Origin of the sequence: Shewanella sp. SM73 (assembly GCF_025653795.1) — a bacterium.
In the GTDB taxonomy this organism is placed as follows: Bacteria; Pseudomonadota; Gammaproteobacteria; order Enterobacterales; family Shewanellaceae; genus Shewanella; species Shewanella oncorhynchi.
Genome location: NZ_JAKKRY010000003.1, coordinates 1 through 57,671, shown reverse-complemented (window position 1 = coordinate 57,671; position 57,671 = coordinate 1). Strand labels below are relative to the sequence as shown.

55 protein-coding genes and 1 pseudogene (1 of these 56 running past the window's edge) are annotated in these 57,671 nt (G+C 44.3%); 19 read left to right on the top strand and 37 right to left on the bottom strand.

What is annotated here, in order from left to right; translation table 11 throughout:
• The 9 genes from recR to L5M51_RS05570 all read right to left on the bottom strand — a co-directional run.
• Positions 1–563, bottom strand: partial view of a recombination mediator RecR gene (gene recR, locus L5M51_RS05610; protein ID WP_028759631.1) — the 5' portion only. 37 nt of this gene lie to the left of the window's left edge; 563 of the gene's 600 nt are visible here — the first part of the coding sequence; it begins with the start codon at positions 561–563; its stop codon lies beyond the left edge, outside the window.
• Between the two features lie 12 nt (positions 564–575).
• The gene (locus tag L5M51_RS05605) at positions 576–905 is read right to left on the bottom strand and encodes a YbaB/EbfC family nucleoid-associated protein (protein ID WP_028759630.1); all 330 of its coding nucleotides are present in this window, start codon (positions 903–905) and stop codon (positions 576–578) included.
• A gap of 223 nt (positions 906–1,128) precedes the next feature.
• Positions 1,129–4,443, bottom strand: a complete 3,315-nt coding sequence (gene dnaX / locus L5M51_RS05600) for a DNA polymerase III subunit gamma/tau (protein ID WP_263162999.1) — start codon at positions 4,441–4,443, stop codon at positions 1,129–1,131.
• A gap of 37 nt (positions 4,444–4,480) precedes the next feature.
• On the bottom strand, positions 4,481–5,032 hold the full coding sequence (gene apt / locus L5M51_RS05595) for an adenine phosphoribosyltransferase (protein ID WP_263148526.1): 552 nt from the start codon (positions 5,030–5,032) through the stop codon (positions 4,481–4,483).
• Positions 5,033–5,300: 268 nt separating this feature from the next.
• Positions 5,301–5,669: a YbaN family protein gene (locus tag L5M51_RS05590; RefSeq protein WP_263171930.1), complete on the bottom strand. Its 369-nt coding sequence runs from the start codon at positions 5,667–5,669 to the stop codon at positions 5,301–5,303.
• A gap of 81 nt (positions 5,670–5,750) precedes the next feature.
• A complete protein-coding gene (locus L5M51_RS05585; RefSeq protein ID WP_006082086.1) occupies positions 5,751–5,873 on the bottom strand; it encodes a hypothetical protein in 123 nt (40 codons plus the stop codon).
• 150 nt (positions 5,874–6,023) lie between these two features.
• Positions 6,024–6,770, bottom strand: a complete 747-nt coding sequence (locus tag L5M51_RS05580; protein WP_263171928.1) for a DUF2063 domain-containing protein — start codon at positions 6,768–6,770, stop codon at positions 6,024–6,026.
• On the bottom strand, positions 6,770–7,639 hold the full coding sequence (locus L5M51_RS05575; RefSeq protein ID WP_173244261.1) for a DUF692 domain-containing protein: 870 nt from the start codon (positions 7,637–7,639) through the stop codon (positions 6,770–6,772). The genes L5M51_RS05580 and L5M51_RS05575 overlap by 1 nt, the downstream gene beginning before the upstream one ends.
• A 116-nt stretch (positions 7,640–7,755) precedes the next feature.
• Complete coding sequence (locus L5M51_RS05570; protein WP_028759624.1) at positions 7,756–8,184, bottom strand: hypothetical protein; 429 nt, start codon at positions 8,182–8,184, stop codon at positions 7,756–7,758.
• A gap of 267 nt (positions 8,185–8,451) precedes the next feature.
• Here L5M51_RS05570 and L5M51_RS05565 point away from each other — a divergent pair, with 267 nt between their 5' ends.
• Positions 8,452–9,402, top strand: coding sequence for a tRNA-dihydrouridine synthase (locus L5M51_RS05565; RefSeq protein ID WP_105253104.1), 951 nt, complete (start codon positions 8,452–8,454; stop codon positions 9,400–9,402).
• Positions 9,403–9,589: 187 nt separating this feature from the next.
• Positions 9,590–9,949 (top strand): TraR/DksA C4-type zinc finger protein, encoded by a 360-nt coding sequence (locus L5M51_RS05560; RefSeq protein WP_105252207.1) that lies wholly within the window; start codon positions 9,590–9,592, stop codon positions 9,947–9,949.
• An 89-nt stretch (positions 9,950–10,038) separates the two neighbouring features.
• Here the strand turns inward: L5M51_RS05560 and L5M51_RS05555 are convergent, their stop codons facing one another.
• The 4 genes from L5M51_RS05555 to L5M51_RS05540 all read right to left on the bottom strand — a co-directional run bounded on the left by L5M51_RS05555 (position 10,039) and on the right by L5M51_RS05540 (position 16,193).
• Positions 10,039–12,699, bottom strand: coding sequence for a TonB-dependent receptor (locus L5M51_RS05555; RefSeq protein WP_263171927.1), 2,661 nt, complete (start codon positions 12,697–12,699; stop codon positions 10,039–10,041).
• Between the two features lie 420 nt (positions 12,700–13,119).
• On the bottom strand, positions 13,120–14,838 hold the full coding sequence (gene ushA / locus L5M51_RS05550) for a bifunctional UDP-sugar hydrolase/5'-nucleotidase UshA (protein ID WP_105252205.1): 1,719 nt from the start codon (positions 14,836–14,838) through the stop codon (positions 13,120–13,122).
• Positions 14,839–15,201: 363 nt separating this feature from the next.
• The gene (locus tag L5M51_RS05545; RefSeq protein WP_113940901.1) at positions 15,202–15,873 is read right to left on the bottom strand and encodes an alpha/beta hydrolase; all 672 of its coding nucleotides are present in this window, start codon (positions 15,871–15,873) and stop codon (positions 15,202–15,204) included.
• Positions 15,874–15,965: 92 nt separating this feature from the next.
• The gene (locus L5M51_RS05540; RefSeq protein ID WP_106651841.1) at positions 15,966–16,193 is read right to left on the bottom strand and encodes a DUF3389 family protein; all 228 of its coding nucleotides are present in this window, start codon (positions 16,191–16,193) and stop codon (positions 15,966–15,968) included.
• Between the two features lie 268 nt (positions 16,194–16,461).
• On the opposite strand from L5M51_RS05540, the gene L5M51_RS05535 reads away from it, so the two are divergent.
• On the top strand, positions 16,462–18,405 hold the full coding sequence (locus L5M51_RS05535; protein ID WP_263171924.1) for a M1 family metallopeptidase: 1,944 nt from the start codon (positions 16,462–16,464) through the stop codon (positions 18,403–18,405).
• A 166-nt stretch (positions 18,406–18,571) separates the two neighbouring features.
• Here L5M51_RS05535 and L5M51_RS05530 read toward each other — a convergent pair whose 3' ends face one another.
• A complete protein-coding gene (locus L5M51_RS05530; RefSeq protein ID WP_263171923.1) occupies positions 18,572–19,060 on the bottom strand; it encodes a peptidylprolyl isomerase in 489 nt (162 codons plus the stop codon).
• 138 nt (positions 19,061–19,198) lie between these two features.
• The gene (locus L5M51_RS05525) at positions 19,199–20,497 is read right to left on the bottom strand and encodes a lytic murein transglycosylase (protein ID WP_263163011.1); all 1,299 of its coding nucleotides are present in this window, start codon (positions 20,495–20,497) and stop codon (positions 19,199–19,201) included.
• A gap of 419 nt (positions 20,498–20,916) precedes the next feature.
• Here L5M51_RS05525 and L5M51_RS05520 point away from each other — a divergent pair, with 419 nt between their 5' ends.
• Together L5M51_RS05520 and L5M51_RS05515 are read left to right on the top strand one after the other, a co-directional pair.
• Positions 20,917–21,276 carry a DUF2750 domain-containing protein gene (locus tag L5M51_RS05520; protein WP_028759614.1) on the top strand — a complete coding sequence of 120 codons (360 nt, stop codon included), beginning with the start codon at positions 20,917–20,919 and terminating at the stop codon, positions 21,274–21,276.
• Positions 21,277–21,327: 51 nt separating this feature from the next.
• The gene (locus tag L5M51_RS05515) at positions 21,328–21,969 is read left to right on the top strand and encodes a hypothetical protein (protein ID WP_263171922.1); all 642 of its coding nucleotides are present in this window, start codon (positions 21,328–21,330) and stop codon (positions 21,967–21,969) included.
• Between the two features lie 184 nt (positions 21,970–22,153).
• Here L5M51_RS05515 and L5M51_RS05510 read toward each other — a convergent pair whose 3' ends face one another.
• Entirely contained in the window at positions 22,154–23,098 is a 945-nt protein-coding gene (locus tag L5M51_RS05510) for a chemotaxis protein CheV (protein ID WP_105252200.1), read from the bottom strand.
• 289 nt (positions 23,099–23,387) lie between these two features.
• A complete protein-coding gene (locus L5M51_RS05505; protein ID WP_263171921.1) occupies positions 23,388–24,002 on the bottom strand; it encodes a class I SAM-dependent methyltransferase in 615 nt (204 codons plus the stop codon).
• A gap of 101 nt (positions 24,003–24,103) precedes the next feature.
• On the opposite strand from L5M51_RS05505, the gene L5M51_RS05500 reads away from it, so the two are divergent.
• From L5M51_RS05500 to L5M51_RS05480, 5 genes are all read left to right on the top strand, one after another.
• A complete protein-coding gene (locus L5M51_RS05500; RefSeq protein WP_028759610.1) occupies positions 24,104–24,655 on the top strand; it encodes an LON peptidase substrate-binding domain-containing protein in 552 nt (183 codons plus the stop codon).
• Between the two features lie 145 nt (positions 24,656–24,800).
• Positions 24,801–25,463: a sigma-70 family RNA polymerase sigma factor gene (locus L5M51_RS05495; protein WP_028759609.1), complete on the top strand. Its 663-nt coding sequence runs from the start codon at positions 24,801–24,803 to the stop codon at positions 25,461–25,463.
• Positions 25,456–26,178, top strand: coding sequence for a ChrR family anti-sigma-E factor (locus tag L5M51_RS05490; RefSeq protein WP_263171920.1), 723 nt, complete (start codon positions 25,456–25,458; stop codon positions 26,176–26,178). Before L5M51_RS05495 ends, L5M51_RS05490 begins: the two co-directional genes overlap by 8 nt.
• 726 nt (positions 26,179–26,904) lie before the next feature.
• Complete coding sequence (locus L5M51_RS05485) at positions 26,905–27,078, top strand: hypothetical protein (RefSeq protein WP_006082106.1); 174 nt, start codon at positions 26,905–26,907, stop codon at positions 27,076–27,078.
• A gap of 300 nt (positions 27,079–27,378) precedes the next feature.
• Entirely contained in the window at positions 27,379–27,639 is a 261-nt protein-coding gene (locus L5M51_RS05480; RefSeq protein WP_011789018.1) for a hypothetical protein, read from the top strand.
• A gap of 157 nt (positions 27,640–27,796) precedes the next feature.
• Here L5M51_RS05480 and L5M51_RS05475 read toward each other — a convergent pair whose 3' ends face one another.
• The 4 genes from L5M51_RS05475 to L5M51_RS05460 all read right to left on the bottom strand — a co-directional run bounded on the left by L5M51_RS05475 (position 27,797) and on the right by L5M51_RS05460 (position 32,366).
• On the bottom strand, positions 27,797–29,269 hold the full coding sequence (locus L5M51_RS05475) for a nicotinate phosphoribosyltransferase (protein WP_263148924.1): 1,473 nt from the start codon (positions 29,267–29,269) through the stop codon (positions 27,797–27,799).
• Between the two features lie 10 nt (positions 29,270–29,279).
• Positions 29,280–30,185, bottom strand: coding sequence for a ribose-phosphate diphosphokinase (prs, locus tag L5M51_RS05470; protein WP_263148923.1), 906 nt, complete (start codon positions 30,183–30,185; stop codon positions 29,280–29,282).
• 357 nt (positions 30,186–30,542) lie between these two features.
• Entirely contained in the window at positions 30,543–31,256 is a 714-nt protein-coding gene (locus L5M51_RS05465) for an NUDIX hydrolase (RefSeq protein WP_263171919.1), read from the bottom strand.
• Between the two features lie 102 nt (positions 31,257–31,358).
• Positions 31,359–32,366, bottom strand: a complete 1,008-nt coding sequence (locus L5M51_RS05460) for a pyridoxal-phosphate dependent enzyme (RefSeq protein WP_263148921.1) — start codon at positions 32,364–32,366, stop codon at positions 31,359–31,361.
• Positions 32,367–32,633: 267 nt separating this feature from the next.
• On the opposite strand from L5M51_RS05460, the gene L5M51_RS05455 reads away from it, so the two are divergent.
• Positions 32,634–33,041: a YccF domain-containing protein gene (locus L5M51_RS05455; protein ID WP_028759602.1), complete on the top strand. Its 408-nt coding sequence runs from the start codon at positions 32,634–32,636 to the stop codon at positions 33,039–33,041.
• Positions 33,042–33,076: 35 nt separating this feature from the next.
• On the opposite strand, the gene L5M51_RS05450 is transcribed toward L5M51_RS05455, so the two are convergent.
• From L5M51_RS05450 to L5M51_RS05430, 5 genes are all read right to left on the bottom strand, one after another.
• A complete protein-coding gene (locus L5M51_RS05450; protein ID WP_263148920.1) occupies positions 33,077–33,967 on the bottom strand; it encodes an alpha/beta fold hydrolase in 891 nt (296 codons plus the stop codon).
• Positions 33,964–35,004: a M14 family zinc carboxypeptidase gene (locus L5M51_RS05445; protein WP_263148919.1), complete on the bottom strand. Its 1,041-nt coding sequence runs from the start codon at positions 35,002–35,004 to the stop codon at positions 33,964–33,966. Before L5M51_RS05445 ends, L5M51_RS05450 begins: the two co-directional genes overlap by 4 nt.
• 165 nt (positions 35,005–35,169) lie before the next feature.
• Complete coding sequence (locus L5M51_RS05440; RefSeq protein ID WP_263148918.1) at positions 35,170–35,916, bottom strand: substrate-binding periplasmic protein; 747 nt, start codon at positions 35,914–35,916, stop codon at positions 35,170–35,172.
• Between the two features lie 353 nt (positions 35,917–36,269).
• A complete protein-coding gene (locus tag L5M51_RS05435; RefSeq protein ID WP_263148917.1) occupies positions 36,270–37,982 on the bottom strand; it encodes an AMP-binding protein in 1,713 nt (570 codons plus the stop codon).
• Between the two features lie 139 nt (positions 37,983–38,121).
• A complete protein-coding gene (locus L5M51_RS05430) occupies positions 38,122–38,502 on the bottom strand; it encodes a DUF6508 domain-containing protein (protein ID WP_168827411.1) in 381 nt (126 codons plus the stop codon).
• A 277-nt stretch (positions 38,503–38,779) separates the two neighbouring features.
• On the opposite strand from L5M51_RS05430, the gene L5M51_RS05425 reads away from it, so the two are divergent.
• The 3 genes from L5M51_RS05425 (at position 38,780) to L5M51_RS05415 (ending at position 41,327) form a co-directional block, all read left to right on the top strand.
• Entirely contained in the window at positions 38,780–39,241 is a 462-nt protein-coding gene (locus L5M51_RS05425; RefSeq protein ID WP_263171917.1) for an EVE domain-containing protein, read from the top strand.
• Between the two features lie 109 nt (positions 39,242–39,350).
• Positions 39,351–39,689 (top strand): hypothetical protein, encoded by a 339-nt coding sequence (locus L5M51_RS05420; RefSeq protein ID WP_131525023.1) that lies wholly within the window; start codon positions 39,351–39,353, stop codon positions 39,687–39,689.
• A gap of 369 nt (positions 39,690–40,058) precedes the next feature.
• Complete coding sequence (locus L5M51_RS05415; RefSeq protein WP_263171915.1) at positions 40,059–41,327, top strand: hypothetical protein; 1,269 nt, start codon at positions 40,059–40,061, stop codon at positions 41,325–41,327.
• Positions 41,328–41,439: 112 nt separating this feature from the next.
• Here L5M51_RS05415 and L5M51_RS05410 read toward each other — a convergent pair whose 3' ends face one another.
• A complete protein-coding gene (locus L5M51_RS05410; protein WP_113940919.1) occupies positions 41,440–42,234 on the bottom strand; it encodes a TIGR00266 family protein in 795 nt (264 codons plus the stop codon).
• Positions 42,235–42,490: 256 nt separating this feature from the next.
• A complete protein-coding gene (locus L5M51_RS05405; protein WP_028759592.1) occupies positions 42,491–43,405 on the bottom strand; it encodes a LysR family transcriptional regulator in 915 nt (304 codons plus the stop codon).
• A 207-nt stretch (positions 43,406–43,612) separates the two neighbouring features.
• On the opposite strand from L5M51_RS05405, the gene L5M51_RS05400 reads away from it, so the two are divergent.
• A complete protein-coding gene (locus L5M51_RS05400) occupies positions 43,613–44,773 on the top strand; it encodes a homogentisate 1,2-dioxygenase (protein WP_263142494.1) in 1,161 nt (386 codons plus the stop codon).
• A 76-nt stretch (positions 44,774–44,849) separates the two neighbouring features.
• Complete coding sequence (hppD, locus tag L5M51_RS05395) at positions 44,850–45,890, top strand: 4-hydroxyphenylpyruvate dioxygenase (RefSeq protein ID WP_106650847.1); 1,041 nt, start codon at positions 44,850–44,852, stop codon at positions 45,888–45,890.
• Between the two features lie 124 nt (positions 45,891–46,014).
• On the opposite strand, the gene L5M51_RS05390 is transcribed toward hppD, so the two are convergent.
• The 6 genes from L5M51_RS05390 to L5M51_RS05365 all read right to left on the bottom strand — a co-directional run bounded on the left by L5M51_RS05390 (position 46,015) and on the right by L5M51_RS05365 (position 50,581).
• Positions 46,015–46,569 carry a sugar O-acetyltransferase gene (locus L5M51_RS05390; protein WP_131525027.1) on the bottom strand — a complete coding sequence of 185 codons (555 nt, stop codon included), beginning with the start codon at positions 46,567–46,569 and terminating at the stop codon, positions 46,015–46,017.
• Positions 46,570–46,738: 169 nt separating this feature from the next.
• A complete protein-coding gene (locus L5M51_RS05385; protein ID WP_263171913.1) occupies positions 46,739–47,224 on the bottom strand; it encodes an Atu1372/SO_1960 family protein in 486 nt (161 codons plus the stop codon).
• A complete protein-coding gene (locus tag L5M51_RS05380) occupies positions 47,221–48,210 on the bottom strand; it encodes a glycine betaine ABC transporter substrate-binding protein (RefSeq protein WP_263171912.1) in 990 nt (329 codons plus the stop codon). The genes L5M51_RS05385 and L5M51_RS05380 overlap by 4 nt, the downstream gene beginning before the upstream one ends.
• Positions 48,197–48,673 (bottom strand): VOC family protein, encoded by a 477-nt coding sequence (locus L5M51_RS05375; protein WP_263171911.1) that lies wholly within the window; start codon positions 48,671–48,673, stop codon positions 48,197–48,199. Before L5M51_RS05375 ends, L5M51_RS05380 begins: the two co-directional genes overlap by 14 nt.
• A 154-nt stretch (positions 48,674–48,827) precedes the next feature.
• Complete coding sequence (locus L5M51_RS05370) at positions 48,828–49,994, bottom strand: major royal jelly family protein (RefSeq protein WP_263171910.1); 1,167 nt, start codon at positions 49,992–49,994, stop codon at positions 48,828–48,830.
• Positions 49,995–50,005: 11 nt separating this feature from the next.
• Complete coding sequence (locus L5M51_RS05365; protein ID WP_105252179.1) at positions 50,006–50,581, bottom strand: YbhB/YbcL family Raf kinase inhibitor-like protein; 576 nt, start codon at positions 50,579–50,581, stop codon at positions 50,006–50,008.
• 255 nt (positions 50,582–50,836) lie between these two features.
• On the opposite strand from L5M51_RS05365, the gene L5M51_RS05360 reads away from it, so the two are divergent.
• Complete coding sequence (locus L5M51_RS05360) at positions 50,837–51,319, top strand: hypothetical protein (RefSeq protein ID WP_105252178.1); 483 nt, start codon at positions 50,837–50,839, stop codon at positions 51,317–51,319.
• Between the two features lie 225 nt (positions 51,320–51,544).
• Positions 51,545–52,168 carry a LysE family translocator gene (locus tag L5M51_RS05355; protein WP_263171908.1) on the top strand — a complete coding sequence of 208 codons (624 nt, stop codon included), beginning with the start codon at positions 51,545–51,547 and terminating at the stop codon, positions 52,166–52,168.
• Between the two features lie 74 nt (positions 52,169–52,242).
• On the opposite strand, the gene L5M51_RS05350 is transcribed toward L5M51_RS05355, so the two are convergent.
• A complete protein-coding gene (locus L5M51_RS05350; protein WP_263171906.1) occupies positions 52,243–53,583 on the bottom strand; it encodes a GNAT family N-acetyltransferase in 1,341 nt (446 codons plus the stop codon).
• Positions 53,584–53,691: 108 nt separating this feature from the next.
• Between L5M51_RS05350 and ggt the strand changes: the two genes are divergently transcribed.
• A complete protein-coding gene (gene ggt, locus L5M51_RS05345) occupies positions 53,692–55,431 on the top strand; it encodes a gamma-glutamyltransferase (protein ID WP_263171905.1) in 1,740 nt (579 codons plus the stop codon).
• Positions 55,432–56,030: 599 nt separating this feature from the next.
• On the opposite strand, the gene L5M51_RS05340 is transcribed toward ggt, so the two are convergent.
• Both L5M51_RS05340 and L5M51_RS05335 read right to left on the bottom strand, forming a co-directional pair.
• Positions 56,031–57,377, bottom strand: a complete 1,347-nt coding sequence (locus tag L5M51_RS05340; protein ID WP_263171904.1) for a hypothetical protein — start codon at positions 57,375–57,377, stop codon at positions 56,031–56,033.
• Between the two features lie 85 nt (positions 57,378–57,462).
• A pseudogene (locus L5M51_RS05335) lies at positions 57,463–57,671 on the bottom strand (IS3 family transposase); the annotation flags it as partial.

Below are 57,671 nucleotides of genomic sequence, written 5' to 3'. Positions count from 1 at the left end.
GTAGTACTATCCACGTATTCCAACTCGCCACCTACGGGTACGCCATGGGCAATGCGGCTTATCATCACTTTGTGACGTCTGGCCATATCGGCAATAAAATGCGCTGTAGCCTCACCTTCTACTGTTGGATTTGTCGCTAATATCAGTTCGGTGACATCACCCGATGCCAAATGGCGCTCGAGTAACGCTAAGCCTAACTCTTCTGGCCCCACACCATCGAGGGGCGATAAATGGCCTAAAAGCACAAAGTAACGGCCAGTGAAATGTCCACCCGCCTCAATGGCTAACACATCGGCCGGCGTTTCCACCACACAGATGGTGGAAGACGTGCCGCGTTTATGGCTAGCACAAATCGGACAGAGGGTTTCTTCAGTGTAGGTTCGGCAAGACTGACAATGACCGACGTCACTCATAGCACTGGACAGCGCACTGGCTAATTTAAGCCCTGCTTTTCTGTCACGCTCGAGTAACTGAAACGCCATACGTTGTGCCGATTTAGGCCCAACCCCAGGTAAACAACGCAGGGACTGAATTAACTCATCTAACAGTGGACTAAATTTCATCGGCTATCTCAATTAAAATGGCATTTTCATGCCTGGAGGTAATTGCATACCACCAGTGACTTCGGCCATTTTAGTTTTTTGGTTTTCTTCGATTCGACGAGCAGCGTCATTACAGGCCGCAGCAATCAAATCTTCCAGCATTTCTTTGTCGTCTTCCATCAGACTTGGGTCGATTTCGACTTTACGCACTGTGTGCGCGCCTGTCATAGTCACTTTCACCAAACCAGCACCAGATTCACCCACCATTTCCATACGGGCGATTTCTTCCTGCATTTTGGCCATTTTTTCTTGCATCATCTGGGCCTGTTTCATCAAATTGCCCATACCGCCTTTTCCAAACATAGTCATTTCTCTTCTATTAGGGTTAGTCGCAAGCATTAACGCGGCTAATCTTACTTAAATAAATGGGATTGGCAATCAATGCCGTTATCTTGTTAATAAACTTATGATCTCGATGCAGAGTTTCTCAGCAGCATCACTATAAATATGCACTCGAAGCCTAAATTTAAACCACAGCGTTACAAATTAACGATGAAAATTTTACCCAAAGACTCGCCAATAATGGCTAACTCGCAGCCTCAGTTAACTCAGGTAACGCTTGTATTTGCTGACTGCGTAAATTCAACAACTCTGGCGGATATACTAGACTATCGGCATCGAGTTCGGCGCCCATACGTTGGATCAACCATTGCACATTGTCATCATGAATCAATGATTGATGCGCTTGTTGCAGCAACTCTTGGTGGAAACGCTTACGTAACTCTAAGGGCGTTTCCCGCTGTTCATCGATTCCTATGACCACTTGTACCCGTCTTGGGTTCCCGAGCGCGGTAGTTAAGGCTTGCTCAAGCTGCACTATGGCAACATCGGCCGCTAGATGCTTCTGGTTTGGTTTAAGCAGCAACGGCAAAGGATCGCTCAAGGTTTGGCAGACAGAATTAACCGCCAGTTGCCGCACTCGCCCGCCGATCTCTAAGCTCGCCATCAACTTGTACCAATGTAAATCTAATGGATGACCGCTAATAGGTTGAGTCGAACTGAGCGCGACTTGTGTCTCCTGCGTGTGTTCCACTGTATTTGACGCATTTGTCAGTGCTGTTGTGCTAGCCAAAGCAAACTCTGAGGCGGGTATTTCTTCTTGACGTACAGCCTGATTTTGAAGTATTTCCGACTTCAAACTTGATGCTGCGACCTGCCCGTCACTCAGGGATAGAGTGTCATCTTGTGCATGATTAGGTGCGTAACTCACGCCTAAAAGCTCTTGAGCATGACTGGCTTGAACATTCTTTATATCAGCAGCTTGCGCGCTCACCGGCTGAACACTGTCAGTCTTATTGCTATCGACTTGCGTCACTTCGATAGATTCAGCTTCAGGCGCTGCCTCCCAAGGCGGACGATCATCTGCAGCGGACGGTTTGACAGGCTTCTCAGAGACAATTCCAGTTGAGATGACGACTGAAGATACTGCTTGGTGCAAATCGATAGGCTCAAGATCTAAGTCGAAGTCATCATCAAAATCTATCGCTAAATCAGGGTCTAAATCAGATGCTGGATCAACAGAAAATGCCACACTTGGCTGACTCGCTTCAATTTTAGTAACCGATTTAGGTAAGGTTACACCATGTGATTTAGTGTTTGGCGTCTTAAGTTTTGAGTCCAATGACGACTTTTTTTCATCACCGTCCTTAGCACTTAAGGCGTCAAGATCCGATAACAGTGAATCCCGCGCCGCCAACACAGCTGAGAGAATATCATCATCGGCTAAGGATGCAGAAGCGGCTTGTTGTAGCGCTTGGTCTTGTATTGAATCTGATACTGAGGTCTGTGATTGAGTGAAGACTTGAGCCACAGGTGCTGACTGACGATCAGCAGAAGCTTGCATGCCTGCAGCGTTTGAAACACCTACAGAACTTTGAACATCAACAGAATTTATAGCCTCTTTCGAATCAAAGCCATGGTTAAAGTTATCATCATTATAAGCGCCAGAGGAAAAATCAGCATAAACGTCTTGATAGGAATCAAGTGGAGCTGACTCTAGGGCATAATCCTCCATCGCTGAATATGAATGCTCAGCTTCATTTCCATGAATGCGATTAGCATCATGCCCTAGCTCAAACGCGTTGTTATCGATGTTGTTATCGAAGATGTTCTCTGCAGCAAGGTCTTTATCAAAAAGAGCTTTATCTACACTGTCACCACACTCAACAACTGTTGAATTGACAGCAGTTTCAGGCTCTGCCGTATTCACTAGACTCGGTTCGGAAGCTGTTGTGACTAATTCAATTCCTTGAATATTCTGAGTATCAATACTAGCGACCGATACCTCGATACCAGCAACAGATTCTGAAGTGTGTATAAGAGACGCTTGAGCGGTTGATACTGTTTGAGTTTGTGGCTCGACCTCAGCATTCACTATCTCAACGTTTAAGCTGCCAGCGTTAAATCCCTGACTCTGCGCCTGACTTAGAATCACCGCCTGTTCGACAATTAATGCCGCATCCGCTTCGAGCTCAGCATCAAGTGCCTGCTCTGCGGTATCGGCAGGCTCAATTAATGCTGTTTTTTTTTCAGCTGTATGTGATTCAGCAGTATGTGTTTCAGCAAACTGTTGTTCATTTACATCAAGAGCTTGCGCTGCAGCAGTTGCCGCAACTGGCATTTGCCCTGCGGGTAAACTGATCTCAGCGACAGCATCAGGCTGCCAGCGCTTTACTGGCTTTTCCGGCACAAACGCCACAGCGCGTAATAGCGCCATCTCAAGACCCGATTTAGGATCCGGTGCATGGGGTAAGTCTTTGCGGCCTGTTAATAAAATCTGATAATAAAGCTGCACTTGTTCCGGCTTAAGCTGTTCGGCAAAGGCGCGAATTTGTGCGCTATACAAGGATTGCTGCGCGCAAGCGGGGGCAAATTGGGTCAAGGTAATTTGATGTAACAACTCAAGTAAACTGCGTAGCACTTCTTGGGCATCTGCGCCGTACGCGAGCACTTGGGCACAGGTATGCATTAACACACCAATATCGGCATCGGTTAAGGCTTTAAGCAAGGCAACTACATGCTGCTCATCAATACTGCCCAGCATAGTTTGCACTTGAGTGAGCATCACATTGCCGCCACCAAAGGCGATCGCTTGATCGGTCAAACTCAAGGCATCACGCATACTGCCATTGGCGGCTTTGGCAAGAAGCTTTAAGGCTTCAGCATCAAAGGGAAACTGCTCTTGGGTCAAGATATGATTGAGCTGAGTGCCAATTTCGCCTTGGGTAAGGCTTTTTAAATTGAATTGCAAACAACGGGATAACACAGTCACGGGCAGTTTCTGTGGATCGGTTGTCGCCAAAAGAAATTTAACGTGCTCGGGGGGTTCTTCTAAGGTTTTTAGCAGTGCGTTAAAACTGCTGCGCGACAGCATGTGCACTTCGTCGATGAGATAAACCTTAAAACGGCCACGGGTCGGACGATACTGCACATTGTCTAACAGCTCACGGGTATCATCGACCTTAGTGCGAGATGCGGCATCGACTTCAATCAAATCGACAAAACGACCTTGGGCGATTTCCATACAACTGCCGCAAACACCGCAGGGAGTCGCTGTCACACCTTGTTCACAGTTTAAGCCTTTGGCAAAGAGTCGCGCTAAACTGGTTTTACCGACACCGCGCGTTCCCGTAAACAGGTAAGCATGGTGTAAACGCTGCTGGCTTAACGCATTGGTCAAGGCATGCAAAACATGGCTTTGGCCAACCATTTGATCAAATGTGGCAGGGCGCCATTTTCTGGCTAACACCTGATATGACATGGAACTCCCCAGAGTATGTGATACAAAAGCGGGAGCATGCGCCCCGAGAACTTTGAAAGATAACATGCCATGATTTGACATGCCATCAAACTATCCCAAGGCGCCTTTAGCTGCAGATTTATTCGCCTTCAAACTCACAAAGTTTAACCAACTCAAGCCCTAATGCGGTTAAACGGGCTTCACCGCCTAAATCAGGTAATGAGATCACAAAGGCCGCATGTTTAACTTCACCGCCGAGTTGGCGAATGAGTTTAACGGTTGCTTCGATAGTACCGCCAGTGGCGAGTAAATCGTCAACAACGAGCACTTTGTCATTTGGATTAATCGCATCAGTATGAATTTCTAGGCTATCGTGACCGTATTCCAGTTCATAGCTTTGGCTGATAGTCGCACGCGGTAATTTACCCGGTTTACGCACAGGTACAAAACCGATACCCAATTCCAAAGCCAACGGTGCACCAAATAAGAAACCACGGGCTTCAGTGCCCACAATTTTGGTAAAGCCTTGACCACGATAATGTTCAACTAACAAGTCGATGGTCGCTTTATAGGCTGCTGCATTCTCAAGCAAACTGGTGACATCTCGAAATAAAATCCCTTCCTTAGGATAATTAGGAATCGTTTTAATGCTTTGCTTTATCAAGGATAAGGTTTCTGTATTCATAGCCATCATATTTGCTTAATAAGTTACTTAATCAATTCACCAACCTAGCGGTGGCGGTATAAAACAAAACGTCCACACTGGGTGGACGCATTGTCGAAAGTCGGACAAAGCTTATGCCGCTTTAGTTTTAGTTGCAACAATCACAATGCAGAAGTGATGGAAAGGTTATCAATTTGTGCCTTAGATCAAACCCTGTTGGCTCTCAGTTAAATCGCCTCAACAAGAACACGACTAAACTTTCAGTCACAGCACTTGAGCCCATTCAATCACTCAATCATCCCTCTATTTCAGGTATACCTTTAAGATACCAAAGTAGGATCAACGCCATGACAAACAGCAGACCTTTTACCCAAAGGATAGGGACCACAATAATACTGACACTAAAACTGAGTGCGCTAACTATCATGGCTTTGCGTTTCAATCCCGTACGCATTGCTCGCTGCTCTTGCCACTGGGTTAAGGCATCGGCAAACCAGGGATGTGTCATCAACCAATGGTGTAAACGTTCACTCGAGCGGGCAAAGCAGAAGGCAGTAAGCAAGATAAAAGGCACGGTCGGTAATATCGGTAGCACGATACCGACTAAACCTAAGACTAAAGCGGTTAAGCCTAACAGTAAAAATAATCCACGCTTTAATACCATAGGTTTAAATGCCCTTTATCGGAAAAACAAAAGCCACTCGAAGAGTGGCCAATAGGCTACGCGCTAGAGATTAACGCTCGCTTAAATTAAACCTAAATGCTTTAACCAAGACAGACTTGCTGGCAGAGTCGGCAACAGTAAAACTAAAATAAAACCAATAAAATACAAAAAATTAAATGGGTCTTTAAACGGCTGACTACTCATTACAGCTCCTCTAGTATGTGCAAGTATAAGTGCGCAGGAATCGTACAGTGATTGAGATCACAAAACGGCCGACATTGTAGCGGTTTGTCAAATTAATAAAAACCCTCTAAATGTAGGGTTATTGCATTTATTTCGGCAATAAACCCAACCTTAAGACTGACGTCCGCGCACTATCCCTTTGGCCGCTAATTGCTCGAGTAACTGCATACAACCTTGCTCAATAATCTCTGGCACCATTTGAGGGTAAGTGATTGTTAACCAATCAACTATCTCTTTAAAACCCGCTTGGCCTTGAGCTTGAAGAAATGCCAGCACCTGCGCGCTTAAGGGATTTAACTGTAAGAAGCACACTTCACAATCGGCATCTTGATAGAGACAAAAAAACACTGGCGTATCGAGTCGTTGCTGCGGCCGATAATCCTGACGAATGTGCTGCACCTCAAAATGATACTGCGCCACCCTCGCCGTCTGCGACAAACATAAAGCCTGCGTCGACATTTGCGCTAGGCTAAGTTGAGATTCATCCCCACTCGCCTGTGCGACCGCAACGGCCAACTCCAGCCATTCATAGTGCGCTAATTCGAGCATAAAAACAGGATCATTTGCCGTGGGCTGATATTCCTGCTGTAAAAAATCTAAAAACTCACCCGCGATATCGATAAAGATGGGCGATTGGCAATCATGTTGACTGAAAAAACGCTGCACCAAAGTCAGCCAATCCTCCTCAGAATACAAACTTTTCAGCACGGGGAAGCCGTTCGACACAAATCCCAGCACATTATTAAAAAATAACTCGCGGTAAACCTGCATACGCCGGAAATCAGTATCCACGGGCAATGGCGAAGATGGATCGCGGATATAATCGATAAAGGATTGCTGCACTTGCTTAAAATCCATTAGGCGATCCTCTTTACGGCATGAGCACTATTTTGGGCATGGGAGCTGGACGCCGCCATTTGATAACCGTGAATTTGATTTATCTCGAGCAACAATTCAGCGGTTGTCGGCAAATTAAAGTCACGCTCAAGCAAAGTCGGTTTTACCCCATGCAAAGCATAACAGCGCTGTAATAATGTCCAGACGGGATCGTTAATGGCGGCGCCATGGGTATCAATGAGCAGATCTTCAGCTTGTTTGTAGTGCCCAGCAATATGCAAATAGGCGATGCGCTCCGTCGGCATGGCCTGTAAAAAGGCATCGGCATCGTATTGATGGTTTATCGAGTTCACATAGATGTTGTTCACATCCAGTAGCAGTTTACAATCGGCTTCTTGCAGCACGGCATTAACGAATTCAAGTTCTGTCATTTGCGCACCTGGAGCGGCATAAAAAGACACATTTTCTAAAATAAGCGGCCGCTCTAGAATATCTTCTACTTGCTTGACCCGCGCCGCCACATGCTTCACCGCAGCGTCGGTAAAAGGGATAGGCATTAAATCATATAAGTGACCTTGCCCTGAGCAATAACTTAAATGTTCGGAATAGACTTGGATTTGATGTAAATCCATAAAGGTTTTGATATTTTTTACAAACGCGAGATCTAAAGGTTCAGGGCTACCAATGGATAAACTCAAACCGTGGCAGTAGAAAGTATGTTGCTCAGTCAACTCACGAAATTGGCGGCCAAATTTACCACCTAAGGTCATCCAATTCTCAGGTGCCACTTCAAAAAAATTAATAGCATCAGGCACCTGTAAACAAAATTCACTGAGCATTTCTCGTCTTAATCCCAGCCCTACCTGTGTCGTATTTTTTTGATCATTCATAGAACCTCACGAATGCTAACCTGTAATCGCTTAAGAATAAAACACAAGAGACCAGCGCTGGCTGGCCTCTTTAGGCTCAATTATCCCAATAACTGCAGGGATAAAACAAACCCGCTTTACTTCACTTCTTTTTTAACGGCTTCGACTTTAGCATCCACTTTTTCGGCGGTTTTCTTCATATCAGCGCCACATTTTGCTTCACCACACTTACCTTCATGGGCCTTATCAGCGGCTTTCTTCATGTCAGCACCGCATTTCGCTTCGCCACATTTCCCCTCATGAGCTTTATCTGCAGCCGCTTTTTTCATCTCAGCACCGCATTTAGCCTCACCACACTTACCTTCTTTGGCTTTTTCAGCGGCGGCTTTCTTCATGTCTGCGCCGCATTTGGCTTCACCACATTTGCCTTCTGAACCGACAATTTGATAGCCCGCATCCATAGCTTCAAAACCAAATGGGTTAGTTTGTGCATTGACAGCAAAAGCTGAACTCATCACAACTGAACCTAACGCTACTGCAACTGCTGTTTTTTTAACTGAATTCATAAATAATCCCTTCTTGTTTATTGAGTAATAATGACCAACAACAGTTTAAGTAGCTGGCTTACAACAAAAGACCTGCCTTATTTCGATTCTATTGCAAAAAATATCACTAAGTCACAGAAATGGTAAAAATATCCTGCTAGGACAATCAGTTTAGCTTGGATTTTATTTATTGGCGTACCTATTCATCCTCCTTCACAAGGCCACTTTGTAACTTAGGGCTGATAAGGTAGAATGCTCGCCCTTTGCAACAGATATGGGTTTACTGCAGTGCGTGTGATTTTGGCTCCAATGGAAGGCGTAGTAGACGCTTTGATGCGTGACATCCTATCGACCATCAATCCCTACGATTTGCTCGTCACCGAATTTGTGCGAGTGGTAGACCAACTGCTGCCTGAAAAGGTCTTTCTCAAACTGTGTCCTGAACTGCTCAACAACGGCAACACCCCTTCAGGTACGCCAGTACGAGTACAATTGCTTGGTCAAGAACCCCAATGTATGGGCGAAAATGCCCTGCGTGCCATTGAGCTAGGCTCACACGGTGTTGATGCAAACTTTGGCTGTCCAGCAAAAATTGTTAACCGCAGTAAAGGTGGCGCCGTATTATTGCAATATCCTGAGAGTGTGCACGATATTGTCAAAGCCATGCGTCAAGCAGTACCAAAAGAGCATGCCGTAACGGCCAAAATACGTTTGGGCTACGAAGATAAGTCACTGTTTATGGAAAACGCCATTGCTGTGTATGAAGCCGGTGCAACTGAACTTGCCATCCATGCGCGCAGTAAAGTCGACGGTTACAGACCGCCAGCCTACTGGGAATACATCACCGAAGTGCGCAAACGTTTGCCGATCCCAGTGATCGCCAACGGTGAAATTTGGAACAGTGACGATGCTAAGCGTTGTATCGAGGTCACGGGCTGCGACAGTATCATGATCGGCCGCGGGGCAATTTCATTGCCGAACTTGGCTGATACTATCAAGACAGGAGCTACTCCTTATACTTGGGCGCAAACCTTAGGGCTCATGCTCAGTTATACCCAAAGGGAACTCAATGGCCGTAAGAGTGACTATTATCCAGCCCGGATCAAACAGTGGTTCACCTATCTCAACCGTCAATATCCCGAAGCCGATACCTTGTTTAGGGAACTGCGAGTCTTTAAAACAACGGAAGAAATAGTCCGCGTATTAGAAACGGCGCAACGGAACTTATGCGACGAATAATCGCGACGATATTTATGATAAAAGGGCTTTTGCCGTAGCACATATAATGCGATAAGAATGAAGTACTTTTTCGATTTTTAACGGCTAAAAAACCGAAAATGTGGCAGATACTTGATCTTTATCATAGTCGTTGATAGTGGAACTATTAGACTGGACGCCTAGAGTCAAATGAAATAGGCGATTTTACGTGAGCACCACCCATATCAGACATGAATTGTCAGAGCTTGAAGCTAATCTAAGGAAAGAAATAGGCGCGCTCCCTCTGTTCCTCGAAGCCATAGGGGAGCATTACGCTAGCCTGAGTCTGGCAGAATTAATTGATAAATTGGCTCAGACACCACTGGCTGAACACCCACTATTTTGCCGATTAAATAAACTTGATGCCGCCTTTTGCCAGCTCGACTTAGGTCTCTACGGTCTTTGCTCGGATTGTGAGGCAGAAATTGAAACTGAACGCTTAAGCCAAGATCCCACCGAACAACGCTGCACCTCCTGCGCCGAGCATTATCAGCATGAACACCGCCATGAACTGCGTCTCACACATTGATAGCGCTCATTCGACATCCAGTAAACTGCCTTATAAGCAAAAAAACCTCCGCAAGCGGAGGTTTGAGTTATCCAGGGAGGGCGGACAACCTAAAACTTCTGGTTTATCCTCAGGTAATACGTTCTACCTAACACATCATATAAACCCACATTCACATCGCGATAATCGGCGTAGGTGTAATAGTTTGGTGTTTCAGCATCAAACACATTATTCACCCCTACTGTGATAGAGCCGTTATAAGCATGGGTATAACCAAACTGAATGTTATGTTTAAAGTAATTATCGTAATCAACATAACGGTCGGTTTCTTCTAGCTCGTTGAAATAACTTGCTGATTGACTACCGATATAAACAACTGTCCATGCGGCAGAGAAATCATCGTATTTCCAACTGGTCGCAAAGTTACCGCGCCAATCGGGCGAGTCTGTCGTTCCTGCGTAGTCGATCATGTCTGCTTCAGCGTTATCCTGCTTTTTAAAATCAAGCACATGAGTTAAATCCAGTTTGAAATTGAAATCCCCAAAGCCTGTTTCTAAGTTATAAGCCGTAACAAAATCGATACCTGAGGTCTCAACTGTAGCTAAGTTACGAACTCCCGCTTCAATATACTCAATCTTGCCATCTGGACCACGGGTCACATAGGGAGACGATCCATTCTTGATTTCATCGCGCAGGATATCATCTACATCAATCGACTCAATTTTGTTGTCGTAGGTGATTGAGTAATAAGATAACTCCAAGTTCCATGCGTCAGTGACATTCCAAACGCCGCCAAAGGTTAACGAGTTGCCCTCTTCTGCCTCTAGATCAGGATTCCCTCCATACCAGGTTTTGTGTTGATTATTAGTCGCGCAATATATGGCATCCACGTTACCAGGTTCATTACACCATAAAGAATCAACACCCTTCTCAAAACTCAAGGATTGAGACGAGAACATTTCGCTCATATTCGGCGCACGGAATGAGTCACCATAGCTAGCACGCAGTAATAACGTGTCTATAGGACGCCAGCTTAAACCAAACTTAGGCACCACGGCATCGAAGGTCGATGAATTAACGACTTCCCCCTGAGGCCCTGTGAGAGTTCCTTCCTGCTCATAGCGCTCATAACGTACTGCGGCAGAAAACTCAACATTCGCAGGTAAGCCTACTTGGAGTTCCAAATAAGCGGCGCTACGGTCACGTGTGGCATCCACATCATCACCCCCCGAACCGCCGGAGATAATACCCGCGGCCGATTCTGGATCACTGGTTTGCTTAAACTTGATCATTTCATATTCAAGACCACCGACCATAGCGACCGAAAGATCACCGTCATCGAGCAGTAAGGTCGAAGCAAGACCATCCAATTGAGTACTTTCAAATTTGCCCTGATAAACCCCAGTATGCGCAGCTTTACGATACAGATCTGTCATCTGTTGATCCCACTGCTCATAACTCATTCCAGAGGTATTGAAAATATCATATTGCTCTGAATCAATTTCTTGCTGAATAATATCGTCGTTCAGTAAATTATAATTAAAACTGTTTGTTGTTGATGTTGCGTGCTGGGCATTTAATTCCCAGTCGATACCATTCCCTGAATCTATTGTACCAACAAAGCCACCTAGAATATCAAAGTTGTTGGTTTCAGTTAATGTATCTCGCTCGCCAAGTTGCGCGCCTCGCATAGAAATAACTAATTCTTCGCCAATTGGATTATACTTATTATCGGCACTCATCACAGGGGTATTCGTTGATACTGGCGTACCCGCATAACGGGTTTCAGTTTCTGCTAATGAAGCAGAAGCACGACCTCGGAATTTTATATTCTCTGAAATTTCATAGGAGAAATTAGATAACAGCGAATTACGAGTTTGATCGCCAAATAACTTAGTGACATTACCATGATTATATAAACAACGACCATCACCTGAGTCTATGGTATTTTCCGTTTTTTCACATATATCTGAATTACTATACCAGCTACCATTGCCTGGTCCATATTTACCGTTTGGTACTGAGCTATATCCACTATATGCGTTATAACTTGAATCGTCCATTCGCCAAATATCACGATCCATTACAGCTTTAGTATCATAATATTCATAGGTTAGCGTGATATTGCCTTTATCAGTATTAAAGCCCGTTGCAAGTGATAAACGGTTGGCATCGCCTCCTTCAACACTTGGCTGCTCAGTGCTGTAATCAAACTGAAACCCTTCAAACTCCTTCTTAGTGATAATGTTTATCACGCCCGCAACCGCATCGGAACCATATACTGCCGAGGCGCCATCGCGCAGGATTTCAATACGCTCCACGATAGCCATAGGGATAGAAGATGTATCGGCCACAGAGCCAGAGCTCGAACTAGTGCCCGGCATACGGCGTCCATCTAATAACACTAATGTCGCAGACGATCCTAAACCACGTAAATTGACATCACTGGTTGAGCTTGCTCCTGATCCATAGCCAGAAATACCACGCCAAGAACCAAAGCTGTTTATCGCAGAGTTATTCAATACGTCAGCAACGGTTTTTTCACCCGTCATGGCAATATCCGCAGCATTAATGACAGTCACGGGTGAAACAGTTTCCATATCAACTTGTTTAATACGAGAACCCGTCACTTCAATGCGTTCAACTTTCGCATTTTCTTCTGCTGCATTTACCGCTGCAGAAAAGCCTATTCCAGAAAAAACCACACTGCTTGTCGCCACTGTAATTAAACTAGTACGAACGGCTTTGGCCGTTAAACTTAAATAGCGCATTAATCTCTCCTTGAGGTAAATAAAACCCTATGTTTGTTATTTTTATATTTGGCAAGCGAACTCTATTTCGCTGCAGGGATAATGTTAATACGCAACATCTAAGTCAACCATTAAAAACAATTAATCTCAAATCAAAACAAATTGACACAAAATAAATCAACTTGAATATAAGATATCCGGATATACATCATGGGGTTAAGCAATACAGACCTGTTGAATATATTAAATATTTAATTTGATACAATAAATCTTAATTGTTAACTAAAAGAATACCGAGAAACTCACGCCACAAATGAATCAAAGTGTATCGAAAATAAAGCGCTGAATATTAATTTACACTTAGTTCAATATTAATTAACCATAAAAATGCCACTCATTTGAGTGGCATTAATATTGAAACACTGAGTAATGATTGATTACTTAAAGTTGGCAACCTTCAACACTTTTTGAGTTCTCATAAACAATATCGCCTACAGGATTGTAGTCAGCAGCTTTAATCACTTGTTTCTCTTTCAAGAAAGAATAGAGTAAATCAGCATCAACAAAACCCGTTTGAATTGGGCTGGTTAGTTTAGGATAACCGTCACCACCCGCAGCATTAAAGCTAGGTACAGTGAACTTATAAGTGGCTGTTGGGCTAAAATCCTTGCCACCAATGTCGCTGATGTTGGCTGTTTTAGCCACACAGTCAATGGTCATTTTCACACCAGTGATTTGTGCATAACCACCAGAACCAACTTGAAGACTGCCGACTGCGCCTAAATAAGCCGCAACTTCAGTACCCGTCATTTCGTTAAGGGTAACCATATTACCAAATGGCTGAACAGTCAGCACGTCACGGTAACTAATGTTGCCTGGTTGGATAGATGCACGTACACCGCCTGAGTTCATTACACCAAAATCAGCAGTCACTTTAGCACTTTGTGCCATCGCTAACATACGGCCTAAGTTAGTTTGCTTATTACGCACGTTTGCACGCTCACCATCTAACAGGGCATCCGTTGTCGCAATGACTTCGTCTAACTTAGCTTGACCTTTCTCTTGATAGTAAGAAAGCAGCTCTTTTAACTCTGAATCCGGTTCAATTTTAGTGCCAGCTAAGTCAGCAGTTTTCTTACCAGCATCATCCAGTTTGCGCATATTCACAGGGACAAGCTTGTAGCTCGCTAGATGGAGTTCACCGTTAAAGTATTCAAAATCTGCACGGCCAACATATTTACCCCATTCATGGGCTTGCATGATCCAAGTGCCATTTTGTTTATCAGGTGCACATGCATCACCAGGCTTAAAGGCTGCATAAGCTTTGTTGTCAGTTCCCGGTTCCATACACACTGGATTCTGTGAATGACCACCGATAACAACTTGTAAATCCCCTTCTTTCAATGCGCGAGCCATAGCTACATCGCCAGGGGCATTACTACCATTTTTACCATCCGCGTAATGACCCATGTGCGTGGTAGCGAAAATGATATCTGCCGCTTTGGCATCTTTAATTTCTTTAATCACTTTAGCAACTTCCACCTTGGGATCGGTGAATGTTAGATCGCTAATGTATTCTGGGTTACCAATCTTAGCAGTGTCTTCTGTCGTTAAACCAATAACAGCAACTTTAAGACCATTAACGTCAAATACTTTATAGGCATCAAAGTAACGCTCACCAAGAGTACCATCGGCATTTTTACGGTAAATGTTCGCCGCTAACATAGGGAATTCAGCAAGGCGACGCTGCATATCAAGTACTGATAACGGATTGTCAAACTCATGATTACCAACAGCCATGGCGTCATAACCGATTTTATTCATGCCCGTAAAGTCTGGTATGGCATCTTGAAGATCAGATTCTGGTACACCCGTATTAATATCACCACCAGATAATAATAAGGTTTGACTGCCATTCTTACTCACTTCTGCACGAATTTGATCAACTAGAGTTTTCTGAGCGGCTAAACCGTATTCACCATCACTGTTTTCCCAGAAACGGCCATGGTTGTCATTGGTATGTAAAACGGTAAACGTTTTACAAGCACTTCCCGCTTCAGCACACGTTGTTGGAACTTTATCGTCATCACTATTATTACAACCCGCAAGTGCAGCGAGAACAGCAGTTGCAACTAATCCTTTAATAAGCATATGTCTCATTACATCAACCCCTTGATTTTAATTATTTTATCATAGAAAGATTGCCGTGAACTCCATCAAGTTCAGCGCCACGGATAATAGCAAATAATAAAGATAAATTGTGTCATTTTTATTAAAAACTTGACATTTATATGAAATTTGGCGGGCATTTTAAGAAGGATTTGTTTCATATAAAAAATAAGCTGAATGACTGATTTTTATATATTTACAGAATACAAAATAAAAATGGAATAAATGGATTTTAATCGTTTGTTATAAATAACTTAGGAAATATGAAAAAACATCGCGATTGTTCCTTTAAAAAAACAAGCATGGGTAAATTTCAACTTACCGCATGCTGCTTTTATCAGCAATTAGACTTATCTACATTTCAAATCGCTGTAATAACCACTTAGAAATCGCTTTCAATTGTTCAGGAATGACAGAATGAGGCATTGGATAAGTCTGCCACGTAACATGATAGCCGCCCGCCGTTAAGGCTTCTTTTGCTAACATTCCAGCGGATAATGGTACAACATCATCCTGTAGACCGTGTTGCTGTAATATGGGTGTATTGCGATTCGCCGCACTTAATTCAGCGGGTAACACATCGCCCGTCGGTAAATAGCAAGACAACGCCATAATCCCTGCAAGTGGCTCAGGGAAACGCAGTCCAGAGAATAAACTCATGACTCCACCCTGACTGAATCCCGCTAATACGATACGTTGGCTCGCAATACCCGCTGCGATTTGTTCATTAATTAATGCGGCAACCATTTTCTCCGACTCAAGCACGCCTTGCATATCGGCTCTGTCATGCAAATCCATGCTTTTAATATCGTACCAAGCGCGCATAACGTAGCCACCATTAATGGTCACGGCTTGCTCTGGTGCATGGGGAAAAATAAATCGAATAGCATGATCTACAGGTAAGCCTAATGCAGGCACTACGGGAGCAAATCCGGCCCCCGAATCCCCTAATCCATGTAACCAAATAACCACAGCCGTAGCAGGAGTCTTAGGTTCGACAACAATACGCTCAAGAGAAACTGACATACTAAAAATTCCCAATTCGATATTAAACACTCATCAACTAAAAAATGATGATAAATCTATACGTTAAACACTCATCACCACTCGGGCACAGGTTATTCAGCATCCATGCCCAGCACATCTTGAATCGCACGTAACTGAGTATTTGAGTCCAATACTAAGCTCCAACGTACACCGCCACCATCGGCGATCAGCATAGGAGGCTGACGTCTCAAGCCGATATCCTCAGCACTCGCTTGCAGTACGATACTGGCAACGTTGAGGCGCACTTGAACCTCGAACTCAGTAACGATTAACTTACCCTGCGAAAAATCTAACACCATTATGATAACCGCCCTATGTGAAAACGCCGTCATCATAGCAAACTTGTGCTCTTTTACCGATGGCATTTCCTGACCAACATTCAAGCCATTAAAGTTTGATTACATTTGAGCTAACAGTGAGATAACAAATCCAGTGAATTATCAGGTAAACTTTTGCGCTATATCTTTTGTGCTATATAGAGTGGGTTAACAGAAAACCAAGCTGAATTGATGGTCTTATCACCCCAAACTCGAACTAACATACTTCATCATTAGGCTACTATAAATAATGCTTTCACTTCGTCGAACCGTCCTTTGCAGCCCCCTAGTCTTTGCCCTGCAACTACTTCCCTCCACTTATGCCAATAGCGCTCCAAATACCTTAACCACTGAGCCTACTGCCACTGTTGTACAAGCTGATACGCAGCAGAACCAAGATGCACTGACCTACGCCAATTACACTGAAGTCAGCGTGAGTCATTTGGAACTAGCCCTTACCGTCGATTTTAAGCAAAACCGCTTATCCGGTGAAGCCACCCTCGATTTAGCTTGGCATAAGGCGGGGAAAGAACTCATCTTAGATACTCGAGATCTGACGATTAACAGCGTAAGTGCTTTAAATACAGCTGGGGAATGGCAAAGCGTGCCCTTCACGTTAGCCAAAGCGAGCGATGTAAAAGGCGCCGCGCTAACCATCAAACTTGCTGATGAAAATAGTCAAAAGGTCAAAATCAATTATCACACATCGAATAATCCGTCTGGTATTCAATGGTTAACCCCTGAGCAAACCCAAGGTAAAGAGTTGCCTTTTATGTTCAGTCAGAGTCAGGCGATTCACGCCCGCAGTTGGATCCCACTGCAAGATACGCCAGCCGTTCGCCAAACCTATAGCGCAATAATTACTGCCGATAAAGCCATCACTGTGGTCATGAGTGCCGATCGCAAAACCCTGTCGAGCACTCAGACCCAATTCACTATGCCGCAGGCTATTCCAGCTTATTTGATTGCTATTGCGGCAGGACATTTAAAGTTTGCACCCTTAGATAACATCTCGGGCATTTGGGCTGAGCCAGAGATCCTCGACAAAGCGAGCAAAGAATTTGCCGACACGCCAGAAATGATCCAAATCGCGGCTAAACGTTATGGCGATTACCCTTGGGGACGTTATGACTTACTTATCTTGCCACCAAGTTTCCCCTTTGGCGGCATGGAAAACCCGCGTTTGTCTTTTATTACACCCACAGTGATCGCGGGTGATAAAAGCTTAGTGAGCCTCATCGCCCACGAACTTGCGCACTCGTGGTCGGGTAATTTAGTGACGAATGCCACTTGGCGCGATCTCTGGCTTAATGAAGGTTTTACGACCTATGTTGAGAATCGCATCATGGAAGACCTCTATGGCCGCGACCGGGCACTGATGGAGCAAACCATCGGCTACTCTGAATTGCTTGCCGAACTTGAAGAGCTCACTCCTGCCGATTCAGTGCTACATCTCGATCTCGGTAAACGTTCGCCCGACGAAGCCTTCAGCGGTGTCCCTTATGTAAAAGGCCAGTTGTTCTTAATATTTTTAGAGCACAAATTTGGCCGTGAACGCTTCGACATTTTTGTGAAAAGCTACTTCAATCATTTTGCGTTTCAGAGTATTACTACGGCGCAGTTCCGTGAATATTTATCTTTGAATCTATTAAACAAATATCCCCATCTTGTCAGTGAAGGCGAAGTGGATACTTGGATTGAAGGTCAAGGTTTACCGTCATTTCTTGTGCCGCCCAATTCCCATGCCTTCGATGATATCGATGCCCAAAGACAAACTTGGCTCGAGGGTAAACTCAGTGCAAGCGAGTTGAAAACCAGCACTTGGACAGTCCACCAGTGGTTAAGATTCATCAATGAAATGCCAAGGATCAATCTAGATCAAACCAAACTTGCCGAGCTAGATAAGGCGTTCCATTTTACGGGCACTGGCAACAGTGAAATTGCTTTCGCATGGTATTCACTCGCCCTAGACAACGGCTATTACGCAGTACTACCCGCATTAAAACAACACTTAACCCATATTGGCCGCATGCGCTTAATCGTGCCTTTATATCAAAAGCTAGCAAGCTCAGATAAATACGACTGGGCCAAGAGTGTCTATCTCAGTGCTCGCAGCGGCTACCATCCCCAAACCCAAGCAAGCCTAGATATGATGTTTGCCGACAAACCACTCGAGCATGAACATAGCCATTAGCGAGATAAGGAGCCATTAGCACCATAAAAACAAAAAGCCCAAACCTAGGTTTGGGCTTTTGCTATTCAGTCTTAAGACTCGATTCATTCAACTCATACTGAACTTATACTCAACTCACATTGAGTCAGATAAAGCCAAGTTCGAAGCCGAGCCTGAAGCCTAAAGATTAGTGGTGATGACTACCTGCACCATGGGCATGACCGTGGGCGATTTCTTCATCACTCGCATCACGGGCACCTACGACTTCAATATCAAATGTCAGTTCGCGGCCGGCTAATGGATGGTTTACATCCACAGTCGCCATAAACTTACCCATTTTAACGATAGTCACTTGGCGCTGACCTTGGTCGGTATTAACCACTGCTGTCATGCCAGGTTTCCACACAGTCGCGCCCAATAAATGCTTAACTGACACACGTTGGTGTGCGTCAGCATCCGCTACACGCTCACCGTAGGTTTCAGCGGCAGGCAAAGTCACAGTGAACTTTTCACCTATAGCTTTACCGTTTATCGCGTTTTCTACACCTGGCATCATGTTGTCATGACCGTGTAAATAGGCAATAGGATCGCGACCTTCGTTCGTCTCGATCACTTCACCTTTCTCGTCGCGCAGTGTGTAGTTAAACTGCACAACCATATCGTCTTTAATGCTCATCGAATATCCTTTGATTTTCTTCGATTTCAATTGTGGGCCGAGCTTAACAAAACTGCGCTTTTCACTCCACTTTTTTATCCGGCCTCAAAGCACTCAAAACCCGCAGCGAGCGCTCTTTGGCTACAGTAGCTACTGTAACTAAAGTGATAATCCTAAAGCGGTAAACACCTCTGGGCTTGGGAAGCCATCGGCAATCATCTGTTTGCTACGTTGAAAGGCTTGCAACCCTGCCATAGAGTTACGTCCCAACACGCCATCAGGCTTACCAACATCAAATCCAGCCTCGTTCAGTTTTGTTTGCAGTTGCTTTACTTGCTCGCGGCTTAAGCGTGGTTGCTCAGGCGGACTGACTGTCAAGGGTTGTCCACCATTAATACGATCGGCCAAGTGCCCAACCGTAATGGCATAAAATTCGGAGCGATTCCAACGCATGATCACATTAAAATTCTCATAACCTAAAAAGGCTGGGCCTGTGTGTCCCGCAGGCAAATACAGCGCAGCTTGAATATCGACGGCAGGCAAAGGTTGCCCATTCGACTGCGTTACATTGAGCGCTGCCCATTCCGATAACGACAAGGGCTGTTTCGCACCTAAATGACTGTAACTAAAATCCTTTGGCAACAAAACTTCACGCCCCCAACGCTGATTACGCTGCCAACCTAAGTGCTGCAAAAAGTTCGCGGCAGAAGTGAGCGCATCTGTGGTGCTATTCCATAAATCGGCCTTACCGTCCCCATCACCATCGACTGCATATTTGGCATACGCAGAAGGCATAAATTGCGTATGTCCCATAGCACCTGCCCATGATCCCACCATAGTGTCATCATCGAACTGATACTTTTCTTTCAGTTTTAAGGCTTGCATCAGCTCTATGGTGAAATAATTGCTACGGCGTGGCTCACAGGCCAAAGTCGCCAGCGAATTCAATACCGACATTTTGCCTTTATAGGAACCGTAGTTCGTTTCTAGTCCCCAAAAAGACAAGATATATTGCGGTGGGACGCCGTATTTTTGCGCTAATTGATTAAGTAAGACACTGTGCTTTTGCAGTAAACGGCGGCCTTCATTGACGCGCCATTCGGTCGCGCGCTTACTGAAATAATTATCAAATGTCTGGCTGAATTCGGGTTGCTGTTGGTCCAGCTCAATCACTCGAGGGACAAATTTCAAGTTCGCAATGGTAGAGTTTATCGTCGCCTCTGACAGGCCTTCTGCACGTGCCCGCGCTTGCAGTCCAGTCAAGCACATTGGAAACGCCTCAGCATTAGATTGTACGCTAGCACTGATATCGGGCATTTGATTGACTTCAGCAGCAATGCCACTTGCGTTAGTGCTGGTTGCGTTAGCACTCGCCGTTGGCGCACTTGAACAGGCACTCAGACTGACACAGGCGGCAATACTCGCAAACAGATAAGTTAACCCTTTAATTTTAATCAAATCAACAACTCCAATATTTGATCTCACAACAATCACACTGTTGTGGCTAAACACGACAATATTCCGTCTTCAAGAGGGAATTGCCCTAGAGAGATATTCGCCTTGGCATAACGAGTGAAAGGTTAGAATCCAAAACACCTTTAACGGCCAAGAGCATAGAAGACATGTTTCTCCGCCACGTAAAGCCCCTATCTGAGCCACATTTAGTCAGTAAAATAGCCAGTACCAAGGCGACTCATTACCAATAATCCTGACCCATAGTGACACGTAACACAATCCTTATCGCCATAAATACCTTGCGGCATAGGCTTATTGCTCAGTTATCCAACACAAAAAAAATCTTAACAAAGAATCCCTTGGTATCGCAGCACGTTACCGTATAATGGATAAGTTAACAGCACACATCAAAGAGACCTATCATGACTGAAATCAATGCGGCTTTGGCTGGCTTTATCAAAAATGTAAAACAACATCAGACGCTTTGGGGTCTAATGGATGAAACTGGCGAAGGCTGGGTCGTTTGTGATTCTTCAGAATTTGAAGACACAGATGTGATGCCATTATGGTCAAATGAAGCTACTGCAAAATCCCATTGCAGCGACGAATGGCACGACTATCAACCCGTTTCTATTTCATTAGAAGAATTTCTAGAATATTGGGTCTCAGATCTAAACGACGATGGTGTATTGATCGGTGTTGATTGGCAAACCGATGAAGATTGTCTTGAACTTGATCCGATTGTTTTAGCAAAAGATTTGGTTGATGTTGAAGAAGTTTAATCGCTTCAGTATGCCATTGATGACATCAAGGACTGAGGTGCTCATTCCTTGATGTCTGCTATTCCGCTTATCGATATTCCCTTCGACAAACGCCATACTTGCTGGTTTTGTGGCGAACCGAGCCATCAACACTTCGAATATATCGCACACACACATACACCACATGCTTCGTTAGCTGTGCCCGCCTGCAGCGAATGTTTGCGATTAGCCAAACAACATACTCTTAGCTCCATTTGGGATTGTCGTATGGCCGTCAAAGATGCACTGATGCGTATTTATGCGAAACACCTCGCCATTGGGATTAATTGGACCGAAGAAGAGCTTGCTGAGTCCGAATTCTCCTGCAAAGTGTTTGAAGGTTTTAAAAAAAGTGCTTGGATGATGTACCAAATTGCACGAGACCGTATCAATGCGCCCGGTTGGCCACTGGTATTAGAGGGCGAAGAAATTGACGACCAAGGTTATAACGCAGGTTTTGAATTCGATGGCGTGACTTTTAATTCAGTCAATGCCGCTATCCAATACTATTCGACGCAATTCACCTTAGATCCACAGTTTTTTGCCGAACTGGTAAGCCTCGTCGGTCGAGCAAGATTCAACTATGCCTTAAGGCTCGCCCGTATCCATATCGCCGCCGCCAAAGAAATGAAGCGCCAAGTATTAGACGATGTAGCAGCCGAATTAGCGTTATAATCGAGCGAGTTATAGGTAGTGGGTTGGCAAATGTTTGCAGAAAAGCAGTTAAAAAAGTAGTAGTTGAAAGAATGTGATTCAAAGACCGTATTAACAACTGTTATTAAAGCGTTCATTCAAAGCGCTGAACCTATCGATGATCGACTCAAGGTCAATCACCGATAGTACGAATCTCAAAATGCGATCAGTGATTAATCACTTGTCTTAATCTTTCTTGCACCACTTCCACCAGCAAATCTGGTTGGAACTTAGAAATAAACTTATCACAGCCCACTTTTTCAACCATGGCATGGTTAAAACTGCCACTCAACGAAGTATTTAAGGTGATGAATAAATCCGACATAGCTTTATCGCTACGCACTTCAGAAGTGAGCTTGTAACCGTCCATTTCGGGCATTTCGGCATCGGTAATCATCATCAATAATTCTTTGGCAACTTGTTTACCTTCATCGCGCCATTTCTGCAATAACGTCAGAGCTTGTAAGCCATCAGATGCCTCAATAATTTCGATACCCAGTTGGCCTAACGTTTCACGCACTTGACGTCTGGCGGTCGATGAATCATCCACAATCAGGATTTTTCTGCCTGGCATTTCATGGACTAAGGTTTCGTCGAGTACACCTTCAGATAAACGGATATCGTAGTGAATTATCTCCGCCAAGACTTTTTCTACGTCGATAATAGACACTAACTGCGACTGACCTTGATGCTCTATGCGAGTAATTGCCGTTAGATAATTATTACGTCCAGCCGTTTTCGGCGGCGGCATAATATCGCTCCAAGTCATGTTGATAATGTGTTCAACCTTACCGACTAAGAAACCCTGCACACTGCGGTTATATTCTGTGATGATCATATTGGCATCTTCGTTAGGCGGCACGGGCTTAAACCCTATGGCCGAACGTAAATCAATCACGGGGATAGAAATCCCGCGAATATTAGCAACACCAGAAATATGCGGATGACTACCCGGCATCGCATTCAAGGGAGGAAGCTTGACGACCTCTTTGACTTTAAAGACGTTAATGGCAAATAACTGCGTGGAATTAATGCTAAAGAGCAACAACTCAAGTCGGTTCTCACCAACGAGTTTGGTACGCTGATCTACGGTTGCAAGTACGTTTGCCATAATGCTGCTTCTCTACTCTTGAGGAAAATCCTTTCCCCACATGCGACGGATTAGCTCAAATTATAGCGGTAAACTCCCATGAAGAACCATGCCGAGAGTCTATTTTATCTAAAAATTACAACCACTCTCGCAAAGTTCGGCCATAAACTTCGTTTAGCGCATCTCAGATATCTGCATCCCTAAGCTTATATTTTCAGATAATACACGGCATTGCTAATATTTGGTCTTAGTGCTAACGCAATCATTTAATCCTAACGATTCAATTTAGGTTAAGCATCAACTCTAACACCTAACGCAATATTTTCTGGGCGAGCACCATACCCGCAAGATTAAAGGCATTTCTATCGCGGACAATCTCAAATCCCAGCTGGCGCAATACCGTTAGCAACTCACTATGATTAAAGCGATTCTGCTGTGGATGCTCAAATAAGCGCCGGCTCAATGGATTACAAATTGCGGCACGATATAAATCCTCTATCACAAAGTATCCGTTCGGTTTCAGCACCCTTGCAACTTCCTTAATGGCCGCTTGCCACTCTGGAATATGGTGGAATACGGCAAAATCAAACACCATATCAAACTCGCCATCGCCAAAGGGTAAACATGTTACATCAGCAACCGAGAAACTCAGCCCTTTTAATCCTTGCGGCCGAGATTGCCAGCAGGATTGTGCGGAGGCAACCATGTCAGGGTCGATATCCATGGCCGTGATATGTCCCGCGCCAAAATGTTCGCGGATCAACTGAATGCCGTTACCAAACCCACAACCTATTTCTAATGCGCGTTCGCACAAAGCCATAGGTTTTGGCATCATAGAGGTCAATAAGGGCGCTTCGAGATGATTTTGTAGCCAAAAACGTAATGGATGCTGAACGATCTTTTTCTCAAATGGATTTAATTTCATGCCATCCTCTCACTATGGGTAAACTACTGTTGAATAATTTTACTGATCGAACTGCCATTATGGTACGTAATGATAGGAACATAAGTTCACCAGAGGCCACGATGAAATTACCTCTTTTCCCATTACCTATTTGTTTATTGCCCGAAGGTTACACGCAACTGCGGGTATTTGAACCTAGATATAAGCGCTTGGTCGCCGAATCATTAAAGTCAGGCCAAGGCTTTGGCTTATGTATGCTTGAAGAGGATGGTAAAACCATTCAGCCCATAGGCACCTTAGTGCATATTATTGATTTTGAAACCTTACCAGACGGACTATTAGGGATCAGTATTCAAGGTTCAAAACGCTTTAAACTTGATAAAATCAGTGTCGAAGCTGATGGTTTAAAGCGCGGAGACGTCAGTTTAATCGACAATTGGCCTGCTGTACGTATTGCGACCGATGAACGTTACTTGAGTCAAATGTTACAAAACATTCTTAAGGAATATCCGCAACATCTCAAGCACTACCAAACAGAACAGTTCGATGATATCGCTTGGGTCTGCCAGCGCTGGCTAGAAATATTACCCGTACAAGCATCCGAAAAGTACACCTGCATTAATGCCTTAGATCATATTATGACCCGAGATCTATTGCGGGCCGTCATTAAATAATATTGTGAATGATCCTTTATTTAAGCCACTTCGTATTGATTGAAAGTTTGACAGCAAAACTGGGCTCAGAAGTACAACACACTTCTCAATTTTGTCGTTACTGATATCACACTCAGCACTCACGACTGGGATAAGAGCGAAAATAATGGAAAATATTCAATCACAAAGCAGGCAAACTCGGTATCATGTCCCAATCACGTCTCTGACTAATTCGGCTATGGATAACGAAATTCCAGCTTCCCAAACCTGCGAGCCTCAAGCGGATGCTTTAATCACGTTTATGCTACAAGTAGCAGACAACCGAGACAGAGCCGCCTTTGGTCACTTATTTCAGCATTTCATGCCCAAGATCCGAGCCTTTGGTTTACAAAGACTGAATCAACAAGGATTGGCGATGGATTTAGTACAAGAAACCATGACCAGCGTTTGGACTAAGGCTCATCTATATAATGCAGAAAAAGGGTCAGTGACAACTTGGGTGTTTACCATCATGCGTAATCAATGTTTCGATATGCTTAGACGGGTACAACACAATAGAGAAGATACTTTCGGTGATGATATTTGGCCGCTGTGTGATGCGACCATGGCTCAAGACACACTCACTGATCACAAGTTGACGGCTAAATTACTCCAACATCTTGATGCCCTTCCCATAGCACAAAGACAAGTTGTGCAAGGCATTTACATGCAAGAACTCACTCAACAAGAGCTAGCCGATGCCCTAAAGGTACCAATAGGGACCATAAAGTCCCGTTTAAGATTAGGGCTAGAAAAGTTGAAAAGCTTCTTGGAGACACACAATGATTAAGCATCATCCCCAACAAGAATTACTCGTCAGCCATGCCAATGGGAACTTACCTTTATCAATGGCGATAGCAATATCCGCACACTGCGACCTATGTGAGACTTGTCGAGAGCAGCTTGCCCTATTCACAGAACAAGCTGCAAATTTAGCATTAAATCCTGATGGCGGTCATGCTGCAAATGATACGGGCGAAGAGTTGATGCACAGAGAGTATGTTGAGGTGCAACACTCTGGCGACAATCAAGAATCGGCATTGGACATTGACGCTATGATGGCGCAAATCATGGCTCAACCGGCAGCGACAAATGTGCCTAATAACGCCCCTATCGATGTCGACATAAAGCAACAGCATTACACTGTGCCCTCGGTGTTTCGTCAGCATTTGGCCCGTCCATGGCAAATATTAGGCAAAGTCAGTCGCATGCGTTTTGATGTCGACGAAACGAACACCCGCGCTAGCCTATTGCATATAGATGCCCAAGGTGAAATCCCCCAACATACCCATAAAGGTTATGAACTAACACTATTGCTAGCCGGAGAGTTTTCCGATCTTAATGGTGACTATGTGCCAGGTGATTTTATCGTGCTTGACGGCCAACATCATCACTCACCGAAAACCATTACCGGTTGCTTATGCTACACAGTATTAGATGCACCGCTGCATTTTACCAAAGGTCTGAGTAAGCTACTCAATCCCATAGGTGAACTGATTTATTAAACCTTTTGACTGAGTTTTTAAACAACAGCAAACGCATAGATTCATTTATAAATTCAGTTTAATGAGTCCATTACATAACTGACTACGATTAATCCCATTAAAATGACCTATTTTAGTGGGATTTTTTATAACATTTACCTATAAAACGGCAATATTAACCTTAGTCAATTACCACAAAAATAAAAAACAACCCATAAACAGACCTAACTATACCTCTTTAAATCAAGTAAATAGCCACGAAAAATACACTTTAATTCAACATTAGCAAATAAATAATGACATCGAATAAAAATTAAACTTGCATAAGCTATTTTTATTGATATACTGCACGTCGTTTTGAGATACACCTTGTTGTTTACCTTTTTAACTCAGCCTGATATTTAGCAATCAGAGTTCGGTCCTCATAAAGAAAGCCTACTACAAGCAAAACCCCATAAGCTCAATCATTCGATATCACTAAAATCATGTGGTTATGTCTGTGAACTTACCGTTCTCCTTGTTGTCATAGTATTGTCATTAAGCTATGGTCAACTGGTTGAATCGAGTTATTCCATTGACGTAATCGACAACATGAAATATTTATCGATTAAGCATCTCTTGATTAATGAATCAAAGATGGGGTAACCTCGATACTCAATAGAACGAATCTTTCGCACAATTGCTAAGGATATTTTATAGTTACAACTATCTCACCTATGGGTGAATTAACAAAAAGGAGTGTGGCATATGTCATACAAAATTAATGGACATGAAATTACAGTGAACTTCCCTGTAGATTCAATCTCAGTAAATAAAACCTCAATTGCTTTTACCGATCGTCAAGGTAAAAACAGACAGACTTTTTCTAAACGTACAGAAGCCATCAGCTTTATGAAATGGTTATTGTCCGCGAACAAATAAGTCAAAAAGTAAGTAAAACGATAAGTTAAAAATTAATACCGCAGTACCCGTTTACTCAAGTGTATTTAATCGGTTTCCATTATCTTCGCAGTACCGAGCACTTAAGTAGACTGATAGCCGAATGTCACGAACACGCTATCCTTTTTTACGTCATTATGACGAGCACATTTGGTTCAGGCTGTATCTCTCTCACACAGATACCTGCCGAACCAAATGAGTCAAATCCAGCGTTAGATCACCTCTTTCCATTGCAGCATCCGCTAATATTCATACACATGAATACTGTTCAGCACATCATCTATGCCAAAACCCAATACTCAAATTGCCATGCAAACCTTGATAAACCAGATCAAAGAGACTATTCCACTCAATTTAGAAGAAGCACAACTGTGCCAGGGACAATGTTTAGGTTGTTCGAAAAAAATGCTGGAAATGTTAGATGCCGAAATCAGTTATTGGCAATTTAGTGAGGTGACGCCTAGCCTAAAAGATTTAAAAAACCTCGAAAACATTGGCCGTCGTACCTATAAAATTCTTAAACGGAACCAGTTACTGTCTTAATCGCTTGTATTTGCATTTGACTATTTATGGGGCGCTTTACTTACACGACGTAAAATAAATTCAAAACTTAACTGACAATATGACCCTAATAGAAATCACATTGCCAGTTTTATCTTCGCTATTGTCGATAGCCGTTAAAAATCACAAATCGATAAGCTCAACTTCTAGACTCTGCCAACCTTGCGCGAATATCTGCCAAAGAATATTCCGTTAATAGTTCACCATCGGCAAATACGGGAACAAACTCGCAATTGTTGACATCTTGCCAGCTGGCTTGATCTTTAAGATAAAATTGACCCTGCTCATCTTTAAATACCGCTACTAAACCCTTAGCGGATTTTTTAGTGCCATCATCTGTTTTAGGATCTTTAAATATTTCTCTATCTTTACCATCAACTTTCGCAAAGGTCGCTTTCACGGCATAACCGTCAGTATCTCGGGTCACGTGTTGATAGGTAAAACTGCCAATCCCAAACACAATATTGGTTGACGCAAAACCTTTGGCCTTTAAACCAGCACAAATGGCTTCAGCACGTTCTATGGTGATTGAATCGCCATAGATCAGTCCAACATGGCTATTCAGCGCTTTGTAACCTTTGGCAGTTGTGCTACCCCCAAAGACGTCCCACAGACACTCAATAGCGCCTTTATATTCAGGACTCCCGATTGGTGCTTGTGGATCGCCACAAATGATCTTCACAGGGCAACCGGTATCAGGCCTAAACACCACTTTGCCATCGCGGGCAAGAATGCGGTCTTTTAACGCTAAGGTGAATTCTGTCATCACCTGCCAAAAATCCCAAGAATCTGAAACAATGCTGACAATGCCCGTAGGATAAATATCTTCAATCAGACGGCGGAACGTCTCTAATTCATTCTCCATGCCACCTGCACACATCACACTGTGCTCCGTTGCGGCCACACTGCCGCCAACGAGTTCATTATCACTATCGGCACGGTAATATTGCTCAAGAAAATCAATCGCGGGAATGGTATCTGTACCCGTAAAACTGAGTAAATGGGCGGCGCCGCTCATTACCGCAGCCTCTGCACCATACATGCCGCGGAAACTAAAATCATGGCCCTGCCAATCAACAAATGCGATGTCACCATCGGTTTCTAGCGCGTAAGTCTCAAATATTTTGCGGTATTGCAGCGCGGTAGTAGCACTGGTACACATACCCCACACATTAGCGGAAAGGATGGTTTCGAGATAATTGGTCAACCAAAAGAACCGCTCATCGGTATTGTACAAAATCAAGCAAGGCACTTTTAATGGATACACTGAGCCTTCAGGTAATGCCATAATTTTAATTGGTAAATAACCTAAATCATGCAACTCCTCAATATGCTGAGTGCCAACATTATTCGGCCCGAGATAGTTATTGATACGGCGGGAGAATTGACGAATGACCTGATCTTTAGGTTGTTGAAAGAAATCACGGTTCCAACTGTCGATCAAGAAATGCTTGATAAAATACTGCAAGCCAAAAAACACCATTTGGTCTGTATAACCACGACGGGATTTACGGGCGGTCAAGTTACTAAAAATCACTTGAGTATTATCGGGATATTGACGACGGTGGTCGACTTTATAGCCATCAATGGCGGTAACGGGATTCAAGTACATAATATTTTCCTTAATGATTCATATAACTCAAAACAGCATGGCAATCACAGAACTCGCTCGAAATATGTGCAGGGACACCTAAACTATCGGTACAAAATAATCTGTCGATGCCCACCTCGCGCAGAGCCGATTCGCTGGCCTTATCTTCATAATGTGACACGATCAAAATGACGCTTTGGGCCCCCTTTTGCTTTAACTTGATGGCAAGTTCGATAAAAGTTCTACCACCAGCACAAATGTCATCGACGATTAAGCAGGTTTTACCCGATAAATCATCACAGAACACTTCGGTAGCGATAATATGACCATTGACCACATCGCGATGTTTATCGGCCCTGATCACCGGCATTCCCTGTAACGCTTTAGCTAAGCCGAATACTTTTTTATTCGCCCCCGCATCGGGCGAGACTAACACTAGCTCACCCGATAATTGGGCAGTGATAGCGGCGACAAAGCTGTGATTGTCTATAACCTGAACTCGGTCTAACAATGCGGCGGTGACATCGCTGTGAGGGTCAAAAACGGTGACCGAAGCATATTGCTGCTGATTAATTAGGCTAGCATAGACTTTTACCGACAAGGCCTCACCGGCATTACACACCCTATCTTGGCGAGCGCCCGGCATATAAGGCAGTAACAGCTCAATTTGCTCTGCACCACTACGACGCAATGCATCAGTTAACAACAAGAGCTGCATGATGGAATGATCGCCACGATAACCGAAGAAAACTGTGACGCGTTTCGCTGGAGGAACCAGTAGTTGAACATGGTTTTCCCCCGCACCAAATTGAAATAAACGGTAGTGAGTCTCATCGCTAGCTGCGGGTAACCGATAAAAATCGGCTTGCGAACGTTGAGCGTGAGAAGCATCTTGAGACGTTTGAATACGTTGAGACGCTTGAATACGTTGAGACATAGTAACCTCCTGTCTGTGGCAAGATTGCCGAAATTGACGGCGCCCTTGTTGTCTACATGAACAATAGTGTCTTAAAGACATTATTGTGTAAAGTTGATTTTTAGACTATTTCAAACGGAGCAACCTGAAATGTTATGCTTAAATGGCATATAGTGTCTTTTAGACACTATTAGTGGGAAAGACAACTAAGAAGCTACAATATGGGTATCAAGTGATACAAGAACCGGAGACATTAAGGCAAAATCAGTAATTAAACAGCCTTTACTGATTCAAAGTCACCATGAATAAGGCATAAGCAGTCGCCGTTACTCATATTGAGCAAGGCGAATATCTTGCTTAAATCCATATTCACTGTGATCAACATTCTAAATTTCTTAAGAAGCGATACGATGCGGTATTGGGTTTCAAGCGGTATAAATTAGCAGGACGACCACGTTCGGTGCGCTTTAATCCCGTATCGATCAATAAATCAGCCTGTTCAACCCGCCGACGAAAAGATTTACCTTGGATAGGCTTGCCCAGTAAAACCTCATGTACATGCTGCAATTCTGGCAAGGTAAAAGGTTCAGACAGTGCAAATCCTGGCACTAAAGAATATAAGGCTTTTTGTGTTAAGCGTTCCCGCGCTTGCTCGATTAACTGCAAATGATCAAACGCCAAGGGCATCTGCAACACATCCGCTAATGGCCACCACTTAACATCACTCACTGAATCAATCTGAATTTGGCAAGCTTGATAACTCATCAAGGCGGTATAACACACAGTCACCGACCAGCCTCTGACATCGCGACGACTATTACCCACAGTGCAAAGCTGCTCAATATAAGGTGGCACTACTGCGGTTTTCTCATGCAGTTTACGTAATACAGTTTGCTCAAGGGATTGATCGCAATTTTCATCGATAAACCCTCCAGGTAATCCCCATAAACCTAAAAATGGATGATTTGAGCGTTGTACTAAGAGTACTTTAAGTTGCTGATCGTGATAGGTAAACAATACGGCATCCACTGTCAGTAGCTGAGCCTTAAAAACCTTAGGATTGTAATTGGCGAGATATTCCGCTTCAGTCATTGATATTCCCCATCGTTCCAAATCATCAGCTTAACTTAGCATTACACAGCTTCAAACATATTATGTCTTAGTGTCACTAAGTCAATGATCTGAGGCACAGGATTAGCCACTTTGGCCAAATTTACGCTGATAACGCGGCAACATGGTCTCGTTCCCCAATAATCCGCCTTGATGCAAATACATCACATGACCTGGTTCACTACGTTGTAAATAATCTTCAAGCACAATAAAACCTAAGGGATCGTAGAGTAATTCAAACTGCACGCCTGAGGCGCAGACCCGCTGCCACATGGCATAAAATTCGGGGTAAAGTTTACCAAAATGATATTTCTTGCCGACATTAACAATCTGTGGATGCTCACTGGTATTGGAATTAAGTAAGGAAAATTGCAAGCGCAAATAATCATCGCCACCGACAACAGCACAAGTCACGACGCGAATATCCGTTTGCTGACGGATAAAATACTGATTTAAAAATAACGCAGTCGTTCCCGTCCCCGATGGTAAAAACACCGTTAAATCAACCAATCCATTCGCATTCGCAAACAGTACTATCTCTTGCGCCAATCTATTAACCCCGTATTCGGCGTAAGCACAGCGACCACCCTCTGGGATAAAAAGCGCCGTCGGCTCATTCACGAGTACTTGAGCCTCGATATAATCTGGGCAACTCAGTCGCACATCGCCCACTTGCGCAGTAGGGTCAGGCCTAGCATTAAGATTTGACAAAACGTGAGGCTCAGATTGCGACTGAGTGCACGCCTGCTTTTGTGCTATTAACACACTTAAATCGATAATATTAGCGCCATTCGCTAAAGCGGCAGCGTAATTGCCCGTAGGATGTTTAACCACTTGACTGGCAATATGATCTACATAAAAATCACATTGCCAGCCTTTCATCTTCGCTAATGTTGACAATGAATACAGTGAGTTAGCCAATGGCGAGCCGTGACCTATCACCTTGCTGATGCCTGCAAATTCATGATCTAAAAAATAGCCGAATTTGCGAGCTTTATTGCCACTAAACGCCGGATGCAGTAAATCATCACGTTTTAGGAATATGTCTCTGCCAGCAAAGGCAAATGTATCGACAGGGGAATTTGCAAACATCAAGCTACTCAAACGATTAAATTCTCTGGTTTTTAAGCCAGTTAAGGGAAGGCTAGTGTAACTCCGACCTTCCTGTTACGCCCTTAAGAAATTATCAATTTGGCGAAAAACTAGTGAAAATGACACATGAATCTCGAATGCATAAATTTAAACCATTGATTATTAATAAGTTAAATAGTTGGCATAGTTATCGCTTAGACATTGACATATATTCAATTTATCAAAGCTAACGATAAAGGCTAACAGGGTAAACACAAGGAGTTTTCAATGGCTGTATTACGCTTAATATTCAACATAGCTTGGTTTGTACTCGGCGGATTTGTAATGGGACTCGCTTGGTGGCTCGCAGGTATCCTGTGTTTTATCAGTATCATTGGTATTCCCTTCGGCCGCGCCTGTTTTGTTATCGGCGAAATGACCTTTTGGCCCTTCGGCCAAGAACAAATGAACCGTCGCCACTTAACTGGACGTGAAGACTTAGGCACAGGTGCATTAGGCATGGTAGGAAATATCATTTGGTTCTTACTGTTTGGGATCTGGTTAGCCATAGGGCATTTGGTCCACGCCTTAGCTTGTTTTGTGACGATTATCGGAATTCCCTTTGGGATACAGCATCTTAAGTTGGCTTTACTCAGCCTCACACCGATAGGCCAAACCGTAGTGGCTAAAGCTTAATAAGACAATGCGTTAACTGCGCTATTCACTCTCGATTATTTGGTTTCAAGAGTGGATAGCGCTTTGTCATCCCATACAGCAAATATCGCTTCGTTTAAGGCTATTTCTTCCTCCAATAAATCATTGCAATCATATTGAGTATTGGCAGACTCGCTATCCGCAGAAAACTGCGCTTGCGGCTTAGTCGCCCCCACAATGTCCAACAGATAATGCGCCAGTTTTGCGGGTGCATCTATAGCAGCATCGTGACCACAATACGCGAGTACAATCAAATCGGTGTAAAAATGCCGTGCTAACGCCTTACTCGATGCCATACTCACCAGCGCATCACGGTCACCGCAGAGCACAGTTATCGGTACTTCCACTGTCAATGGACATTGGTATTGAAAAGCCGCCCAAAGTTGTCGCCATACATTGCGTCGACTTGGTGTGGTATCGCGGCGAAACTCACTCCACTTGACAATTAAATCTCGGTCTCGCCGATGACGAAAACTGGTTAAACGCACTATAGTCGACTCGATTGGATGTAAAGCGTTACCCCGAGCACGCATGAAAAAAGCCTTCAATGCATTCAGCGGATTAAATCTTTGATACCAAGACGATAAATTCGCCGCACTGCTGTTTAATACAAAGACATGCCTTATCTGCCAAGGTCGCTGGCATGCCATTTCCAACGCCAACATACCTCCCATAGACAAGCCGAGGAGATAAATAGTCTCCCCTTCCTGTGCCTGCTCATCCAATTGCTGCCACACGGCATGGGCATAATCAGCAATCTTAAGCGGACTTAATTCGTGGGATAGCGTCCCATTGCCCGGAAGATCCGGTGTCAGCACTCGCAATCCCTTTTGTCGCAGACGCTGATCGAAACCATTCCAATGGCGCTGATCACGCATTAATCCTCTTAATAACACCCAAGTGGTCATGACTGAGACTCCCGATACCAATAATGCCGTGCGCACTCTGTCAGCTCAGCCAAACGTTCAGGTGTTAACTGCTCTAACGATTGGGCATAGGCCGCTTCCATCATAAATTGCATGAGTACTGTGTGCCTGCGTAAAATTCTGTGGTGACGATGTGTTTTTTGTGGATTAAAAAATCCAGCAAAATTAAATATTTGTCTAGGATTCTTCTTTATCCATGCCCAAGATCCCATCTCTAATGTCAAAGGTAAAAATGGCACCTGAGCAGAAGGATCTGCCACTTGGTGCTGGCGATAGAGATAATCCCAAATATCACCATGAGTGCGATAAAACTGGCTCTGCGGCGCGAGCCGATAATGGCCGTGATGGGGATAACTCTGTTCAAATAATTGTTTTAGATGAAAAATATAATTGGCATTTTCGAAGGCGGTACGGGTATGGGCGTAGGGGAACCAGATATGATCACTCAAACCAAATCCCGAGTGGGCATCGAGCGAAATCAAACTTGTGCTGCGACTCAACAGTTGTTGTACATAGGCGACTAAGCCCGCCGTTTCCAGCTCCATTCCCCCAATACCGCGATACCAGGGCAGCCGTGACGATATACGCTGTCCTCCCACCATAAAGGACACTTTTTCACGGGATTCTATCGGAGCGTTACGCATCAAATCCACTTGATTACCATTGCCCCGCGTTCCCATGAATAACCCAACAGGATTCACTACAGGTACAAAAGCTAACCGCAGGCCCGTTAGCATCTGTTGTAGGTGTTTATCCCAAACAAGCCGCTGCAATAAACTGTTTAACAATGCCAAAATAACTTGAGATCCAATACGTTCAACCCCATGCACGCCACCCACAAAGAGCACTGTCGAACAAGGCGTATCTGTACCACCTAACTCAACACTGTAAAGGGGGAAATGCTCTTGGCGGAATGGAATGTCGGCAAGGATCTGATAATCCAACTTAAGATGATGAGTATCAATGAGTTGCTGCAGTGTATCTAACTCAAATGGAAGCTCAAAAGGAAGTTTCTTCATGTCACCTTAATCAATAAAATGAGAGAACAACTCATGCCGTTAAAGTGATACTAATAGTGAACAAAGACAAAATGATGACAAACTGCATATCAGAAGTGACTTTACGGGGAAATAGGCGGAAAAATAGCGAGTAAAACAAAGAATAAACTATCCTAAAACCCTACATTAGTCTTCACGATAAAGTAGCTCTCCAATGATGGTTTCTACGTCAACCTGCGCTAAACCTTGGTCAACAATATCTCGCCAACGCCGTCCCTCTTCTGTATTACGAAACGCGATATAGAGCTGCTTATTCGCCAGAATTTGCCGATTGATTTGCAACTTTGTCACCAGCGGCTGTAAGGGCTTTTGCTTGAGTAAATAGTGCAGAACGTTGACATCAATCACCGCGGCATCAATCCGACCTGCGGCAACTTTTTTAACATTATGCTCATCCGAAGTCACAGCTTCAGTCCGCTGTACACCGGAAACGATCATGCGATCTAAGGCCTGAGTATTCACATAATCTTTCACCACACCTAAGGTATAGCGATTAAGATCTTCAATATAATTCCAACTTACTGGATGGGACTTTTGCTCCACCAGCCCCAATGGACTTTCGCCAATCGGTTTTGAAAAAATAAACTTTTCAGTTTCTACATAGTATTCAGGAAAATAACCTATGTAGTCAGAGTTCGGCATAGTCGTAAGTTTGACAGCGCGGCTCCACGGATAAAAATCCACTTTTAACTGATGTCCCATAACGTTCAGCGCCGCCCGTACCACGGCAATACTGGCACCCTGCTCCGTTAATTGCTCTCCTGAATAAGGCGGCCAAAGTAAAGAAGTGAGCATTAAGGTATCCGCTTTAGCTACGCTCAATCCCATAAAGGAAAGACAATACACAAGGAGCATTGAACGCCATCGAACCATTTAGTACTCCTTTGCCTACATGGATTTACGACTACATCATCGACAACTTAACGCTTTCGTTTTTATCTGCCGAGATTTTATGACTGGTTAGATTTTATGACTAGTTTTAGTATAGCCATCAAGCCACAGTGGGGAAGTGAAGTTTTGTTACAATTAGAATAACGACATTAGCAGCAAAAGCTAACTCAAAGTGCAGCTTGGCTTGATGGTATGACTCGCCGACTTTTTCGTTAGCCAATTAGCTTGTTCGTTTATCTACTAACCGAAATAGCTAGACAGAATCAAATTCAAGCCGCATTGCGCGGCTTGGAAGTCAAATATCAATAGTATTAATCAACTCAAAGCCAAATGACTTAAGCATTAATATCTTCATATAACTCTTGATACATCAGCTCACGCATTTTGAATTTCTGAATCTTCCCCGTCACTGTCATTGGATACTGATCCACAAACTTGATATAACGCGGCACTTTAAAGTAGGCGAACTTCTCGGTGAGAAAATGACGAATATCAGCCTCTGTAATCGCGGCTCCTGAGCGGACTTTGATCCAAGCACACACCTCCTCGCCGTATTTATCGCTTTGAACGCCAAAGACAGCCGCATCCTGCACATCTTTATGGGTGTAAAGTTTCTCTTCAATCTCACGGGGATAAATATTCTCGCCGCCGCGAATAATCATATCTTTAATGCGCCCCACAATTTGCACATAACCTTGCTCATCCATTTGACCAATATCGCCCGAATGTAGCCAGCCTTGACTGTCTATGGTTGCAGCCGTTTTCTCAAGATCATTCCAATAACACTGCATAATGCAATAACCACGACTACAGACTTCACCGGGTTGATTAATTGGCAGCACTTCGCCAAATTCATCGACAATTTTCACTTCGGTATGGGGTAAAGCACGGCCAACCGTGAGCACACGTTTCTCTACGGGTGAGTCGATTTCAGTAATGTGATTGAGCGGACTGCACTCAGTCTGACCATAACCAATCAGCACTTCCTTCATATACATCAGGTTTTGTACACGTCGCATCACTTCTTCAGGACAAGTTGCCCCCGCCATCACGCCGGTACGTAAGGAACTCAAATCAAAACGAGCAAATTCTGGGTGTTCCAACTCGGCAATAAACATGGTCGGTACGCCATGCAAAGCGGTGCAACGCTCTTGCTCAATCACTTGCAATGTCGTCAGTGGATCAAAGGATTCTCCGGGGAACACAGCAGTTGCGCCTTTAGCTAAGCAGACTAAACTGCCGAGTACCATGCCAAAACAATGGTATAAAGGCACTGGAATACAGAGTTTATCGTGACAGGTAAACTTCATCGCCTCTGCGACTAAATAGCCATTATTCAATATGTTATGATGGGATAGGGTCGCACCTTTCGGGCTGCCCGTCGTGCCAGAGGTAAACTGGATATTAATCGCATCGTATGGGCTTAATTCCTTAGCAATCCTCTCGAGCATTATCCTGTCAGCGGCGGTCACATCAACGATCAAGTCATCAAAATTCAACATACCGACGGATTTCTCTGCGCCCATACGGATCACAAATTCAAGCTCAGGCACGGCTTTAGCTTGTAATTTACCCGCTGGGCAAGAGGTTAGCTCAGGCGCCAATTCATATAGCATCTCAAGATAATTGCTGGATTTAAACTTATCGGCACAAATTACCGCACGGCAACCCACGTTACTCAGCGCGTATTGCAACTCTTCAGGACGATACGCAGGATTAATACACACCATGATGGCGCCAATTTTAGCGGTCGCATATTGAGTTAAACACCACTCGATATTGTTAGGCGACCAAATCCCTACCCTATCACCAGACTTAATACCGAGTTTTAATAGTCCTGTGGCGAGCGCATCGATTTGGGCAAGATATTGGCGGTAATTCCAGCGGATATGTTGATGGTGTACGACGACAGCTAATTGGTCGGGATACGTTGCCGCAATCTCATCAAGATATTGACCTATGGTCTTCTCAACGAGTTTCGGTGATGACACGCCTCTAAACTCGCTAACATTGAGCGGGCTTATAACTTGGCTTGTAGGAACTGACATTAAGGCCTCCGTGCATTTATTATTATGGTTAGCGAGGTCCAAACTAACCAATCCACGGATCATGTCACAAGTAAAAAAGCACTTTATTAGACTAAAGAGTAAGACAAACGATTAGATAACAATCCATTAAAGCCCAGTGCTAACGGCTGATAAACTCAAAATGAGCACTCGACTTAGGCACATTTAAGCTTTGTAACCGCTCAACAATGGCCAGTAACACCCCTTGGCGACGCATATTTTCTAACACGCCGGGGCTAAAAACCTCGAGTCGCGTCATGGCCGTCAACAGCAACTTACATTGTGCGATGCTCGCATCACGAATATAGGCAGGTTTATCGACTAAGTAACTGTTGTTATACCAATAGTCCCAAGTGAAATTAGCCAATAACCAACCTTGCGTTGTCAGGTCATTAATAAATTCCAGCATTCGCTCATGACTTAAGATCACATCACCCGCCGTAAAATCCTTAAGATATTTAGTGTATAAGCCACAATCGGATGTCATTGTTGAAGTCCCCATAACACACCTCACAGGTTTTGGTTGCCTCTGCTGCCACAACTTGTACGACACCAGTCACAAACCGAGATCGAATTTGACGCTTTGCCTTAGAAACGAGAATTTGCATAAGGCATACCAAATAAGATTACTGTCAACAGGCTAAGCCACGTTATCTGAACGGAAACTTAATCAAACTCACAATATTTGATATGGGTGACGAACTGGGGTATTCGACAAAATTCAGATAAACTCAGCGGTATTGAAGCGCTTAACGGCAACTATGAGTAAAGGAAACAAGATGAACTACTGGCTTATGAAATCGGAACCCGACGAATTCAGCATAGATGATCTTAAGGCTTGCCCTAACCAAACTGAAGCTTGGCATGGGATCCGTAACTATCAGGCGCGTAACTTTATGCGCGATGAGATGCAGATTGGGGACAAGGTATTTTTTTACCATTCAAGCTGCAAAGTGCCCGGAATTGTCGGCATAGCAGAAGTCGTGACAAATGCGTATCCCGACAGCACGGCCTTCGATCCAGAATCGAAGTATTTCGACCCTAAGTCAGATCCAACCAAACCAAGATGGCTGCGAGTAGATATACGCTTTGTCAAAAAATTTAACGAGATTATTCCCTTAAGTTTGATAAAAAGTTTACCCCAACTGGCGGACATGTATTTAGCCTCTAAGGGGTCAAGACTCAGTATCCAACCTGTGACCGCCGAACAATGGCAAGCCGTACTCATGTTAACCCGCTAGAAAGCAATCTTGAACCAGAACGTTCAGCTATAGTTCATTTCGCATCGCCTATTGTTGGCCACATCCAGCATTGGACACAACATCAACTCAATACCCCTTAGGAGTACAGATGAATAAATTGACCTCAGTGGTAATCACAGGACTTGTCCTCAGCTTAACGATGTCCATCTCAACCTTTGCTAAAGATGACCATGAGCGCCACAAAAAGGATAAAAGTCTACCGCCGGGATTACAGAAAAAAGTTGACCAAGGTCAGCCACTGCCACCCGGTTGGCAGAAAAAACTCCACCGTGGTGATGTGCTTGAGCATGATATTTATGATCGTGGCCGCATCGTAGTGCCCTTAGACAGAGATGGCATCATTAGCATTCAAGTCGAAGGTGCACTAATCAAACTCGATAATAACAGCCGTAAAATCCTCGATATCGTCAATATCATTACCGATTAACTTCCCATGGCAAAATGGCATTTATAACTGACACATTTACAACTACGCCCAGCGCTTATCTGGGCGTAGTTGTACTTCTTAATACTGCTTTCATCTATCAAAAAACGTTGTCTGTAAGACAATTTATCATCCCAGTCCTCACTCAATAACGTTCTAACTTACAATAAAGCAACATATTGATATTTATCATATCTTTACTATCTGGCTATTGGTCGTAAATTGGCTAAATGCTAGACTCATGCAGGGTGAAAAGATATCGAACAGAACAAGATAAGTGTCACCTAAAAATACTCATGCGACTAAGGCAAAATCTTAATTGAATTCATAGCATCCCGATAATGACAGTAGACTAACGCTGGATTTTTGATAATGGAAAACACCTCACTTCAACGGGTTAAGCAGGCAATTATTGCGGGGTTCTGGGCATCACTCGCCAGTATTTCTGTGGGGTTTCTATTTAAACTCTGGCTAGCACAATGGGTTGCCAAAGCCGATCTAGCGCTCTATCACACAGTGATCGACATTATCTCACTGTCGCTAATCCTAATGACGGGATTTCGCTCCTCTATGGTGGTGACCTACTCCCAGACCAAGCAAGATGTGGATATCACCAATATATTCCGCTACAGCTTGATCGCTATGGTATTACTGACATGGGGCTTAGTTTTACCCTATATCAAACACAAACTTCAGCTTAATGTAGAATATTTTCAATTGGTTGGGATTATTCTGAGTATGGGGCTCAAGGTCTATTTTACCAATCAAATTGCCATGTACCGGCTATATGCCATCTCCAATAGAGTCACTTGGTTAGAGCCGCTCGCGCAAGTGACTAGCTTTTTATTATGTTTCTATGGCTTAAAACAAACCGCCATTGCATCACTCTTTTACAGCATGACACTATCATCGCTCATCGTTGCCTCATATATGTACTTAAAACGGCGCAAAGATATTGCCACTCCGCCCTTAAGTGCAGTGCATTTTGATACGGGTTTACGCAGTTTTATGAAGAAAAGCCTGACGGCGTCCATGGAAGCGGGTGCCAGTATCTTGATGATTTACATCACCGTACTGCTGACTATTGCCTATTTCAGCATAGATGAACTGGGTGATTTCCAAGTGGTCGTGCGGCCGATGATCACTTACCTCACCTTGCTGTTTGTCTTCCCCATCTACCGCTTTGTGCTGCCCGAAGTCGCAGTGTGCGTACGAGAAAAACGCTTTGCTGAAGTCCAACAAATTAAGTCATGGCTGACGAAAGTTTCTTTGTGGACCAGCGGTATTTTTTTTGTCGTTATGGTCTTTGCGAGCAAGCCGTTAGTCGCTTGGTTGTTCCCCGAGCAATACATTAAAGCGGCCCCAGTATTAATGCATTTCTCCATGTTTTTTATATTTATGATGCTCAATGGCTATCAGTTGGCCTATATCAAAGCCCACGGTTATTTTACTCAAAGCCTACTTATTCGCCTTGCTGGTATCGCAGTACTGGTCGGTACTTTCTACGCTTACCGCCTGTATACGGAGAATGTCGTCGCGGTGATTTTAGCCTTAGGCACAGGCTATTTGATGATGTATCTCATATCTAAACTAATTGAAAGACGCATTCAGCAAAGCCTTAACAACCAAACGCTGCCTTAGCAACAACTAAAGACGCTTAAGACGTTGAAGGAAATGACAGGCTTCAACTAAAAAGGCATCCCAGAGGATAGTCTGGAATGCCTTAAGAGAAGACAGCATGTCAGCTTATCATTTAGCGCCCATCGAGCATGCGACCAAGACCTCCGAGTACAGAGCCTTCACCGCGATCACTTCCTCCTGCCGATGGGGCATGGGCGATAATACGGTCCGCCATACGTGAGAATGGCAAGCTTTGTAGCCAAACCGTCCCGTGGCCTTTGAGTGTGGCTAAAAACAAACCTTCACCGCCAAAGACCATAGACTTTAATGAGCCTGCACGCTCTATGTCGTAATCAATCCCTGAGGTAAATGCAACAAGACAACCTGTGTCAACTCTTAAGGTTTCACCTTTTAGTTCTTTTTTCACTAAGGTGCCCCCCGCATGGATAAACGCCATACCATCGCCCTGTAGACTTTGCAGAATAAACCCTTCACCACCGAAAAATCCGGTACCTAAGCGGCGATTAAATTTCATCGTCACGCGTGTACCTAAAGCCGCAGCCAAAAAACTGTCTTTCTGACAGATAAGCTCACCACCATGTTCGGCCAAGTCGATCGCTAGGATAGTGCCAGGATAAGGGGCGGCAAAAGCGACTTTACGTTTTTGATTGCCTTGGTTGGTAAAGTGAGTCATAAAAATGCTCTCACCCGTCAATGCCCGTTTACCCGCGCCCACCAACTTGCCAAAAAAGCCTGACTCAGGCTCAGAGCCATCGCCCATTTTGGCCTCAAAGCTAATATCTTGCTCTAGATAATTCATCGCGCCCGCTTCAGCGACCACGGTTTCGTTAGGATCGAGTTCCACTTCAACCAACTGCATACTGTGGCCGATAATTTCATAATCCACTTCATGACAACGTCTAGACATACTGTTCCCCTTAACTGTCAGTTCCTTGTTACTATCCTTTAGATTGACCCCGATGGACGACTCTTTACCTATCGCGGCTCAATTTCACTCTTCATCTCGACCTTAATCTAGATCTAAGCTCAGTCTGAATTTAGGCCTTATTTTAACTCTCAATCTAAACCTTCATCTGACCTAGGCATTAATCTATGACATAAAATGTCAAAATGCGATTATTTTATGCGGTAACTTGTATCAAAAGATGACAAGCGAAGACTTATCAACCCAAACCCACACCATTAAACTGCTCAGCCTTAGCAAACTCCTCTAATATCAACTCGGTAAAAAGTTGTCCCGCACGGCCTAACGGACGCTCTAAGGTCGAGACGAGCTGTGGAATAAACGTAAAACGACTGCCACCGACGAAGTCGATTTCGACTAATTCGCCCTTAGCCAACTCTTCTTGCACTAAAAAGTCCGGCAACCAGCCAAAACCTAAGCCTTTTAACAAGGCGTTCTTTTTCATGATAAAGCCAGAAAGATAAAACACTTTATCGCCGCCAAATTGCATTTCATCGCGGTAACTTTTATTGGGTGAAGAGTCTTCGATAGTTAATTCCACATGTTGCTGCAGCTCAGACAAACTAATTTCGCGAATAAAAGACAAAGGATGCGAAGCACTGGCCACCAGCACGCTAGTAATTGCAGGCAACGGCTGCGGATGATAGTAGGGGCCAGTGCGATAATCTTTCACTAACATCAAGTCAGCATTATCACGCTCGAATCTGTGTTGTACACCGCCTAAAAACTCCATATTCAGCTGAATTTTAGTGGGGATCTGATGTTCAGCCATGCGCTTTAAGGCCGTCATGATAGGCTCCATCGGTAAGGCACCGTCTATCACTAGCTCTAGCTTTGGCTCCCAGCCTTCACTGAAACGACTGGCAAGATGTTCAATGTTTGCAAGGTGTTGCAGTAATCTTTGTCCCTCGGCCAAAATCACCCGCCCCTCTTGCGTCAGCTCAGCACGATATTGCTCACGGCTAAAAAGCGGCACGCCGAGGTGCTCTTCTAACTTTTTAACTTGATAACTCACCGCCGATTGCGCCTTGTGTAATCGCTCCGCCGCCTTGGCAAAACTGCCCTCTTCCACCAGCACTTGCAGCACATTAAAAGCATCAATATCGATGCGCATGGTCACTCCTTGGCTCTAATGAACATGTCACGGAAACACTACGATTCGTAAAGATTAGAATACCATCTAATTTTTAGATGGAGATAACGGATTTATTATTCTTTTTTTTGTTCATTCAAGCAACTAAATTGATAACAAGATCACATAACCATAACGACAAGCGAAGTAGAGCTAATCTCACGCCGCTGTAAAAACCAAGGATCCTCCATGCCATTTTATGTGAAACAAGGCCAGATTCCCCATAAGCGCCATATCGCATTTGAAAAGGAAAACGGCGAGCTTTACCGTGAAGAACTGTTCTCAACCCATGGTTTTTCCAATATTTATTCCAATAAATATCACCACAACATGCCAACCAAAGCATTAGAAGTGGCGCCCTACAGCCTAGGCCATGGTGCCAATTGGGAAGATTCGCTGGTCCAAAACTATAAACTCGATTCCCGCGACGCCGACCGTGAAGGTAATTTCTTCAGCGCCCGTAACAAGATTTTTTATAACAATGACTTAGCACTTTATACCGCCAAAGTCACCGCCGATACCGACGAGTTTTACCGTAACGCCTATGCCGATGAAGTGGTTTTTGTCCACGAAGGCGAAGGCACACTCTACAGCGAGTACGGCACGATTAAGATCCAAAAGTGGGACTATCTCGTGATCCCACGTGGTACCACTTATCAACTAAAATTCAACGATTACAGCAATGTGCGACTTTTCGTTATCGAGTCATTCTCTATGGTGGAAGTGCCTAAGCATTTCCGTAACGAGTATGGTCAGCTATTAGAATCGGCACCTTACTGCGAGCGCGATTTACGCGTACCTACATTGCAAGATGCTGTGGTTGAGCGCGGCTCCTTCCCCTTAGTGTGTAAGTTTGGCGATAAGTACCAACTCACCACGCTCGAATGGCATCCCTTTGATTTAGTGGGTTGGGATGGCTGCGTTTATCCTTGGGCATTCAACATCACAGAATACGCACCAAAGGTAGGCAAAATCCATCTACCTCCTTCTGATCACTTAGTCTTTACCGCACATAACTTTGTGATTTGTAACTTCGTACCGCGCCCCTACGATTTCCACCCTAAATCGATTCCGGCGCCTTATTACCACAACAACATAGATAGCGACGAAGTCTTGTATTACGTCGATGGCGACTTTATGAGCCGCACGGGCATTGAAGCGGGTTACATGACCTTACATCAAAAAGGTGTGGCCCACGGACCACAACCGGGCCGCACTGAAGCCTCAATTGGCAAAAAAGAAACCTATGAATATGCAGTGATGGTGGACACGTTCGCCCCACTGAAATTAACCGAACATGTACAAAATTGCATGAGCAAAGACTACAACCGCTCTTGGCTAGAAGACTAGCCCCAAGCCACCAGCACTCCCATGCGGGAGTCATTAGAGTGACGGCGTGTTGCACTAAAATAACGAGGAAAACATCATGGCAAGCGAACTAAATCCACTGGGCTTATTAGGTATCGAATTCACTGAATTCGCCAGCCCTGATACTGATTTTATGCACAAAGTCTTTATCGACTTTGGTTTTTCTCTGCTGAAAAAAGCCAAGAACAAAGACATCCTGTACTACAAACAGAATGACATTAATTTTCTGCTCAACACTGAGCGCGAAGGTTTCTCAGCTAAGTTTGCTAAATCCCACGGCCCAGCCATTTGTTCTATGGGCTGGCGTGTAGAAGATGCCGGCTTTGCCTATCGCGTTGCCGTTGAACGTGGTGCAAAACCCGCCGATGATGCCAACAAAGATCTGCCTTATCCTGCGATTTACGGCATTGGCGACAGCTTAATTTATTTCATCGACACCTTTGGCGCAGATAACAATATCTATGCCGCTGATTTTGAAGATTTAGACGAGCAAGTCATCACCCAAGAGAAAGGCTTTATCGAGGTCGATCACTTAACCAACAACGTCTACAAAGGCACAATGGAACATTGGGCTAACTTCTATAAAAACATTTTTGGTTTTACGGAAGTGCGCTACTTTGACATCAGCGGCGTACAAACCGCGCTAGTGTCCTACGCCCTACGTTCGCCAGATGGCAGCTTCTGTATCCCGATCAACGAAGGTAAAGGCAGCGATAAAAACCAAATTGATGAATACCTGAAGGAATACAATGGCCCAGGTGTGCAACATTTAGCCTTTAGAAGCCGCGATATCGTTAAATCTCTGGATGCGATGGAAGGCAGCTCAATCCAATGCTTAGACATTATCCCTGAATACTACGACACTATTTTCGAGAAGTTACCGCAGGTCACAGAAAATCGTGAGCGCATTAAACATCACCAAATTCTGGTGGATGGTGATGATACAGGCTATTTATTGCAAATATTTACTAAAAACCTGTTTGGACCGATTTTCATCGAAATCATCCAACGTAAGAATAACTTAGGTTTTGGTGAAGGCAACTTTACGGCCCTGTTTGAATCAATTGAACGGGACCAAATGCGCCGCGGCGTACTGTAAATTGTCATCCAACTAATAAAAAACGGTACGCACTGCGTACCGTTTTTCTTTCTACGAATATCTATATCGTCATCTAAATCACTATCAGCTTTGACACCAATCACTCGGCTTTAACTTTCCTGCGCTAGTCCACATCGATAGGTTTGATAACTTTACAAGGGTTCCCCGCCGCCACACAGTTCGCCGGAATGCTCTTATTCACTACACTACCAGCACCAATGACACAATTATCACCAATGGTCACACCGGGCAGTACAGAGACGTTTCCGCCTAGCCAAACATTATTGCCGATTTGAATTGGCGCGCCGTATTCCGTCGTTTGCCGCGCGATAGGATTAATAGGATGCGTCGCGGTAGAAATCATCACATGGGGACCAAACATCACATTATCGCCAATCGAGACTGAGCAAACATCTAATATGGTTAGATTATGATTGGCGTAAAATTGTTTGCCAATATGGATGTTATAGCCGTAATCGCAAAAGAAATTAGGCTCAATATGGGCGCAGTGTTGAATATCAAGCAGGCCACGAAGATGCTCCATTCGGGCATCAAGTAAAGTCGGTTCGGCCAGATTAAACTGATGACAAATGGATTTCGCCCGCATACGCTCAGCCAATAACTCATCATCCCAAGCCTTATAGGGCTGGCCCGCCAACATTTTTTGTTTCTCAGTCATCGTATTGTCAACATTCAGTCCATGATGACCTAACCCTAACAATCGATTGATGAAAGTTCAAGAACTGCCTTATATGCTATTGAATTAACGACCCATCTTACTGACAGAACATTTAGCTAACAGCCAATGTGAGTCACATTCAAGCATTCAATCTCAATCGAGACAAAGGTCATTGCCTTTGTTCGTCATCACAATAGAGTTCTGCAAATAAATACACTAGACACAAACTGTTAAGCGGCATGACCGGATTTGTCCAAATCATCCGGCTGTGACGCCCTGCTTCACCGAAGATTTCAAGCAATAAATCCGAAGCCCCATCGAGTGCTTTGGGATGTTCAAAGCAAGATTGATGCACATTTAACACCCCTTCCAAGCGATAAATTTGTTTTATCCGCGAAAGCTCACCGCAAGCCTTTTTCAATTGGGCAATAGCATTTAGGGTCGCAAGACGACAGGCAGCGTAGCCTTCGCTCACAGTATGATCGGTGCCCAATTGTCCTTGATACTGAAGCTCGCCCTCTAAATAGGGAAACTGACCCGAGGTCATTAACTGACTGCCAACAATTGAATAGGGTTCATAATTTCCAAGAGCCGCAGCAACCTCAGGTAGTTCAAGCCCAGCGGCCACTAGCCGCGATTCAGGTGTGATCATCATAATGTCACCCCCTGAGATGAGACATTCGCAGGATTAAGCAGCGGGGCTAACCACGTCGTCAAATGCTGAGGATTGACTGTCAGCCAGTTCGCAGCGGCCTCATCTTCCGTCATTCCTTGTCGATTAACCGCATAATCGAGTTCTGCAACCATTTGATTCGATAATACTATGTTATCAAGTACCTGAATTTGTGCGGGCGAGAAATTAACCACTAACTCGCGTTCACGGGCGAGCAATACCGCTTTATCTTTCCCCCCGAGTAAACCTTTGGGGTCCTGAAGATCGCGAATACCGTATTGATGGTGTAAAAATTGTGGATGCCACAAAGGAACGACCACCCAATCGTTTACCGCTACGGCAGACTCAAAAGCCACGACACAGTCGGCTTGAGTGCCTGTTCTAAATTGATAACCTGCCGCCGTTAATCCATATTGCGTCATGATATTTTTAGAAAATCGCGTGATCCCCGCCCCCTCACCAATCCCTTGAATGATGGGCCGCATACGTTGCTGCACGTCAGGCTTGAGTAAATCCTCAATGCTCGACACTTGCTCAGCAGGCACATAATCGGGTACGCCCCAGAGCGCATAGGGCTCATAATGTAGCCCGAGTTGCCGCGTAGCAACTCGCTCTTCGACACCTTGTCGATAAATCCCGTGGCTATGGGGCAGCCATGCTGAACACAGCATATCCACTTTGCCTTCACCTAGCTGCTCAAAATTAGCCTCGTGCAATGCATAGCTTCGTTGCACCTCTTTGCCCATAATCCCTATCACATGGGCCACCACAGCGGCGGTGACTCGATGAAAACTTAAGTCCGTCACTCCCATGCGAATCATAGGCTTACCCTGAGAGCTCTCCATATTTGTACTCTTATTCAATGAATTCATACCTATCGCACCTCGAGGAAATAATGCCAATGATGCCAAACTGCCCAATCCCAGCGTTTGCAATAATTGCCTTCTGAAGACATTAATCTCCGCCATGTTCAGGCTCCTTGGTGTCTAAAATAGTGAGCCTATCCATCACAATTCCAACGATGGCGTTGTCCTTTGCATAGGGGAATATCATCTCTACTTTGATGCCATTCGGATCTTCAAGAAACAACTGATGCTCACCAATCTCAGGCACAATTCGTTCCTGAAAAATCATCCTCTGCTGGCATAAATGCTGCTGCATCTGGTGTAAATCCGTGCCACGAAACGACAAATGGTCAACACGTCCCGAGCCATAAATATCTCTGCTTTCCCCTAAGTAGGCCTCTAGCGCCTGATCGCCCGCTTCCACCAAATGCAAAATGGGCTTATTTGAGGCATAGAGCCAATGTCCAGGAAAACCAAACTGTGGCCGCCAACCTAATTTCAATCCAAGGATGACTTGATAAAACAACAGCGTTTCAACCAGTTTGGGCGTTCTGATGGTAAAGTGATCCAATCCGATAATGTTCATATTGTCATCCTCTGGATGTCGTGACTCAGTGACTCGGTATAACCCAGTGCAAATCCAAACCGTTTTAATCCGCAAAAATCGTGTCAATAAATTCAGTTCAGATAAGCACTTGGCGTAAGGTTATAAAATTAATTGATGAGATTAATTGTTCGGATTAATTACCACGAACGCCCGCCGCTAAGGGCTTAAAACGGAAAATATAATAAGGTGGACTGTTTTCAGCTTTGCCATTGTTTAATGGTGCCGATAACGGTAATTGCGCAGCCCCAGAGTACAAGTAACCTTGCTTGCCATAACTCACACCGTCGGGCCAAACCATACGTTCATCATGGACATAAGTGCGATACTGGCGAGAATCTGCAGGGATCACACCAATGGCCCGCTCTCCCACTTCCGTTAAATACAAATTATTCGCTTCATCAATACTTAAGCCACCGTTGTCGGGCTTATCGGCATAAGCCTCCACTTTGGCAGAGAGTGCCGCAGGCGTTAACGAAGGATTGATGAGATCTGTCATCCGCACACGGTAAACTTTGTCTTTATTCATCGGGGCAAAGTAGAGCCATGTTTGGGTTTTATCTAAAGCAATGCCATCGGCACCCACATAAACTTCAATCTGCTTCCTATCTTTTGAGTCTTTATCGATAATCAGTGGCCGCTGTAAGTCTGGCATCACACTGTTATCACCCTGTAATAGGCGCCGACTTTTCCCTGTATTTAAGTCCACAACCACCAGCGCAGCCTTTTCACCAATGGGACCCGTGCCAATCCCCTCATCGGCAATCACAATCGCTTGATGTCGAGATGAGATAACAAAGTCATTATGTTGTGACTCAGGAAGAGAGACTGGCGCGGGCAAATGAATAATGCGATCTAATTGGTTTTTCTTGGTATCCCATGCCACTAATTTAGGCTCAATACGTGGCGCCTGCTGGCCAGAGTCTAATAGCCAAACTCTGTCTTGATCGTCGGTTCGCAGCCCCAACACCCAATTAAGACAAGTGTCTGGTTCTTTCGCTTTACCCTGCGGATCATGGCATTGCTGCCAATCCGAATTAGGAAATGGCTTAGTACTACCATCCGCTAAAAGCTCTGCCACCTTAATGTTAGGTTGATAGAAAGGGTGATAACTGAAAATCAATCGCTCATCTGATGTGAAAGTAATACCGCCCACAGCCCCATCAAGTTCGGCAAAGACGTCCATTTTTGCCAGCGGCTCAGTCTGTGTCGCCCATGAGTGAGAACACAACAAACTGGTTGCCAGTAGAGTAAAAGCCTTTGATAACATTGGGTATGTAATGCGCGTAGATAATATGGTCATCTTCATTCCTCCTAACGTGGGCCAGCTAAAAGCGTTAAACTTGCTTCGCCTAATCTATGCTGCCAAAGATAGAATCCCACCAAAGCGGGTGTTGATCCCTTGTCTATCGGCAACTGCGCCACATCCAAAGCATGCACTGTCCATACATAACTGTGTTCACGTCCCTCTGGTGGACAAGGTCCAAAGAATCCAGGTTTACCTAAATCGGTATTAGCTTCAATGGCACCACTGGGTAGCGCTCCGCCATTCACACCACCTGCGAGAGTCGACACCTGTGCCGGAATGTCATACACAACACGGTGCCAAAAACCACTGCCAGTAGGCGCATCTTTGTCATATAAAGTGACAGCAAAGCTCTTGGTACCGGCAGGTACATTTTGCCAAGTTAAACGCGGCGCAATATTTTCGCCCGAACAACCAAATTGATTCCAATAATACTCAGGAGGAAACCTTGAATTATCAGCTAAATTACTTTCGAGACTAAACGCAGAGGCACTGTCGTCAGCCATAACGTAATTAATACTGGCGGCCAAAGCGACAGTCACTAAGAGAGTCTTTTTAAAAGAGGAGAAATAAGGCGATTTCATAATGTGCTGAACCCATTTTTGAACTGTCCTAGAACAGTCATTAACCATTGATTTGAGAATGTGGGTTAGCATATCAATCAAATTATGATTGATAAGGCGTATTTGGTTGATATGAGTTTCAAAAAATATTGGATAATCTCAACATGCTTCTCAGTTATTTTTAGGTTATGGTAGTTTCAGCAAAGATAATGCAAAAAAGTAACAACCAAACGACTAAGATATGTTCTTAACACAATAATATAACGAGGATTAGCTATGATTAAAGCGGCTTATCAACCTTGGTTTCCCGTGAGCAGAAACCTAAAGCCACATCCGAACCTGAGTTGCAGATTAGACCATTTATCTTTAACCATTCTGTGGCAGGAACTTGATAACGATGCATTCACAATGGAATTATATTTCCCAACGATATCTGGAATACAAGTCATTGATGAGTCAAGTTATCAAACCTTCTTAGATAACATAAGTGATAACTTTAGCGATATTCAACATCATGATAAATGCAATACGCCATTCCCTATTGATTCAGATTTAAATATCACGAATCAATCCAATGTCGATTATTTTTCTTTACCTTGGCCAATATGGAAGTCGGTAAAAAATGCACGCCGTCCTTATTATGGTGAATTAGGCGAACATATTTACCAAGACCTATACAGTTATTATATGGTGGGCGCCGATAGTGTCTACTTGATCGATACTGATGTAGAACCTACAGTCAATGTCTTATCTTGTTAACTATGAAGTTAATCGCTGTTAACCGAACAACTGCAGAATTAATCACAATGGGGTTAGTGAGCATATTGTTAATAATAACTACAATATGCTTTTTGCGTGAAATATCGCCAGCCAACACAACCGATTACATTTAAAGAGAGCAAGTTCAAAATAAGCAGATTGGCTAAATCCGCCGTTTTCATTACACTATCGCCCTTCTCATCTTCACCCAAGAATGACCAAACCATGCCTGATTTTGCCTTACTCGCTGTGTTTATCCCGACTTTTTTCTTTGTTTCTATCACGCCGGGCATGTGCATGACACTCGCCATGACACTGGGCATGAGTATAGGTGTGCGCCGCACCCTGTGGATGATGCTGGGTGAACTGGTAGGCGTGGCGTTGGTGGCGACAGCCGCCGTGATGGGCGTGGCCAGTATCATGCTCAACTATCCCGAAGTCTTTCAAATCTTCAAATGGGTTGGCGGAATTTATTTAGGCTTTATCGGCGTACAGATGTGGCGCGCGCGCGGCAAGATGGCCATATTAAGTGATGATGACACTAACCCCAGAGCCAGCAATGTTACCTTGATCTCTCAAGGCTTTATTACCGCCATTGCCAATCCAAAAGGTTGGGCATTTATGGTGTCGCTACTACCCCCTTTTATCAATGCCGAGCGCGACGTCGCGCCGCAGCTCCTCGCCTTACTGAGCATTATCATGGTGACCGAATTTACCTCTATGCTCGCCTACGCCAGTGGTGGTAAAAGCCTGCGCATCTTCTTGAGCCGTGGCGATAATATTCGCTGGTTAAACCGCATTGCAGGCAGCCTAATGATAGGCGTAGGAGTTTGGTTAGCCATGAGCTAACGGTTTGAACTAACCGCTTAAATGTAACCCGTTCTACCTAAAATGAGCCCTATAAAGTCCCGTTAACTCGGTCTTTATGAAGGCTCTTTTTTGTAGGGCAACACATCCTGCATCTGTGCCATATATTGCTGCATTTGCAGTGTTTCTTGCTCAACAAAGTCAGCAATTGCCGCCTTAAATCCCAAATGGGCGATGTTATGGTAGGAATATATTGCTACGGGTTCAAAGCCACGCAGCACCTTATGTTCCCCCTGCGCGCCCGCATCAAACACTTGAAACTCATGTTCAATACAATATTGAATACCTTGGTAATAACAGGCCTCAAAATGTAAACCGTCGAGTTCAACCGTCGTCCCCCAATAACGACCATATAAGCATTTCAGCCCTTGGGTATTCTCACCTTTTAAATATAAGGCACCAGCGACCATCTCGCCCTTTGCATCTTCAACCACCAAGAGTAGGACTTGCGCAGCGAGTTGTGCCCCCAACTGCTGAAAAAAGGTTGGCGTTAAATAGCCGCGATGACCAGAGCGCTTAAGGTAAGTTAATTGATAACACTGGATAAAAGTCTGCCATTGCGAAGCGGTGATCTGCTCCCCTTCGACAAACTGAAACTTAAGATTAAAAGGCTGTAACTGCGCCCGCTCCTTCAAGATATTTTTACGCTTACGGGAACTAAAGCCCGCCAGAAAATCCTTAAAATCCCGATAACCGCGATTATGCCAATGGAACTGAGTGCCTAAGCGTTTTAACAGCGAATTGGGCGAGCCTTCAAATAACGGTGTTTGGCTTGGGGTAACAAACAGGCTATGCCATGAAGAAATCGGGCTGTCGCCCAGCCCTGGCTGATTAAGAATAGCTTCCTCAAGTACGAGATTATCCTGCGCTGATATTAGTCGGCGATTCAATGTCAGCAGCAGTAATGCCGCCACGCGCAGTTGTTCGGCGCGATCTACTGCGGGATGAATGCCCATCCGTTGACCTTGCACTGGGGTAAAAGGGATCGCATTCACCCATTTGGGATAGTAATCGAGCCCATGGCGCTCATAGGCTTCGGCCCACGCCCAATCGAACACATACTCACCGTAGGAGTGGGATTTTTGGTACAAGGGCATGACGGCAATAAGTGGGAACTGATTGAAGTGCTTAGCCGTTTGCACACTGATAAACCCTCCTTCAGCCAAAAGCGACAAGCTTTTATCCTTACTGGCGACATCATTTAATGTGTCACCCGCATCGAACACGCATAAATGTCGAGGCGTCCAACCGGTTGCAGTGCAAGCGGAGCGGCTTTGCTCGAGTGCCAACAGAAACTCATGGCGGCAAAATGGATTCGCCTCACCCATGGCGGCATTCCACGCACTGGTCGAAATATCCGACATTGAGCTCGCAAAAGCCAAAATAAGCTGTCTCATTGGGTAAATTATCGTCCTTTACTGGTGTGAACAAGTATACGAGGTTGCAATTAAGCCTAATTCTCGGCACATTGCATAGCCATAATTAAAATAAATTCAGGATTGAGTATGCGTCCAACAAGACCTTTTAGACCTCTTATTCTCGCCATTGCGATGGCGCTTCCCTTACTATCATCTCCCAGTCTGCTTGCCGATGAATCGCCAATTTTCAGCCAGATGGCCACCGCACAACCTGTGTGGGCTAAGCATGGCATGGTCGCAAGCCAAGAAGCTCTCGCCAGTCGCACCGGCGTTGAGATCCTAAAGCAAGGCGGTAATGCGGTTGACGCCGCCGTGGCTGTCGCCTTCAGTTTGGCAGTCACCTTACCCCGTGCAGGCAATATCGGCGGCGGTGGTTTTATGCTGGTGCATATTGCCAAAGAAAACAAAACCATCGCTATCGATTACCGTGAAATGGCCCCTTCTAAAGCCAAGAAAAACATTTTCCTCGACGAAAATGGCGACGCAGTTGAAAAACTGAGCCGTGAACACGGTCTTGCCGTGGGTGTGCCAGGTACAGTGATGGGCATGAGCTTAGCCCTTGAAAAATATGGCACTATGACTCTCGCCCAAGTCGCCGCGCCCGCGATTAAAATGGCGCAGGAAGGCATTAGCGTGACGCCAGATCTTGCCCAATCCCTTGCTGGCCTAAAACGCCGCATGGCCCAATGGCCAACCACGGCCGCTATCTTCTACAAAGCCGACGGCAGTGACTATCAAGTGGATGATATTCTTAAACAACCTGAACTTGCCCATTCGTTAAGTCTTATCGCTGAAAAAGGCACCAAAGGATTCTACGAAGGTGAAACCGCCACTAAGCTCATCAATGCGGTGAAAGATGCTGGCGGCATTATGACCTTAGACGACCTTAAAAATTATAAGGTTGTGGAACGTGAACCCGTGCGCGGTGAATACCGCGGTTACCAAGTTGTGTCTATGCCACCGCCATCATCGGGCGGCGTGCACATCATAGAAATGCTCAACGTATTGCAGCAATTCCCGATAGACAAACTCGGCCACAATACCGCCCAGACGATTCATCTGATGGCAGAAACCATGAAGTACGCCTATAGCGACCGCAGCGAATACTTAGGCGATCCCGACTTTTATAAGGTGCCAGTCAGAGCCTTAACCAGTAAGGACTACGCCCAAAAAATCGCCAGCCAAATTGCGATGAATAAGGCAACACCGAGCGCTGAAATCAAGCCCGGCAAGCTCGCCCCCTATGAGAGCGACCAAACCACTCACTTCTCGGTAGTCGATAAATGGGGTAACGCTGTCTCTAATACCTACACCTTAAACTTCAGCTACGGCTCAGGTTTAGTGGCTAAGGGAACAGGGATTTTGCTCAATAACGAGATGGATGATTTCTCTGCCAAACCCGGCGTGCCAAACGGCTACGGTTTAGTAGGCGGTGATGCTAATGCGGTCGAAGGCAATAAGCGCCCACTCAGTTCAATGAGCCCAACAATAGTGATGAAGGATGGCAAACCCTTCCTCGTCACTGGCAGTCCAGGTGGTTCGCGCATTATCACCACCACACTGCAGATCATCATGAATGTTATTGATCATGGATTAAATATCGCCGAAGCCAGTAATGCGGCGCGGGTTCATCATCAATGGCAACCCGATGAATTGCGAGTCGAGTCCAGCTTTAATCGCGATACCATTTCCCTGCTCGAAGCCAAAGGACACAAGGTAAAAGTACAATCCGCTATGGGCAGTACTCAATCAATCATGGTGACCGAACAAGGGATTTTTGGCGCCTCTGATCCGCGCCATTCAGGCAGCGAAGCTATCGGCTACTAGCATCTCCATGATGCTAATATTAGTGAAAGAGATGAGTGTAAAGAGATGAGTGAGATAAAGAAGTGAATGAGATAAAAGGATTTATGACCTATTCGAACTAGGTCATAAACCCTGAGTAAAGCTTGTCCTTCCGCTCAGTGAATGCAAACTCTCGCTTAAAAAAGCCCTGCTATACATCACTGTATAAGCAGGGCTTTTTATTATTTTGAATAGCTGATTTTCATACTGAACATAGCTGACCTTTAGACTGTAGTGGCATAGGCAATCTGTACTGGGTGACCTGTTATTTCAATCGTTGGGATCCTAGTGGTTGGCTGGTATACACTCATATAGGCTTACCATGGCATTCACTCATCGACACGCAGCTAGTCCGTCCTTGGATGCTCGACCGCCCCGTCCATGGGGCGGACGGTCGTCTCGCAAATCAGCATGGCTCACCTTTTTGACACTAGTGTAACCTGTCTGTATGAAGGAGATACCCAGCACGCTTTTAGACAATCGCAAGTTAGATTTCTAGCTCTAATTGATGCGGTTCAGATTAAAATTTCTATGGTATAACGCCCAAAGCACGGTGCGATAGAATCCGCTGCCTTTATTTGTTAGGCACTGCAGGTGAATGATGCACCACCAATTTCACTTATCCATTCTCTAGAAAAAAGTGAGACATCATTTTCTTCGTCAACCAAATTCCAATCTAAATAACAGATAGCCACACCAAACGATTGTGAACCAGTTAGTTCATTTGTAACCCTGTCAACTTTGAAGTCGAGTGGTGGCACAGGACCTATGGACATCAAAATCCAATCTTCATTTACCCATTCACAATCAAGGCGACTCCAAAATGTTTTAGGAACATAACCTGGAGACACTATATCTGCAACGTCAGCTTTCCGAATTAGGATTCTTCTACTTTTTATTGGTAAGGCCGAAAAACCTGATTTCCGTGAATAACTAGGGTTGTTAAGCTCAAAAAATGCTCTTACAAATTCTGAACGGCTTTGTTTTGTGTTAGAGACTTTGTCAACCATAAGGTAATTATCACAAGCATTTACAAATTCAGGTGAAGTCCAAGCCCCTCTATTTTTACTAAGATTAGCTGCATCTACATATATAGATTTTATTTGAGCCATAGCCATTAGATCGTAATCCAATGGTATTAAGTTATTAGAACTAATTAAAAACTTACTTATATTGTCTTTGTTTCCGTATTCATTTTTTCTAAGGCCAGGAACTGTAATATTCGAAACTTCATATATAGTTTCTTTGTCTAAACTTACTTTTTCGAGTGACCGACAAAAATCGGCTAGTTCTTTTGCTAAATATTTTGATATATCTTTAGCCATTTCATTCTTAAAGGGAATGCTTCTACCAACTAAATCAGATCGTTCTAAATTTATAGGTAGGCGTCCATCTTGATCAAAAACATTAATTGTCGGCGTTTCTGATTCAATTAAATTCACTTTGCCTGATATTTCAAAGCTCTCCAAATGCAAGCTTTCCGTAACGATAACGCCATTACAGATCAAGCTTGTGTTTTTTCCATAATGGCCGCTCCTTTCTCCTACTTCATTGTAGGTCCAGGTTATATCGTCATACCCGTCTGCAATGGTACGATTCCAATCAGTTTTTTCGATATTTGCGTCGGAAATAGGTACGAATCTGGATTGTTCTAAACGACGCTCTTTTTCTTTGCTTATAATCTTTCTTTCTACCCTGGGATCTTCTAGTGAATACCAGTCCCATTTTTTATGAATTTGAATAAGGCGTTGCGTGACCTCTTTACCTAAATCGATGGTTATTCTTGTACCCACGTGAAACTCAGACTGGGATACTGTTATTGATTTACTACCTTTTTTACACTCAAAAGAAAGGGCTTGGTCTTCTTTCTGGCTAACATGCCTAGTTTCAACAAATAATTTATCTCCGAGAAGGTATGCGGCCAACAAACCTATTCCAAATCTACCAGTGCGATAGACATTTGAATGACCATCTCGGTGTTTTTCAAGGTAGTTGTCACTCTTTGCTTAAATATTAAGCTGCATTTATTACATTGTTTGCGGGTGCCTTATCTGGGTTTAACGTGACTGGACCCACAGCATCACAATTTCTGACTTCCTTGGACCAACGCTCGGGCATTCTTGCCTTTGCCGCTTCGAGCACTTCTTTTCGCTTGGCTAAGATATCACCATCTTGCCCCGCATGACGTTGCCCTGGTGACACAAAGTTCAGCTGGCTGTGCT

Excerpts from the sequence above, each read along its gene's own strand:
- L5M51_RS05605 (WP_028759630.1), bottom strand. The coding sequence starts at position 905 with ATGTTTGGAAAAGGCGGTATGGGCAATTTGATGAAACAGGCCCAGATG.
- dnaX (WP_263162999.1), bottom strand. The coding sequence starts at position 4,443 with ATGTCAAATCATGGCATGTTATCTTTCAAAGTTCTCGGGGCGCATGCT.
- apt (WP_263148526.1), bottom strand. The coding sequence starts at position 5,032 with ATGGCTATGAATACAGAAACCTTATCCTTGATAAAGCAAAGCATTAAA.
- L5M51_RS05590 (WP_263171930.1), bottom strand. The coding sequence starts at position 5,669 with ATGGTATTAAAGCGTGGATTATTTTTACTGTTAGGCTTAACCGCTTTA.
- L5M51_RS05585 (WP_006082086.1), bottom strand. The coding sequence starts at position 5,873 with ATGAGTAGTCAGCCGTTTAAAGACCCATTTAATTTTTTGTATTTTATT.
- L5M51_RS05580 (WP_263171928.1), bottom strand. The coding sequence starts at position 6,770 with ATGGATTTTAAGCAAGTGCAGCAATCCTTTATCGATTATATCCGCGAT.
- L5M51_RS05575 (WP_173244261.1), bottom strand. The coding sequence starts at position 7,639 with ATGAATGATCAAAAAAATACGACACAGGTAGGGCTGGGATTAAGACGA.
- L5M51_RS05570 (WP_028759624.1), bottom strand. The coding sequence starts at position 8,184 with ATGAATTCAGTTAAAAAAACAGCAGTTGCAGTAGCGTTAGGTTCAGTT.
- L5M51_RS05555 (WP_263171927.1), bottom strand. The coding sequence starts at position 12,699 with ATGCGCTATTTAAGTTTAACGGCCAAAGCCGTTCGTACTAGTTTAATT.
- ushA (WP_105252205.1), bottom strand. The coding sequence starts at position 14,838 with ATGAGACATATGCTTATTAAAGGATTAGTTGCAACTGCTGTTCTCGCT.
- L5M51_RS05545 (WP_113940901.1), bottom strand. The coding sequence starts at position 15,873 with ATGTCAGTTTCTCTTGAGCGTATTGTTGTCGAACCTAAGACTCCTGCT.
- L5M51_RS05540 (WP_106651841.1), bottom strand. The coding sequence starts at position 16,193 with ATGGTGTTAGATTTTTCGCAGGGTAAGTTAATCGTTACTGAGTTCGAG.
- L5M51_RS05535 (WP_263171924.1), top strand. The coding sequence starts at position 16,462 with ATGCTTTCACTTCGTCGAACCGTCCTTTGCAGCCCCCTAGTCTTTGCC.
- L5M51_RS05530 (WP_263171923.1), bottom strand. The coding sequence starts at position 19,060 with ATGAGCATTAAAGACGATATGGTTGTGCAGTTTAACTACACACTGCGC.
- L5M51_RS05520 (WP_028759614.1), top strand. The coding sequence starts at position 20,917 with ATGACTGAAATCAATGCGGCTTTGGCTGGCTTTATCAAAAATGTAAAA.
- L5M51_RS05515 (WP_263171922.1), top strand. The coding sequence starts at position 21,328 with ATGTCTGCTATTCCGCTTATCGATATTCCCTTCGACAAACGCCATACT.
- L5M51_RS05510 (WP_105252200.1), bottom strand. The coding sequence starts at position 23,098 with ATGGCAAACGTACTTGCAACCGTAGATCAGCGTACCAAACTCGTTGGT.
- L5M51_RS05505 (WP_263171921.1), bottom strand. The coding sequence starts at position 24,002 with ATGAAATTAAATCCATTTGAGAAAAAGATCGTTCAGCATCCATTACGT.
- L5M51_RS05500 (WP_028759610.1), top strand. The coding sequence starts at position 24,104 with ATGAAATTACCTCTTTTCCCATTACCTATTTGTTTATTGCCCGAAGGT.
- L5M51_RS05495 (WP_028759609.1), top strand. The coding sequence starts at position 24,801 with ATGGAAAATATTCAATCACAAAGCAGGCAAACTCGGTATCATGTCCCA.
- L5M51_RS05490 (WP_263171920.1), top strand. The coding sequence starts at position 25,456 with ATGATTAAGCATCATCCCCAACAAGAATTACTCGTCAGCCATGCCAAT.
- L5M51_RS05485 (WP_006082106.1), top strand. The coding sequence starts at position 26,905 with ATGTCATACAAAATTAATGGACATGAAATTACAGTGAACTTCCCTGTA.
- L5M51_RS05480 (WP_011789018.1), top strand. The coding sequence starts at position 27,379 with ATGCCAAAACCCAATACTCAAATTGCCATGCAAACCTTGATAAACCAG.
- L5M51_RS05475 (WP_263148924.1), bottom strand. The coding sequence starts at position 29,269 with ATGTACTTGAATCCCGTTACCGCCATTGATGGCTATAAAGTCGACCAC.
- prs (WP_263148923.1), bottom strand. The coding sequence starts at position 30,185 with ATGTCTCAACGTATTCAAGCGTCTCAACGTATTCAAACGTCTCAAGAT.
- L5M51_RS05465 (WP_263171919.1), bottom strand. The coding sequence starts at position 31,256 with ATGACTGAAGCGGAATATCTCGCCAATTACAATCCTAAGGTTTTTAAG.
- L5M51_RS05460 (WP_263148921.1), bottom strand. The coding sequence starts at position 32,366 with ATGTTTGCAAATTCCCCTGTCGATACATTTGCCTTTGCTGGCAGAGAC.
- L5M51_RS05455 (WP_028759602.1), top strand. The coding sequence starts at position 32,634 with ATGGCTGTATTACGCTTAATATTCAACATAGCTTGGTTTGTACTCGGC.
- L5M51_RS05450 (WP_263148920.1), bottom strand. The coding sequence starts at position 33,967 with ATGACCACTTGGGTGTTATTAAGAGGATTAATGCGTGATCAGCGCCAT.
- L5M51_RS05445 (WP_263148919.1), bottom strand. The coding sequence starts at position 35,004 with ATGAAGAAACTTCCTTTTGAGCTTCCATTTGAGTTAGATACACTGCAG.
- L5M51_RS05440 (WP_263148918.1), bottom strand. The coding sequence starts at position 35,916 with ATGGTTCGATGGCGTTCAATGCTCCTTGTGTATTGTCTTTCCTTTATG.
- L5M51_RS05435 (WP_263148917.1), bottom strand. The coding sequence starts at position 37,982 with ATGTCAGTTCCTACAAGCCAAGTTATAAGCCCGCTCAATGTTAGCGAG.
- L5M51_RS05430 (WP_168827411.1), bottom strand. The coding sequence starts at position 38,502 with ATGGGGACTTCAACAATGACATCCGATTGTGGCTTATACACTAAATAT.
- L5M51_RS05425 (WP_263171917.1), top strand. The coding sequence starts at position 38,780 with ATGAACTACTGGCTTATGAAATCGGAACCCGACGAATTCAGCATAGAT.
- L5M51_RS05420 (WP_131525023.1), top strand. The coding sequence starts at position 39,351 with ATGAATAAATTGACCTCAGTGGTAATCACAGGACTTGTCCTCAGCTTA.
- L5M51_RS05415 (WP_263171915.1), top strand. The coding sequence starts at position 40,059 with ATGGAAAACACCTCACTTCAACGGGTTAAGCAGGCAATTATTGCGGGG.
- L5M51_RS05410 (WP_113940919.1), bottom strand. The coding sequence starts at position 42,234 with ATGTCTAGACGTTGTCATGAAGTGGATTATGAAATTATCGGCCACAGT.
- L5M51_RS05405 (WP_028759592.1), bottom strand. The coding sequence starts at position 43,405 with ATGCGCATCGATATTGATGCTTTTAATGTGCTGCAAGTGCTGGTGGAA.
- L5M51_RS05400 (WP_263142494.1), top strand. The coding sequence starts at position 43,613 with ATGCCATTTTATGTGAAACAAGGCCAGATTCCCCATAAGCGCCATATC.
- hppD (WP_106650847.1), top strand. The coding sequence starts at position 44,850 with ATGGCAAGCGAACTAAATCCACTGGGCTTATTAGGTATCGAATTCACT.
- L5M51_RS05390 (WP_131525027.1), bottom strand. The coding sequence starts at position 46,569 with ATGACTGAGAAACAAAAAATGTTGGCGGGCCAGCCCTATAAGGCTTGG.
- L5M51_RS05385 (WP_263171913.1), bottom strand. The coding sequence starts at position 47,224 with ATGATGATCACACCTGAATCGCGGCTAGTGGCCGCTGGGCTTGAACTA.
- L5M51_RS05380 (WP_263171912.1), bottom strand. The coding sequence starts at position 48,210 with ATGGCGGAGATTAATGTCTTCAGAAGGCAATTATTGCAAACGCTGGGA.
- L5M51_RS05375 (WP_263171911.1), bottom strand. The coding sequence starts at position 48,673 with ATGAACATTATCGGATTGGATCACTTTACCATCAGAACGCCCAAACTG.
- L5M51_RS05370 (WP_263171910.1), bottom strand. The coding sequence starts at position 49,994 with ATGACCATATTATCTACGCGCATTACATACCCAATGTTATCAAAGGCT.
- L5M51_RS05365 (WP_105252179.1), bottom strand. The coding sequence starts at position 50,581 with ATGAAATCGCCTTATTTCTCCTCTTTTAAAAAGACTCTCTTAGTGACT.
- L5M51_RS05360 (WP_105252178.1), top strand. The coding sequence starts at position 50,837 with ATGATTAAAGCGGCTTATCAACCTTGGTTTCCCGTGAGCAGAAACCTA.
- L5M51_RS05355 (WP_263171908.1), top strand. The coding sequence starts at position 51,545 with ATGCCTGATTTTGCCTTACTCGCTGTGTTTATCCCGACTTTTTTCTTT.
- L5M51_RS05350 (WP_263171906.1), bottom strand. The coding sequence starts at position 53,583 with ATGAGACAGCTTATTTTGGCTTTTGCGAGCTCAATGTCGGATATTTCG.
- ggt (WP_263171905.1), top strand. The coding sequence starts at position 53,692 with ATGCGTCCAACAAGACCTTTTAGACCTCTTATTCTCGCCATTGCGATG.